This window comes from Rappaport israeli, from assembly GCF_001888055.1.
In the GTDB taxonomy this organism is placed as follows: Bacteria; Pseudomonadota; Gammaproteobacteria; order Cardiobacteriales; family Cardiobacteriaceae; genus Rappaport; species Rappaport israeli.
Genome location: NZ_LXHZ01000015.1, coordinates 1 through 50,555, shown reverse-complemented (window position 1 = coordinate 50,555; position 50,555 = coordinate 1). Strand labels below are relative to the sequence as shown.

Here is a 50,555-nt window from a genome sequence, read left to right as displayed (position 1 = left end):
GAAATTAAATTTTTGGTTTACTGTTTAAAATGCTCCATAAATTACGTTTTTTTGTGATATCTCCACTTAAAAACTGTCGGATTTCTGGGTCATTTAGTTTATTAGCAAAGTTTAGTTCTAGGACTTGCCGATGATTTTGTGCCAATTGCATTTGTCCAAGTTCGCTATAGGCTCTAGTGATTAGAGCAAGTGCATAGGGGGTGCTTGGGGTATTGACGTAGCGCTCTAATATGTTTTGTGCACGATTGATTGCAGCAACGTAAGCGCCTCGCCGCATATAGTAACTAGCAATTTCTAATTCATGTTGCGCCATTAGGTTTTTAAGATACAGCATGCGATAGCGCGCATCTTCGCTGTATTCGCTTTTAGGAAAATGTGTGACCAGTTGCTCGAAATAATCAAAAGCAGCTTTTAAGGATTGAATGTCCGTTTGTGCTAGATTTGCAGGATTTAGGCGGTCATAAATACTGATATCTTTTTCATATGCAATAACGCCACGCATATAATAGGCATAATCAACATATGGATGCTGTGGGAATGCCTTAATAAAGTTGTTTATTTCTGCCAATGCTTTTTCATTTTCGCCTTCGCGGTAGTAGGCATAGGCTAGGTTGAGTTGGCTTTGTTGTGCGAGTTGTCCTGTGGGGTAGCGTCCGAGTAGTTTGGTGTAGTAATCAATGGCATCTTGATAACCATAGTTATTTAATTCATCTTGTCCTGCTTGATAAAGTTGTTGGGCACTCCAGTCAACGGTATGGTCTTGCTTTACATATGAACAAGCGACCAATACACTGCTCACACAAATCAGACTGATGGTTTTATACAGATGCTGCATAGCAAACTCCGATTTTAAAAATTGTATTATAGAACATAAAACATGCTAACAAACAAACCCCATTGTACAGATAATAATGATTTTACGGTGAATTTAACGGTGCCACTTGAATATCATGGTTGGCGCTTAGATCAATTTTTGGCGCATCAATTTACTGATTATTCACGCGGGCAATGGCAGCAAGCTATTCAATCTGGCGAGATTTTGCTCAACCAAAAACCTGCCAAGAATAAATCTAATCTTAGTGTGGGGGATTATATTTCTGGGACTTTAAGCGTATGTGAGCATACAAAAAATGACGCACAAAATATCGCATTAAATGTATTGCATGCTGATAAATCAATTATTGTCATTGACAAGCCCGCGGGATTAGTGGTTCATCCTGCAGCGGGTAATCGTGATGGTACACTTTTAAATGCGTTACTTTTTCATTTTCCTGAACTTGCAAACCTACCGCGCGCGGGCATTGTGCATCGTTTAGACAAAGAAACTTCTGGTGTAATGGTCGTTGCCAGAACGCCTAAAGCGCATACGCATTTGGTACAACAATTGCAAACGCGCACCATGGGCAGAACTTATCTAGCACTGGTTTATCGCTATGTTACGGCAGGAGATAGTATTGACCTTCCGATTGGACGACATCCTAAGGAGCGCGTTCGTATGAGCGTGCGTAAAGATGGCAAACCTGCCATTACCCATTATCGGATAGAAGAGCGCTTTTCAGACATTACTTTATTACGCGTACAGCTAGAAACAGGACGCACGCACCAAATCCGCGTCCATCTTTCATATTTAAATCATCCCTTAGTTGGCGACAGCGTTTATGGTCATAATCCTGTTTTGCCCAAAGGATTAAGCGATGAGATTCGCGAGGCTTTGCTCACCTTCCCCCGTCAAGCGCTTCATGCCACCGAACTTAGGCTCATTCATCCTCACAGCACACAACCTTGTCAATACCATAGCCCACTACCCGAAGATATGACCGCCCTACTTCAACATCTACGCCAACACCGCGCCAATACACCATAAAAATAAATGTTAGTTTTTATAATCAACCATAGTAGTAGCTGATTTCACAAACTTTTTTCACTATAAAACCAAAATATATTTAAATTCTAACAATCAGAATAATACTCATCCGCCCTCTTATCAAACTGCTCATGCGCCTTAATTTTTTCTCGCGCCTGCATTGGAATTTTTTGCGGCTTATGCGTTTGGCTATCCACCCAAACCATCGTTGCTGTTGCTTGGGCGCATAGCTCACCCTCACACTCAATCATCGCCTGCATTTTCAGGCTACTACTCCCTAAATCCAACACACGTGTATGCACCACAATTGTTGCTGGATACACCAATGCGCGTTTAAATTGACACTCTATCGCTGCCAATACAATGGTTGGAATAACCCCATCCTCACATAAATTTAACGCCTCAAAATAGCGAAAGCGCGCCATCTCAAAATAACGAAAAAACACCGTATTATTAACATGCCCATAGGCATCCATATCTCCCCAACGAACCTCTATAGTTGTTTGATGCGCATACATTTTTTAAATCCTTTTTTTTCTACTAACCTGATTCAATCTAAATTAACCCATAACCTCTAGCGATAATCTCCTCTCGTTATAGCATCAAGGGCTATATTTGATACGATTGCCCCGATTTTTACATTCAACACTAGGAAAACCTATGAATTTGCATGAATATCAAGCAAAAGCGCTGTTTAGCGAGTATGGCGTCAGCGTACCGCGCAGTATTTTAGCGCAAACCGTCGAAGAAGCCGAACAAGCGGCAGAGAAATTAGGGGGCAATGTTTGGGTTGTCAAAGCACAAGTCCATGCTGGTGGACGTGGCAAAGCAGGTGGCGTTAAAGTTGCCAAATCACTAGATGAGGTAAAAACCCACGCCCAAGCCATGATTGGCAGTACACTACAAACTAAACAAACTGGCGATACCAAACTACCCATCAATGCCGTTCTTATTGAAGAAGGTCTTGATATTGCTAATGAATTATATGTTTGCGCCTTGGTTGACCGTGCAACCAAAAGCGTTTCTTTTATCGCCTCAGCAGAAGGCGGTATGGATATTGAAGAAGTGGCAGAATCTACTCCTGAAAAGATTTTCAATATTAGCGTTGACCCCGCTGCAGGCTACTCCTCTTATATCGGACGTCGCTTAGGTTTTGCTATGGGACTTGAAAAAGCGCAAATCAATCAGCTTGCACAATTGCTCGAAGGCTTATATCAATTATTCATTGAAAAAGACCTTGCCATGATTGAAATCAATCCTTTAATTGTCACGGGTGAGGGCAATTTACTCGCTTTAGACGCCAAAATTGGCGTAGATGATAACGCGCTTTATCGCCACAAAGACCTTGCACAAATGCGCGACCCAAGCCAAGAAGATGAACGCGAAAATAAAGCCGCTGAACTTGAACTAAACTATGTTGCGCTAGAGGGCAATATTGGCTGTATGGTTAATGGTGCAGGACTTGCCATGGCAACAATGGATATCGTTAAACTTCATGGCGGACAACCTGCAAACTTCCTTGATGTGGGCGGGGGCGCAACATCTGAGCGCGTCAAACAGGCATTTAAACTTATTTTAAGTTCTGAAGAGGTTAAATCCATTTTGGTCAATATTTTTGGGGGCATCGTGCGCTGTGATTTAATCGCCGAAGGCATTATTAGCGCTGCTAAGGAAATGGAGTTAGGTGTTCCTGTCGTTGTGCGCTTACAAGGCACAAATGTTGAACTTGGACGCAAAATGCTAAACGATAGCGGTTTAAACATTACCGCTGCAGACGATTTAACCGACGCCGCCAAAAAAGCGGTTGCCGCCGCACAGTAAGAGGTTTTTATGAGTATCTATATCAATAAAAATACCAAAGTTATCACCCAAGCTTTACTGGCTCACAGGGGACATTCCACTCTGAGCAAGCCATCGCCTACGGCACTAACCTTGTCGGTGGTATCACGCCAAACAAAGGCGGACAAACCCATCTAGAGCGCCCAGTATTTAACAACTGCTATGAAGCCGTTAGTGAAACTGGCGCAGATGCTTCCATGATTTTCGTCCCCCCACCCTTTGCAGCTGATGCCATTTTAGAAGCAGCTGATGCAGGGATAAAAGTGATTGCTTGTATTACAGAAGGCATTCCCGTTTTGGATATGATGCGCGTTAAAGCCGCGCTAAAAGGGAGCGATGTGCGCCTTATTGGACCCAATTGCCCAGGTGTGATTACTGTTGGGGAATGCAAAATGGGCATTATGCCTGGACATATCCATCAAAAAGGGAGCGTTGGCATTGTGTCGCGCTCAGGCACACTCACCTATGAAGCAGTACACCAAACCACGCAAACGGGTCTTGGACAATCAACCAGTGTTGGCATTGGTGGCGACCCTATAAACGGCACCAGTTTTGTTGATGTTCTTGCTGCATTTGAGCAAGATGAACAAACCAAAGGCATCATTATGGTCGGTGAAATCGGTGGCAGTGCTGAAGAAGAGGCTGCTGATTACATCAAAGCGCATGTGACCAAACCCGTCGTAGCTTATATTGCTGGCGTAACCGCGCCTCCAGGAAAACGTATGGGACATGCAGGCGCGATTATTTCTGGTGGCAAAGGAACAGCGGAAGATAAATTCCGCGCTTTAGAAGCTGCTGGTGTAACCACCGTGCGCTCTCCTGCTGATATGGGCGCTACCTTAAAACAACTCATGCAAGCTTAAGATAAATAATCCTACGCATAAAAGTCCTAATATTTAGGACTTTTATTTTATCTAACTCATGGTCAATACAATGCAACACAATAAAACCCTAAACGTCGCCCTAGTCGCCCATGATGCGCTCAAACCCGCCATGACCGACTGGGCAAAACGCCACCAACAATGGCTAAAAAACTGTCAAATTTATACCACTGGCACCACCGGAGAACACATTCAAGCCCAAACCGATCTACAAGTAACCCGACTTTTATCTGGTCCTTTAGGCGGCGACCAACAAATTGGCGCCATGATTGCCGAAAGGCGCCTCGACCTACTGATATTCTTTTTTGACCCCCTTTACGCCGCCCCGCATGATGTAGACGTTAAAGCGCTCATTCGCATTGCTGCTGTTGCACAAATTGCTCTTGCCACCAACGAGCGCACCGCCGAACTCCTTATTCAAGCTCTAAGCCAAACCACCCAACCCAATGATTAAATCCATTATCATCAGAGCGATATTAATTATTCTTGCGCTGATTTCAGCCAACGTTTTATGGAATCAAAATCGCCTTTATGCTCTTAGCCTACAGCGCATCGACCCAGTGCCTGAAGCCCAGCGACTTGTCGAGGAAAAGCGTTATGCCGAAGCCGCGGATTATCTAGAATTTTTTCTAGAACTTGACTACATGCAAAACAATCTTACCGCGCAAACCCTCTACCAAGACATTAGCGCCGAACGCCAACGCTGGCTTTATCAACTAGGTAAAGTTAAAGAAGGTCTATTTTCAGGGCAAAGCGATGAAAATATTGGGCGCGTGGTTGGTGTTGCCACTGATTTTTTACTCATAGGCGATATCCGAGACCTTGCGCAAGAAGGAATCCATCTAGCCAAAGGTGAAGAAGTTGATGAAGTGCTCGTTGCCTTAGCCTCTCTTGGCGCACTCGCCAGTGGCGCACAATTAGCCAGTGGTGCTGCCAGCGTAAGCAGTGCAGGCGCTGCTGCGCCCTCTTTTGTCAGCGCAACTATGGCAAAAAGTAGCCTCATCACCTTAAAAGCACTCCGCAAATTAGGAAAAATGCCCAAATGGCTCACGCACACTCTAATAGATGCTGCAAAAAAAGGCAAAAAAACCAAAAGTATAGATACCCTTAGCTCGCTACTTGGCGACGTTTCCTCACTGGCTAAAGTTCGTGGCGGTGCAGAACTTCTCGCGCACACCACAGACGCACAATCCCTTGCCACAATGGCAAGATTTTCCAAGCAATTTGAAAGACACGCCGCCAGTATCTATCGCATTGGCGGTGATCTTGCTGTAAAAAGCTCAAAACATATCTCCCCTAAAAATCATGCCTTATACAAAGAAGCCGTCAGCTTTGGCGAAAAAGGCATGCGTATTTTTGATAAAGTTGGAGCGGATAATTTTGCCAAAATCGCTTTATTCACTCATGCGGGTAAAGTTTTTTATAAAGGCGCCTTCCCCGAACTAATCATTGACACCCTCCTCAATAAATTCCCACGCATCCTTCTTTGGTTATTCATCATTTTAGGCTTTTTCGCCTGTCTTCCTAATCGTCGACTATACCAACGACTAAAACCCCACATCCAAGCAAAATTAAAATCCCACAAAATACCTTTTCCCCACTAAATCATATGGCTTAACCCTAGCAGGTTAAGCTACAACAATGCCCACACAAAAATTTCCCATAGCGCATTAGACAAATGCGTAAGTATCATTATCATAAGCGCCTTTTTTCCCCAATCAATCCTGATAAAAGAAGGACCAAACCATGCTAAAAGCCCTACACCACCATAAAATTTTATTTTTCAGCATTAGTTTAATGATGATTGGAACAGGTTTACAAAACACCCTCATCGCCCTACGTGGTCAAGCCGAAGGTTTTTCACAAACCGAACTTGGCTTTATCATGGCAAGCTTCTTTATTGGATTTTTAATCAGCGCCTTAACCGCTGGACGCTACATTGCTAGCGTTGGACATATCCGCGTTTTTGCAGCCCTCTCAGCGCTATGTTCAGTCACCATCTTATTGCATAGCGTATTTTTAAGTTCATGGCACTGGATGCTCATTCGTTTTATCACAGGATTTTGCATTTCAGGGCTTTATATCATCAGCGAAAGCTGGCTAAACGCCCAAAGCAGCAACCAAGACCGCGGACAAGCTATCGCCGTCTATCTCATGGTCATCTATGCTTCGGGCACCATTGGACAATTATTTTTCAACTTCATTGCCCCCACCAGCTTTTTACTATTTTCCATCGCCTCTATAACCATCTCCGTTGCCTCCATTCCCCTCCTACTCACCCGCATTAGCGCACCCACCACCAGCGACCAACATCACTTTATGAGCCTAAAAAAACTCTATCAACGCTCTCCGCTTGGATTTGTAGGCGTATTTGCTGCCAACTTTTGCGTAGGAACACTCACCTCACTTGCCCCCATTTATGCCGTCAATAACGGCATCATCGCCACTCGTGCTGCATGGGTTGTCATGGCATTAAATATTGGCGCTTTATTCTTCACCCTCCCCATTGGACGCCTATCCGACCGTTTCGACCGCCGCCTCATCCTCGCCAGCTCCGCATTAATCGGCGGCGCAACCACACTTGCCGCCCCATTTGTTGGCAACAACCTAACCCTACTTTTACCCTTATTCGTGTTAGCAGGCGGATTTGTCATGCCCCTAAATGGCATGTCTACCGCCTACATCAACGACTGGCTTAGTAGCGACGAAGTCGTCCCAGCCGCCAGCACCATTGTACTAGTTGGCGGACTTGGAGCCATCAGCGGCCCATGCTCACTGGACTGCTCATGCAAACCCTCTCCAACCATGCCTTCTTCCTCACCATTGCCATCGTAATGGGTGCTTTTTTCCTCTTCGCGCTCTATCGCATCACCCAACGCGCCAGCGACACGCGCCACGAACAAAGCGTAACCTACACCCCAATGACCCAACCGCTCACCGAATCACTCCTCCAAGCCTACGACGAACGACAATTACCACTGGAATTTAAAGAATAACAGCACACCCCCATAAATCCCTCCTCTGCCATAAAATTATTTCCCCAAACCCTTAATCCTCTTGATTTTATCGCCATTAATCGATAGCATATGCGCCCTTAAACATAACAAAAGGAATAATCATGAAAGTATTATCTTCATTAAAATCGGCAAAAAACCGTAGCCGTGACTGCCAAGTTGTTCGCCGTCATGGCAAAATTTTTGTCATCTGCAAAACTGACCCACGCCTAAAAGCGCGTCAACGTTAATCCCAACATAAGCGCTATTTAAGCCAAATAAAAATCCCGCTACTAGCGGGATTTTTTGGGATGAACACCTCAACCCCAGCCTCTGCTAACCGCGCACTCAATCCCTGCTCTTGCCACAGCACAAAAAATCTCTGTAAATCCAACGCACGTTTTCTACCTACACCAGCAAAACGTTGCCAATCCACCACACGATAATTTGCCAATACTGCCGCATCTTCTATCAAACCTTGCTCTTGCCAACCTGCCCATTCGCGACGATTAGCAGGCAACCCAAGCGCCACCCACCAATCCAACTGCGAACGCTTACGCGCTATAGCAAACTGCGCCATCCACTGACGCGCGCGCTTCTCCCCAAATCCAGCAAAAGAGCGCAAATCCGCCTCCTCCCAATCCAGCCAATCCAACACATGCACCAACACCCCTTGCTCAGCAAGAGATTGCCACCTATCCCCGCCAATCCCACGCAAATTTAACCCCTTCTTCCCTGACAACCACGCCAAGCGCGCCTGAAATTGCGACGCACACCGCCTCTCATAATGCCAACACGTCCACGCATCAAAATCATCATCAGGTATAGACAACACCCGCACAGGTGAACGCCACACCACCGCCTGCAAAACAGGAATCACGCTCCCATTTAATCCAATACGCACCGCATCCCCCACCCCCACATCCATCTTCCTCCAGCGCGCCACACTCCCCAAACTCACCCGCTGAATTGTCCGCCCAGCCAACGTTACAGGCGCAACTACCACTATTGGTGTTACCTCACCGCGTCGTCCCACCATCCACTCAATTGCAGCAACCGTCGTTACCGCCGTTTGCGGTGTAAATTTCCACGCCACCGCATCTACTCTATCGCCATAATACTCAAACCCCGATTGCAACTGATGCGCATACTTTAGCACCACCCCATCTACCGCAAACGGCAAACGCTCTCTTGCCCATCGCCTACGCCAAGCCTGCACCTCATCAAACGAGCGCACCAACTTTGACCACTCGCCCAAGACAAACCCAGCTGATTGCAACGCCTGCATCCGCGCCTCAAACACCTCAGGACCATCCGCCCAATCCCAAGCAAAAAACCCCACCTGCGCCAACTCTTGCACACTCGGATTAGCACTTTGCAACACCCCCATCACCGCCGCACGTTGCGCCCTATCCCCCGCCTCATAAGAAAACGACTGCCGCCAATACAACTCCCCCTGAACAACCGCCTCATTTTTTGCAAAATTCTGCACCACATTGGGCATCGCACGCACCACCGCTGTCCAATCCAACCCCCACTGCCCGTCCCCACGACTAATCGCCTGCACCAAGCGCCCCTCACGATAAACCAACGTTACCGCCACCCCATCCACCTTCGGCTGCACCACCACCGCCCCCTGTTGACGCGCCAACCACTCCCGCACCTCATCTTCAGATAACTTTGGCAACCGCCTATGCGGATAAGGATGTTGCAAACGCACCCCCTCACGCGGCAAAGGCAACGCCTCCACCACCGCCTCCTCCCCCCCCGCACACGCCTGCCAAGCCAACCACTGCGCGCGCAAAGCATCATACGTCTGATCACTAACCGCCGACTCCCCCACCAACCGATACGACTCATTCCACAACCGCAACTGCTCCCCCAACGCCAAACGCTGCGCCTCATCCACACACCCCTGCGCCAGCGCCACATTCAACCACCAACCCAACACCAACCCCACCCAATACCGAAAACCACCCATCACCGCCTCCAATCCTCAATACAAAAAAACGCCACCCAGCTCACACCGCGGCAGCGCTTTAAACAAGCCAAACAACCATCATGCAGGATAATACATCCCCACCGACGCCTGCTCCGCCTGCGCCTCAACCTCCACCACCGCCTGACGCACCCCATTAATCCCCAACTTCGCAAACAACCGCCTATCCACATCCGCCTCAGGATTAGGTGTTGTCAACAACTTACAGCCATAGAAAATCGAATTTGCCCCAGCCATAAAACACAACGCCTGCATCTGCTCATTCATCTGCTCACGCCCTGCTGATAACCTCACCGCCGAACGTGGCATCATAATCCGCGCCACCGCAATCACCCGAATAAAATCAAACGGCTCCAAATCATCCACCTGCGCCAATGGCGTCCCCTTCACCCGCACCAACTGATTAATCGGCACAGACTCAGGCGGACGCGGCAAATTCGCCAGCTCCACCAACATTGCCAACTGGTCATCACTCTCCTCCCCCCATTCCCAAAATCCCCCCCCGAGCACACCTTCATCCCCGCCTCACGCACATGCTCAAGCGTCTGCAAACGATCATCATAACTACGCGTAGAAATAATCTCACTATAATAACGCCGCGAAGTATCCAAATTATGATTGTAATAATCCAACCCCGCCTCCGCCAAAGTACGCGCCTTATCCGCATCCAACATCCCAAGCGTCATACACGTCTCCAACCCCAACGCCTTCACCCTAGCAATCACCTCCTGCAAATAAGGCATATCACTCTCTTTAGGATTACGCCACGCCGCCCCCATACAAAATCGCGTCGCCCCCTGAGCCCGCGCATTTTCAGCCGCCTGCACAATCTCCTCCACCTGCAACAACGCCTCCCGCGCCACCCCCGTCTTATAACGCGCACTTTGCGGACAATACTTACAATCCTCAGGACACGCCCCCGTCTTAATTGATAAAAGCGTACTAATTTGCACCGCATTCGCCTCATGATGCGCCCGATGCACCTTCTGCGCCTCAAATAACAAATCCATAAAAGGCAACTCATAAAGCACCCGCGCCTTTTGTAACGACCATTGCATATTAAAAAACCCTTAAGCGTTGAATAAACAATTATTTTAGAACAGTCCGCACTAAACAAACAGAGCAAAACAAAAATTGTGCCGACACTACAAACCCATTGTCAACCACAAACCACAAACCCACCCAATAAAAGCCCTTCATCTACACATCCAACGCGTATTCACCAACACCGCATCATAAAAAACCTTTTCAAATTCACCTCAACATCCCACCTAAAAAAATAAAAAATCTGCGCCTTGAATGCTGGAGAATAAATCCAACCATTCAGGCACAGTTTAAAACCACAAATAATCCTAATTAATACCTAACTACGTCTACGCTTAAGAGTATCCAATAACACCGCAAATATAATAATGCATCCCTTAACAATCTGCTGCCAATAAGGGTCAACACCCAACAAATTCAATCCCTTATTAGTCGTCCCAATAATCAATGCCCCCACCACACACATTGGTACAGAACCAATCCCCCCTGCCAAGGACGTCCCTCCAATTACCGCTGCCGCAATCGCATCTAATTCCCACATATTGCCGTAAGCAGGATTACCTGCATATGTCCTAGCTGCCAACATTGCCCCAGCAAGACCCGCCAACGCCCCTGCAAAGGTATAAACCAACATCAGCGTCCGTCGCACATTAATCCCTGAAATACGCGCTGCATGTACATTTCCTCCAATTGCATACACATGCCGCCCAAAACGCGAACGACTCAATAAAATATGCGCCACTATCGCCACCATACTATAAATCAACACCAACCCAGGAATTCCCAATACCGACATATCTGCAATCCAAGTAAAGGCATCACTGCTCGCATCAATCGGACGACCACCAGAGGCTATTTGCGCAGCCCCTCTAGCAATCGTCATCATGCCAAGTGTTGCAATAAAAGGTGGAATCTTACCAATCGCTGTGAACCCACCATTAATCACCCCACAAACCGCACCGACTGCAATCGCTGCGGCAAAACCTGCAATCGCTGCAAACGCATTATCTGCCGCAGAAACCACACTTGCCGCCACAACAGCCGCCAGTGCCACCACCGCCCCAGAAGACAAATCAATGCCACAAGTAATAATGGCAAAAGTAACCCCTATGGAAATAATGCCAAACATCGACACCTGCTCCATAATGCTCAATATTGTTCTTAATGACATAAACCCATCAATCGCTGCCGATAGACTAAAAAATAATATTAATAAAATCATCAACATGCCATAAGTATTAAATAAATACTTCGCATTAAATAATTGTTTTTGTCCCTCAACTTTATTTGTTGCTTGCATCATAACGCCTCCTCTTTTGTGATTATTCATTACACCGACATCTCATCGGTTAACTTCGATGCCAATTTAATAATTTTCGCCTGCGTTGCCTCATCACGACTAAGCATGCCCGTTACCTTGCCTTCTGCCATCACCATAATCCGATCACTCATTGCTAATAATTCAATCATATCTGAGGATATCATAATGATTGACTTACCAATTTTGGCAAGCTCTACCATCAAACGATAAATCTCTGCCTTTGCCCCCACATCAATACCCTTAGTAGGTTCATCTAAAATCAGAACATCAGGATTTAAAATTAACGCACGTCCAATCAACACCTTTTGCTGATTACCACCAGAAAGATTTCCTGTAATCACATTCACATTCGGCGCTTTAATACGCATCTCACGCTTTTGTTTTTCCGCCACCTCACGCGCCAATCCATTTGAAATCAAGAAGTTTCGAATAAAAGGCGATAAATTAGGCATAATAATATTGTCGGTAATATTCATATTAAGGAATAAACCTGTTAGCTTGCGGTCTTCTGTAACCCAGCCAATATGATTGTGTTGCGCATCATTAGGATTTTGAATAAACACCTGCCTACCATGCATAAAAATCTCACCACTATCTGCAGGCTTATAACCATACAAACTCTCCGCAACATAACTTCGCCCTGCCCCAACCAATCCAGCAACCCCTAAAATCTCCCCTTTACGCACAGAAAAACTCACATCCTCAAAACAATTTTCACGACTCAGATGGCGTACTTCTATAACCAGCTCATCACTAATTGCAACTTTCTCCTTAGCATACATATCACTCATATTACGCCCGACCATCTCTTCAATCAGTTGTTCCTTGGTAATAGCCGTTTTATCATGCGTAGCGACATGACAACCATCACGTAACACCGAAATACGGTCAGCCACACGAAAAATCTCATCTAATTTATGTGAGATAAAAATCACCGCAATATTGCGCGCCTTTAAACGTTCAACAATCTGATACAATTGCTCTACTTCTAACTCTGTTAAGGAAGTAGAAGGTTCATCCATTAAAATCACCTTTGCATCAATCGATACTGCTGTAGCCACCGCTACCAATTGTGCTTTAGCAACAGACACCTCACTCATTTTTTGGCGCACATCCATCACAATCCCCAAATCACGTAACATCGCCTCAGCTTGAGCATTCATCGCTTGATTATCTAGCAGACCATTTTTAACAATTTCGCGTCCTAAGAAAAAATTCTCTGCCACCGTCAAATTACCCACAGGACTAATCTCCTGTGGCACCATAATCAATCCACGCCCAATAGCCTCCATAGGACGCGATGGCTTAAACGGTGCACCATCAAAAATCATCTCACCGCCTTTATCTGGCACATACAAGCCATAAAGAATCTTCATCAACGTGGATTTTCCTGCGCCATTTTCGCCCATTAGCGCATGCACCTCCCCCCGACGAATCGCCAAATTTATACCATCTAACGCCTTGACCCCAGGGAAAGTTTTACTAATATTATTTAATTGTAAAATATTGTTGTGCGCATCCATAAGACCCTCCTTAAGCAAAAAAGGTCATCCAAACGATGACCTTTTTAAAGATTTTTTATTTAACGTATTGCGCTTTGTTTTCTGGGGTTACCAACTGAAAATCAATCCATTTCACAGGTTCGACCACTTCACCCTTAGCCAACTTATACGCCACTTGCGCCCCTCCATAACCTTGACCATACCCATCTTGGAAAACAGTCGCGTCCAACCCCTCACCTAAATATTGCAAAGCATCAGGCGTTGCATCCAAACCAACAATAATAAAATCTTCATCTTTAAAACCCACCTTACGCGTTGCCAGCATTGCCCCAATTGCCATCTCATCATTATTCGCCACAATCACATTAAGATTGTTTTTACCTTGTAACCAATCCTCAGTAATCTCCAAGCCCTTAGCACGGTCCCACTTACCTTCTTGCTCTACAATCACCGTAATATTGTCATGTTTATCAAAAACCTGCTTATTTCCAGCAGTACGATTAATCTGCCCTTCCAAACCAAGAGGCCCCATTAAAATCCCCACACGACCTTCTTTTTCGCCTAATAAATTCACCACAACCTCGCCTTGTAGCAATCCACCTTTAATCTCATCTGAACCGACATAAGCTCCAATTAACGCCATATCTTCATCATTTGGACGACGATTGACTACTACCAATGGAATTCCTGCTTTTTGTAGTTTTTTGCAATTGGACGCACCGTTTGTCGGTCAGTTGGATGAATAATCACCGCATCCACCCCTTGGTCAATAAAATTATCCACCTGATTGAGCATCCGTGCTGGGTCATCGTTGGCATCGGTTAATACCACCGTCACATCATCATGCTCTTTATCAAATTGCTCAATACCGTCAATTAAATACGTCAACCATTTATCAGCAAATTTTGACATCGTCGCACCAATAACCAAATCCTTAGCAACAGTGACTGGCGAGAACGATATCATCGCCATTGCACTTACTAAAGCTAATTTTTTCATAGTGTTATACTCCTGTTTAATTATTTTATTTAGGTATTAACCTAGGGTTAATATAGCAGCCAACCCCATATATCGCAAATTTTATTTTGAAAAAATAATTTGGAATTTTTATTTTAAATATTCTATACTATAGGCTCAAACATTTCTCTAGCTGGAGCAGCGTAGATGCAAAAAAATTGTTTTCCCCCAAGAACGCCCAATAGACATTGCTTGCTTAGGTCGTCTAGCGGTTGACTTATATGGTGAAGCTATTGGTGTCGGTTTAGAGCATACCCACAGTTTTAAAAAATACCTCGGTGGTAGCTCAAGCAATATCGCTTTCGGAACTGCAAGATTGGGTTTAAACAGCGCCATGATTTCAAGGGTTGGCAATGAACAAATGGGACGATTTTTACTTGAAACGTTAGAGCGTGAAGGCTGCGATACTTCACAAGTACTCCTAGACCCTGAACGCTTAACCGCACTGGTTTTTCTTGCTTTAAAAGATCAAGACACATTCCCATTATTGTTTTATCGGCATGATTGTGCAGATATGGCGCTCTGTGAAGATGATATTGACGAGAATTTTTTCAAACGATGCAAAGCGCTACTAGTTACTGGTACGCACCTATCCACCGATACCACACTCAAAGCTTCAAGAAAAGCACTACAAGCTGCACGTCAACATCAAACTATCACTATTTTAGATATTGATTATCGACCTGTTTTGTGGGGTCTTACCGAACTTGGCGATGGCGAAACACGCTACATCAAAAGCGACAGTGTCAGCGCTCATCTGCAGGCGCAACTGCCTTTATTCGATTTAATCATAGGCACAGAAGAAGAATTTAGTATTGCAGGTGGCTCAGAAGACATTTTGCAAGCCTTACGCACCGTTCGCCAACACACCCAAGCTGTACTCGTATTAAAAAGAGGCGTTTTAGGATGTCAAATTATTTCTGGAGAAATTCCAGACTCACTCGATACTCTTACCCTATATAAAACTGAACAAGTAGAAGTCATGAACGTATTAGGGGCAGGGGATGCTTTTGCCAGTGGTTTAATTTATGCACTTATTCGCGGATATGATTTTGCTCAAGCTGCGCGCATTGCTAATATTTGTGGCGCAATCGTTGTCTCACGTCATGGTTGTGCACCTGCTATGCCAACCCTAGATGAACTAAATTATTGGCTCAATCAACCCGAAGGATTACGCCCTGACCTAGACCCTCATTTACAGCATTTGCACCGAGTCAGCGGCAAGCGCATCTCGTGGCCTGAAGTTTATGTCTTAGCTTTTGATCATCGTAGCCAATTTGAGGACATAGCCAATCGCTATGCAATACCACGTACAAAAATTACCCAACTCAAGCAAATCGTTTTCCAAGCACTAACCCATATTAGTAAACAACGTCCTGAATTATCTGGGAAACTAGGAATATTGGCCGATGATACCTATGCTAAACAAGTATTATGTGATGCCAGTGAATCCAACCCACCTTTATGGATTGGACGCCCTGTTGAACAACCTAGTTCGCGCCCCCTTTCTTTTGAACACACATACAGCATTGCCAGTAAAATCAAAGACTATCCCCTAGAACACACCATAAAATGTTTAGTGTTCTACCACCCAGAAGACGACCTTAATATACGTATGGCACAAGAACGCCAACTGCTCGCGCTATGGGAAAGTGTGCAACACAGCGGACATGAATTGTTATTAGAAGTTATTGCTCCTAATCCCTTACCTGCGCACGTTAGCGACAAAGATAACGACAGCATTATCTTACGTAGTATTGCGCGATTTTATCATCTTGGTATCAAACCCCATTGGTGGAAACTTGTGGGTATGCAATCTCCCTCTTGGCATATGCTAGACCAACTCATTCAACAACACGACCCCTATTGTCGAGGCGTTGTTTTATTAGGTCTAAATCAAGCAAAAGAAGTGTTATGCGCGCAATTTAAACAAGCCACTCACCCTATTGTTAAAGGATTTATGATTGGTCGTAGTGTCTGGCAACAACCCATCTGCGCATTGTTAGAAGAAAAAATTAATGTCGAGCAATGTCGTCAACAAATCAGCGAAAATTTTACTGTCTTAATCGATGCATGGCAGACACGCACAGGAGTTCCTCATGAGCACTAAAACCATACGCCTAACTATGGCACAAGCACTTACTCGCTATATCGCTAGCATAGAAATCGAAGATGATGATGGCAGTCTTCATCCTTTTGTTACAGGTATGTGGGCAATTTTTGGGCATGGAAATGTTTGTGGGATAGGCGAAGCAATGGCAAACTTACGCCTTGCTGACAAGCATCGCGACTACCGCCCACAAGGATTACCACTACTGCGCGCCCACAACGAACAAGGCATGGCACATGCCGCTATTGCTTATGCCAAAGCACAGATGCGCCGACGCATTATGGCGGTTAGTTCCTCTATTGGACCAGGGGCAACCAATATGGTAACCGCCGCTGCATTAGCACACGTCAATCGTCTACCATTACTCCTTCTTCCTGGAGATATTTTTGCCAGTCGCGCTCCTGACCCCGTATTGCAACAAAGTGAAGATTTTTCAGCTGGTGATATCAGCGTTAACGACTGCTTTCGCCCCGTCTCACGCTATTTTGACCGCATCATGCTTCCAGCGCAATTACTAACCGCCCTGCCACGCGCCTTCGCCGTCCTAACCGACCCCGCACTTTGTGGCCCTGTGACCCTCGCCCTACCGCAAGACATCCAAGCGCAAGCATGGGATTATCCACGCGACTTTTTTAACCCAACACCCCTGAAAATACGTCGTCTAAGTGCAGACACACGCGAAATCCAGCAAGCATACGCCACTCTATCACGCGCCAAACGCCCCCTTATCATTAGCGGCGGTGGCACTTTATATAGCGATGCCAGCCAAGAACTTGCCACCTTTGCGCAACAATACCGCATCCCCGTAGCTGAAACACAAGCTGGCAAAAGCGCACTCTCATGGCAACATCCTTACAACGTTGGCTCTATTGGCGTATTAGGTTCTCCTGCTGCCAACACCCTTGCTCGTGAAGCCGATTTAATTATTGCCATAGGTACACGCTTACAAGATTTTACCAGTGGCTCTAATGCTCTATTTCCTGAAGCAGAAATCTTAGCGCTCAATGTCTCCACTCTAGACCTCACTCGTGCGCGCGCCCAAAGCCTACAAAGCGATGCCAAACTTTGTCTTATAGACTGGCTCAAACAAGACAATCTATTTACTGCCCTTAGCCCAGATTGGCAACAACGCAGCCAAACCCTAGCACAACAATGGCAAGACAAAGTAACACAACTCACTACACAACAACCACCCAAAGACACCCTCCCCTACGATGCTGAAGTTATTGGCGCAATAAGACAATCTCACCCCAACTCTCCTTATCAAGACATTGTCGTGTGCGCTGCAGGTACTTTACCTGCAGAACTGCATAAACTTTGGCGTTGTGAAGGCGTAGGCAACTACCATATGGATTATGGTTACTCCTGCATGGGTTATGAAATCGCTGGCGCATTAGGCGTTAAACTTGCCCGCCCAGACAAAGAAGTTATCGTCATGGTAGGCGATGGCTCTTATATGATGATGAATAGTGAAATTGCCACCGCACAAATGCTTGGTCTCAAGCTTATTATTGTCGTATTAGATAATCGCGGATTTGGTTGCATCAACCGCTTACAACGTGCTAGTGGTAGTCCCAATTACAATAATCTTTTAAGCCACTGTGTAGGCGAAAATGGCATCGATGTCCATATAGATTTTTCCTCCCATGCTCAAGCCATGGGCGCTTATGCTCAACACGTTGACAATATTGACAGCCTAAAAATCGCACTTAAACAAGCTAGAGCACGCCAAGGCGTTTCAGTATTAGTCATTGACACTACAGCTGAACGCATCACCGATGATGGAGGCGCATGGTGGGAAGTCGGCATTGCAGAAGTATCCCCGCACAATAAAGTGCAGCAAGCTTACGCCGAACAACAACAAAACAAAGCCCAACAACGTCGCTAATAATCTAAGGAAAATCTATGTCAACATTTAACGTACAAATTGGTATCAACCTATCGGTTGGAGCAACGACGACCTTCCGTCTCTAGGAGGTGAAACCCCGCTAGAAATCGCACTTAGTGAAGGCAGTGAAATTGGCTACCAAGGCTTTGAACTAGGCAACAAATTTCCCAAAACAGGTGCGGAACTTAAAAAAACACTCAAGCAATACAACGTTGCCTGCGTTTCAGGTTGGTATTCAGGCAACCTCGCCCGCCTTAACGATTACAGCGTAGATGACGAATTACAAGCTGCCACCCAACACCTAGAAAAATTACACCACAACGACTGCAAAATCCTCGTTTATGGCGAAACCGCCCACAGCATTCAAGGACAAATCCACACCCCTCTCTCTCAGCGACCTAAATTTACCCAGCCACAGCAATGGCAAACCTACACACAAAAACTCAATGAATTTGGCAAGAAAATCAAAGATAAATATGACCTTACCTTAGCCTACCATCATCATATGGGCGCCTACGTCGAACATCCAGACGATATCGACACCCTCATGAGCCTAACCGACCCAGAAAACGTTGGATTATTATTTGATACTGGACATTGCTGGTTTGCACAAGCCACCAACCATGCTGAACAAAACATCGACATCACCCAAACTCTGAAAAAACATTTACAGCGCGTGGTTCACGTGCACTGCAAAGATGTCCGACCAAAGGTTATACGCGACATTAGAAATCGCGACCAATCCTTTTTAAACGCCGTACTTGCAGGCGCTTTTACCGTACCCGGCGATGGTGTTATTGATTTTAACGCCGTCCTAACCCTCTTATTGCAAAACCATTATCAAGGCTGGCTCATCGTTGAAGCCGAACAAGACCCTGCCCTTGCTCCGCCTTACCCCTACGCCAAAAAAGGCTACCAAACTCTAACCCAAATCATTGACACCCTAAAACACCCCCATAGCTAGGAACTCCCATGCCAAACTTATTAATCAAACCCAACAAAAATCACACAATCCTACACAACATCACCCCAGAAAATGCCAATTGGCAATATGTTGGCTTTAGCGTTGTACAATTAGCCGCCCAACAAACACACCAATTTCACAGTGAACACAACAAAGAATATTGCCTCACCCTACTCTACGGTCGCGCAGATATTCAAGTCAACGAACAGCACTATACACACCTAGGACAACGTCAAAGCGTCTTTGACAACCAATCCCCCTATGCCGTCTATATCCCCCCTAACAGCCAAATCCACATAAGCGCGCACACCGACCTAGAAATCGCCCTATCAAGCGCCCCAGCCCAAGGACATTATCCCCCTAGACTCATTCTCCCCGAACACATGCGACGCAGCACCCGCGGACAAGGCAGCAATACCCGCTACATTTGCGACATTTTGCCCGAAGATGCCCCAGCTGAAAGCCTATTAGTTGTTGAAGTCATTACCCCAGCGGGCAACAGCTCCAGCTATCCTCCCCATAAGCATGACCAACAAAACGCCAACGAAACCCTACTTGAAGAAACCTACTACCACTGCATTAACCCCCCACAAGGATTTGCTTTCCAGCGTGTTTATACCCAAGACCGCACCTTAGATGAAACCATGAGCGTTGAAAATCGTGATGTAGTGTTGGTTCCAAAAGGATATCATCCCTGCGCTGCAGTACATGGTTACGACCTATATTATCTCAACACCATGGCAGGACCAGAACGTCGTTGGCAATTTAGCAACGATCCTGAACACGAATGGCTTATCGCCCCACCCAAATAGGAAACCCACATGCAACACCCCCCCTACGCCAACCCCGATGAACTTTTTCAAGCCATAGACCAACGCTACGACCAACTCAGCAAACGCCTCCAAAGCATCGCACGCCAGCTGCATCATCACCGCGACCATATCGCCCTAATGAGTGCCAATGAATTTAGTCAAACCATTGATGTTGCCCCCTCTTCCTTAGTTCGATTTGCTCAAAGCATGGGCTTTAGCGGATACAGCCAACTTAAAAATCTATTCCAACAAAATCTCGCCCAACAAATTGCCATCACCGACGACTACGCTGAACGCATAAAACGCATTGCCCACGAACAACAGCAAGCCGCGGAAAACATCTCAGGCAGTAGCATCGTTCAAGAGGTCATCCACAACAGCACCCAAAGCCTAAACAATTTATTTAGCGTCCAACTTATGCAAGCACTGAATAACGCAGTTGATTTAATGATAAATGCAAAATCTATTTGGATTATGGCGGCAGGTCGTTCCTTTGCTGCTTCTGCCTACCTCACCTACCTCATTCAACACAGCGACAAACCAATTCATTGGCTCAATGGACTATGCTTTAGCCTAGAGGAAAAACTCAATAGCGTTAGCGAAGAAGATCTCTTCATCGTCATCTCCTACGCCCCCTACGCCGACAGCAGCCGCCACACCATTCATCTTGCCCAACAAAAAGGCGCCAAAATCATCTCCATCACCGATAGCCACCTAAGCGATATCGGCAAAAACGCCACACAAATCATAGAAATACAAGAGCAAAGTAATTTTGGTTTTCGGGCATTAGTGAATACCGTCTGCGTTATCCAGTCATTATTTTTACTCTATGCCACCAAAACAGAACTCACCCATACAGAACCCAAACCATAAGGAGACAACAATATGAACTTAGCACTTTTTGGCGCAGGACGCATTGGTAGCATTCACGCCACCAACCTACAAGCCATCGAAGGCATCCAACTTCGCTACATCAGTGACCCCAACCCCCATTCTGCACAAACCCTTGCTAAACGCACAGGCGCGCAAGTTGCCAATGTTGAAGAAATTTTAGCCGACAAAAACATCGACGCCGTTGTCATTGCCTCCTCTACTGACACCCACAGCCAACTCCTCCTACAAGCTACCCAAGCAGGCAAACACGTTTTCTGTGAAAAACCCATTGATTTATCCCTAGAGCGTGCAAAACTTTGTCAACAAGCCGTAAAAGAATCTGGCATCACCTGCATGATTGGCTTTCAACGTCGCTTTGACCCTACCTTTTATGCTGCTAAACAACGCCTAGAATCAGGCGAAATTGGCAACCCTGAAATTCTTATCATCACCAGTCGCGACCCAGCCGCACCATCATTAGACTATCTAAAAGTCAGCGGAGGCATCTTCCGCGACATGCTCATTCATGATTTTGATATTTGCCGCTGGATTTTAGATGATGAGATTATCAGTGTACAAGCCAGCGCCTCCTGTCTAACCAATCCAGAAATTCGCCACCAAGCCAACGATTTTGACACCACCGCGGTAACACTTACAACCCGCCAAGGTCGCCTCTGCCAAATCAACACCAGCCGTCGCGCCGCCTATGGCTACGACCAACGTTTTGAAGTCTTAGGCGAACGTGGCATGATACAGTGCGCCAACCACCGCCCCACTGAAGTCGTAGTTTGGAACAATCAACACATCAGCCAAGACCTACCCGAATATTTCTTCCTCCAACGCTACCGCGAAGCCTACCGCTTAGAAATTATTCACTTTTTAGACTGCCTCATCAACACCACCAAACCACGCACTAGTATTGACGATGGCGTTGCCGCACAACGTATCGCTGATGCTGCCACCCTATCTGCACAGCAAAATAAATGTATTTCACTGGAAAATGACGTATGACAAGATTAAACATCGGCATTGTCGGCTTAGGAAGACTAGGCAAGCGTCACGCACAGAATTTGTGCCAGCACATTGCCAATGTTCGCCTTATTGCCGCCGCCAGCCCTGAAACTCACGAGCAACAATACGCCCAGCAAACCCTAAATATTCCCCATGTCTATACAACCTTAGAAGAATTACTCACCACCCCTGAACTCGATGCCGTTGTTCTAGCCACCCCCACAGACCAACATGCTCAACAAAGTATCCAAGTACTGCAAGCAGGCAAGCATCTATTGGTTGAAAAACCGCTAGCACTAAATCTAGCTGACTGCCAAATAGTTGAAAAGACCTATCAACAAACCCAGCAACGCTATCCTAAACAAATTGCCATGGTTGGTTTTGTACGGCGCTTTGACCCACATTATCTCGCCGCCAAAGCCAGTATTGATGCAGGGAAAATTGGTCAACCCTTCTACATTCGCTCACAGACCTGTGACAAATTCGACCCTAGTGGATTTTTTGTTAAATTTTCGCAAAGCTCAGGTGGGATTATCCTAGATTGCAACATTCACGATATCGATCTGGCACGTTGGCTACTCGCTGATAAACATGGCAACGCCCCCACAGTCCGTCACGTCTATGCCTCAGGCACCTGCGCCAAACATCCTGAACTTTCCAAGTATCAAGATGTAGACAACGCCATTAGCACCATCGTATTTACAAACGGACAACTCGCCAATCTCTATGCCTCTCGCACCTTCGCCCATGGTCATGAAACCAGCAGTGAGATCATTGCCACGGATGGCAAGTTACTCGTTGGACTCGGCGCTATGCGCCATGCTGTCATCCAAAGCGACGCCCACGGCGTAACCCACCATTGTTTTGAAGATTTTTTTACCCGTTTTGAACAAGCATTTATCAATGAGCTACAAGCCTTTAGCAACGCCTGCCTTGGCAAAATCCCCCCACCGCTCACTCTAAACGATGCCACTGAAGCCACCCGAATTGCCATTGCACTCACCCAATCCCTTCGCAGCGGGCAAATACAAAATCTAACGCCAACCCCTTAATTCTAAATTCATATCTAAGGAGAAACCATGCAAATTATCAATCACTACATCAACGGACAACGCACCAATGCAAACTCCAGTCAAAAACAAAATATCTACAACCCTGCCTATGGCAGCAGCAACAAAGAGGTACTACTTGCTACACACTCAGACGTTAACCAAGCCGTTCAAGCTGCCAAAGATGCTTTCCCACAATGGTCAACAACCCCAGCAGTAAAACGTGCTCGCATCCTCATGCGCTTTTTACAACTACTCAACCAACATCACGACCAACTCGCACAAATCATCACCGAAGAGCATGGCAAAGTTTTTAGCGACGCCAAAGGTGAAGTCATGCGCGGCATTGAAATCGTTGAATTTGCCTGCGCCATTCCCCAACTCCTCAAAGGACAATACAGCGAACGCGTTGCCTCTAATATTGATAATTGGACCATTCGTCAACCACTCGGCGTTGTCGCAGGAATCACCCCCTTTAATTTCCCAGCCATGGTACCCATGTGGATGTTCCCCATAGCGCTTGCTTGTGGCAACACTTTTATTTTAAAACCAAGTCCTAACGACCCAAGTGTTAGTCTATTACTTGCCGAACTACTCAGTGAAGCTGGATTAGAAGACGGCGTTTTCAACGTCGTTCAAGGCGATAAAACAACTGTTGATGCCCTAATTGAACACCCTGATATCAAAGCCATAAGCTTCGTTGGCTCAACCCCAATCGCCAACGCCATCTATGAAAAATCCGCTCACCATGGTAAACGGGTTCAAGCACTTGGTGGTGCAAAAAATCATATGATTATCATGCCCGACACCGACCTTGATAAAGCCTGCGATGCACTCATGGGCGCTGCTTATGGCAGTGCTGGCGAACGATGCATGGCGATATCTGTTGCCTATTAGTCGGGGAGATTGGTGATAAAGTTATTGAACAATTGCGCCAACGTATTAGCCAATTAAACATCCTAGACGGCAAACAGTCCCACGCCGATATGGGGCCAATCATTAACCCCTCCGCATTAGAACGCATCCAGAACTACATCCAAAGAGGCGTTGAACAAGGCGCAACCCTAATTGTTGATGGACGAGAATTTAACCCCAAAGATGCTGGTCAAGATTGCGAAAACGGCTATTGGATAGGCGCAACCCTATTTGACCATGTACAAAAGAACATGAGTATCTACCAAGAAGAAATATTCGGACCCGTTTTATCATGCGTACGCGTCGCCAATTTTGACGAAGCACTTGAACTGATTAATGAGCATCCATTTGGTAACGGCGCCGTCTGCTACACTAATAGCGGACACATCGCCCACCGCTTCGCCCAAGAAGTTCAAGCAGGCATGGTCGGCATCAACGTCCCCATTCCCGTCCCAATGGCGTGGCATGGTTTTGGCGGTTGGAAAAGCAGTTTATTTGGCGATATGCACGCCTACGGCGAAGAAGGCGTACGTTTTTACACCAAGCAAAAATCCATTATGCAACGCTGGAATGCGCCCAGTGAACAAAACTCAGCCTTCTCTATGCCCACTTCAAACGACTAACTCACTCTAACCCTATTTTTGCCACTGCCCCAAGTAAGCAGTGGCAAAAATTATCTATTGCCTATGCACAAAAGCACATTAACAAAGCAACGCACCCAGCTAAATATTTTAGTCAATTCCCTCGGCACTAGCGGTAGAAATCCCCTTATCAACCTTAAATCTAAACTCCCAGCATCGTGCCATCAAAAAATCTTAGCGACCCCCAATAAAAAACGCCCTATTCAGGGCGCATTAAAATGCTAATAATTCGGCGCTGATTGGCTTTAGTAATCGTTATATGCCAACCGTCAAATGTTAGCGTTTCGCCCACAACAGGCATGCGCTCCATCTGCATCAAAATATAGCCCCCAATCGTATCGACGTCTTCATTGCTCAAATTTAGCCCCAACGCCTCATTGACCTCTTCAATATCGGTTAGCGCCTTAACTTGATAACTACCATCGCCATTATCCAAAATATTAATATCGGCGACCTTATCATGCTCATCATCAATCTCGCCAACAATTTCCTCAATCACATCCTCGATGGTTACCAATCCAGATAAATTACCGTATTCATCAATCACCAACGCCATATGATTACGATTAATGCGAAACTCACGCAACATCGCATCTAGTGGCTTACTCTCAGGGACAATCGTTGCAGGACGAATGCGATTTAAACAATCCTGCGCCTGCGCTTTTTCACTTAATAACGGAAGCAAATCCTTACTCAATAAAATCCCATGCAAGCGCTCATGCGCCTCATCAACCACAGGATAGCGCGAATGCCCAGACTCTAAAATCACCGCCACAATTTTCTCAATTGACCAATCCTTTTCAATCACCACCATTTGCCCACGTGGCACCATAATATCGCGCACCTGCGTTTCAGAAATATGCAACAGCGATTCCATCATCGCAGCCGTATCATCGTTTAATAATTGATTTTCACGCAAACGCATCAAAACTTCAGAAAACTCCTGCAAATGTCCCTCTGTTGAAGGATTATCTGACCAAAGAGAGGAAAGGCGTTGCACCCAAGAAGGCGATTTCGGTTCACAATCGTCGTTCATACACTCTACTAATTGAAAATAAAGGCGATAGTTTAATGCTTTTACCCACATTCACCAACGCTTTTTCACCCCTTATTGCCTAAACACCTCCCACACCCCCTGCGTATTGACCACAAAACGCCCCCCAACAAGCGCCTCACACTGCCGTTTGCGATAAAACACCACGCCCGAAACCGCCTCTTGTGGACAATACACGCTTTCAAAAGGCAAGGATAACAACGGTCGCAACGTATAAACTGCCATCTCAGGCGCATATGTTTTTAGCGTGATTAACCCTGTTGTCGCGCGCTTGCTATCCTCTAACAACAACACCGCCGCCACCGACAACCCACGCTGGCGCACCAATGGCAACACCAATGTCTCCACCTCATCTATCCCCTTGTGATGCCGATACCCTGCATTTACCACAAACGCCTGCCGCCCCTGCGTAATCACAGCAAGCAATGGACGCTCTCTTAGCACCACATAATCCATACGCGGCCATAACTGCCCAACCGCCAACATCAGTGCCAATCCCAAAGCGCCCCACACCCATCGCCATTGCCCTAATAATGCCAACAACACCCCCGCACACCACACCCCAGCCAACGCCACATTAGGCTGCCAGCGCGGCACAATATAGCTCCATTCCCACTGCGCAAAAAACGACATCGTCTGCAAAAACAACCCCATCATCGCATCCGCCCAAGGCGCCGCCCACGCCCACACCAAGCCCAAATACCCCATAAACAACACCACACCCAACCACGGCACCAATAACAAATTCACCCCCAAACCCCACCACACTCACCCCACCAAAAATCGCCCACCCAAGCGGCAACAATGCCAGCGTCAACCCCAACTGCACCCGCCACCAAATCGCCAACGGACGCCGTCTGTGATAGCGCCGATACAACACAATCACCACCGCGGTTGCATAAAACGACAACCACGCACTCGCACTAAAAAGAATCGCCCCATCATAGAGCAACAACCCCACCGCCGTTAGCATCAACGCCAACAAACCACCACGCAACGGCGCATAAAACCAATGCCCAGCCCATAACGCAAACATCCACCACGCCCGCACCACAGGCGCTTGCGCCCCACTCACCCCCACATAAACCAACCCCACCACCAAAGCCGCCACAAGCGCCAAAGAACGAGGGGCAACGCGAGTTGCAATCCCCCACAATACGCCGCAACCCCCTGCACCAACCAAAAAACCGCCAAAGCCACCAACGCCAAATGCAATCCCGAAATCGCCAATAAATGCGCCGTCGCACTACGACGCAACACCGCCCAATCCTGCGTTGATAAATCCTGCCGCCCTCCAATCAACAACGCCTGCCACCAGCGACGCGTCTGCTGAGCATAACGCGCCTCAATCCTTTGCGCTAACCCCGCGCGCAACGCCAAGCCCCCACCTTTCATAGAGACCAATCTAGGCGCATCCACCACCGTTGCCGAAATTGCCGCCTTCCCCTTGCGCAACTCCTGAGCGCGCGCCGCCAAATGCAATCCCACGGCATACACCCCACCCAACTCCCAAGATAACCGCTCATAATCGCGCAATAACAACCGCGCACCATCAACCAACGGACAGCTTTTAGCTTCTACCACCACCCCAGCAACCCGCTGCCCCACAGGCACAGACGCCCGCGCAAAATCCACCACCTGCACCACCGCCTCACAGCGCGCCTGCTGATTTAACAACGCCAACTGATGCCACTGCTGCGCCTGTTGCACCCCACCCCAAGCATATACCGCCACAAACCCACACAGCCAAACCCCACCAACCCACCGCATACACACACAAATCCCTGCCACCAACACCGCCAGCAGCAAAATTCCCCATGCCCACCCAACACTTGGCACACCCACCACATACGCCAACCCCATCGCCAACACCACCACACCCAACACCTTCCCCATCTGCATTAGCTCCTAACACCTAACAGATAAATCCAATACTTCGCGTCAAATACGTTAAAATAGGCGATTTTGTACAATTCATTCCCAACCCCATGGCAAAATTCTTTTCAAACGCATTCTCCCAAGTCGCGACAAACTCAAAACCTACCGCATCCTCAAACCCATCATGAGTCGCCTAGGTAATGTTGCCATCTGGCGCGTCAATCGCTTTTCTATTAGTTCTGCCGCCGCCATTGGAGCTTTTTTTGGCACTCTTCCCCTTCCCATTCAAATGCCCATGGCAGCGCTTGCCGCCTGCCTAATGCGCGTTAACCTTCCCTGTGCCGTCCTCTTCACCTTATGGAGCAACCCTTTTACCGCCGTTCCAATTTATTATTTCAACTACCGCATTGGCGTATGGCTATTACATATGCCCGCCCACTCGCTCAACCCAGAATCTTTTAGTGAAGATAAGCTGGTTGCCTTTAGTGGCAGAATTCTCATGCCCTTATTTTCAGGCTCTATCATCGTCGGCATTATTGCTGGCGCCCTCACCTACATGGTCGTTTATTATTGGTGGCGATTCACTATTGTTTTATACAAACGCACCCGCAAAAAACGCGCCCTACAAAAACGCCTAGAACACAAATAATCTCAAATACGAAGCATTAAAGCGCTAAGAATGAGGAAAAAACAAAGAAATCGCCATGAAGTAGCGCCACTGTCAAATCCAACCATTTGACCGCGCGCATCAGCAGACAGCTCTCCCTTAGCATCTAACCTTATTAAAATTTGGATTATGCCTGATAAGGTTGCAAGCGCCCATTAAGCAAATAAAAACAACGATCCATCTGAAGCGCCAACGACATATCATGTGTTACCACAATCATCGCATTATTTTGCGCCGTAACAATCCGCCGCATCAACGCAAAAGCCTGCGCTGCATTATTTTCATCTAAATTCCCTGTAGGTTCATCTGCTAATAGACAAGTTGGTTCATTAACCAGCGCACGCGCAATCGCCACCCGCTGACGCTCCCCACCTGATAATTGTGCTGGCAAATGCCCAGTCCGCGCCTCCAATCCCACCTCATTAAGCAACAGTTGCGCGCGTGCTTGCGCTTTTTTAGCGCTCAATCCAGCAATCCGCAACGGCATGGCAACATTTTCTAACGCGCTAAACTCTGGCAATAAATGGTGAAATTGATAGACAAACCCCATATAACGATTGCGCAACTGACTGCGCCGAGTATCTGAAGCGGCACTCAACACCTCGCCAGCAATAGAAACCTCTCCGCCATTTGGCGTATCCAATCCTGCCAAAAGATGTAATAACGTACTTTTCCCCGAGCCTGAGGCGCCCACAATCGCCACACTCTCACCAGCACGCAAACATAAATCCACCCCTTGCAAAATATGCAAGGGTTCTGAATTTTTCTGCTGATAAGAAAATTGAAGATTACGCACCGATAACACGCAATCCTGCCCCTGTTTTAATGTCTCGTTTAATACCGCATCATTCATGAGAAAGCGCTCTCGCTGGTTCAGTTTTAGCAGCAATTTGTGCAGGAATCACAGAAAATAACAACGTCAACAATAACGTAATCACCGTTACCCCCAACACCACCGCAGGGTCAACTTTAGCGGTTAACTGCGAAATAAAATACATGTCTTGCGGTAATTGATACCCCGTTTGCCGTTCCAAGAATCCCATAATGGCGGAATATTCCACGAAATCACCACCCCCAAACCAATGCCTAACAGTGTTCCCAACCCGCCAAAAATCATGCCTTGGGTTAAAAACACTTGCCGAATTTGCCCGCGCGTTAATCCCATTGTGCGCAAAATGGCAATATCACGTTTTTTCTCCGTAACCACCATATACATCGACGACAACAAACCAAACGCCGCCACAATAATAATCAAGCTCAAGATAATAAACATGGCATTTTTTTCTGTTTGCACCGCACTAAAATAAGAAGCTTGGTCAATACTCCAATCACTGGCATAAACCTCTGGCGCTAACCGCCCGCTATGATTGAGTCGCTCGCGCACCACTGGCGCTTTAAGCGCATCATCTAGCATAATCTGATAGCCCGTTACTCCCTCAGGCAATTGCAATAATTTTGCTGCATCTGCCGCTGAAACGAGCGCCACTTGACTATCAAACTGACTATGCCCGCTGACAAACGTCCCAATTAAAGTAAAACGCTTTAAGCGCGGCAATAGCCCCACCGCTGAAGCGCTCACCTGAGGCACAATAACGGTGATTTTATCGCCAACTTGGGCATTTAAGCGCGCCACCAAACCCTTGCCCAAAATGATATTGAATTGCTCAGGTTGCAATTTAGCCTTAACCGCCTCATCAATATTGGCAAAAGCGCTGGATACCTTGCCCTGTTCGTTTGCATCCACCCCTTGAATCAGCACACCTTGAAAGCGATTGCCATCGCCAATTAGACCCTGACCCTGCACAAAAGGCGCATAAGCCAGCACTTCTTTTATCCCCGCCAAAGAAGCGCCCGCATCAAAATCAGGCGCAATGGTCTCACTAAAACTCGGGCGCAAAGAAACATGCGCTGTCATCGATAACATCTTATCGCGCACCTCAGTTACCACCCCATTCATCACCGACAACACCGCAATCAATGCCGCAATGCCGATGGTAATACCAATAATCGCTAAAATAGAGTTTAGCCCGATAAACTGACTTCCACGGCGCGCGTAGCTATAGCGCAAACCAATACGACTGGGTAATAAGCGCATTTCATTTACGCCAATAACGCATCAAGTTTGCCAGCTTTTTCTAGCGCATTTAAATCATCAAATCCGCCAACATGCGTTTCACCGATAAAAATTTGCGGCACAGTCGTGCGTCCATTGGCGCGCTCAATCATCTCATCGCGACGCTCAGGAAATTGAAGCAAATTCACCGTGCTATAGCGCACGCCTTTATCATCTAATAATTGCAACGCCCGCTGGCAATAAGGGCAAGTGGTTTTAATATAAAGTTCTACTGGTTTCATAACTTCCTCAACTTAAAAAATAAAAATAGAAATAAGCTCGTATTGAGTGCCTAGCCTTTCACTGTGGGCAAATTCTCCTCATGCCAACCTTGCAACCCACCGCTTAATACATACACCTCTTGATAGCCTTGGTCGCGCAAGTATTGAGCCTGCGTTTTAGCGCTCAATCCCATCTGACAATAGACAATCACTGGCTTATCTTTAGACGCTTTAATGCGCTTAAAGTCGGCATCAAACTGTTCAGCAGGATGATTTTTCGCCCCTGCGATATGTGCTTTTTTATAATCTGCGGGCGCGCGCGTATCGATTAAATAAGCGCCTTGATTAATCAACAAAGAGGCATTTAAAGCGCTAATTGTTTTGCCTCCCTGACCTTTTTGACGCCATTCATAAACAATAATGGCGACAATAAGCGCACCTAATAGAATAAATAAAAAGAGATTGGCTTGTATAAATTGTGCAATGCTCATCGTTTGCCCTAGGTTTTGAAATTTAACAATATTTTAATTACAACTACCGCGCATCAGCGCCAAATATGGTTGACGATTATACAAGCGTTTATGCAGGGCTTGTAGCGGTTGCGGTAATTTTTCCTTCATCATTATGCTGTTAACTTTTCTTGACGAACTCTGATTTAAGCATCATAGGCGAGCCGTCAATTTTGCAATCAATATTATGGTCGCCTTCAGGCACTAGGCGAATATTTTTAACCTTTGTTCCTTGCTTTAGCACTTGAGAACTGCCTTTAAGTTTTAGCGCTTTAATCAAAGTTACGCTATCCCCATCGGCTAATGGCGTACCGTTTACATCCAATACTTGGGGGGTATCCTCTAAGTCGCTGTATTCGTTCCATTCAAAACTGCATTCTGGACAGACGTTATTCAGCCCATCATGATAGGCATAATCACTACTACATTGTGGACACACCAAATCGCTCATCTTTCTCACCCATAATTAAAACGGCGCATTCTAACAGCTCAACACCTCAAAAGATAATGCGCGCACTTATCAAGGCACTTTACGAAACTTTAAAATCCGCCTGCACACTATCCATTAAATTTAGTTGCAAATTATCCCCACTGTGTAAGCGCCCAACGCCTGCTGGCGTGCCAGTAAAGAGCAAATCTCCTGCAGATAAAGTACAAAACTGGCTAATGTAGGCAATTTGCTCGTCAATCGTCCACAGCATATCCGCGCTATGCCCACGTTGGACAATTTCTCCGTTAAGGGTGAGGGAGAAATGCAGACCTTGGCTTATTTCTAACTCTGAGGCAGGAATAAATTGCGATACACTCGCCGCGCCGTCAAAGCCTTTAGCAAGCGTCCATGGCAAGCCGTCTTGTTTTGCTTGTTGTTGCCAATCGCGCGCGGTTAAATCTAGTCCCACCCCATAAGCTTGAATGCACGCATGCGCCTGCGCTTGAGAGAGGTTTTTGCCTCCTTTGCCTAATAAAACCACAATTTCAGTTTCATAATGAACTTCTTGAGAGGCGCTAGGTAAGGTAATCATTACCTCCGTATTAAGTGCATTGCGCGGTTTACAAAAGACTACGGGTTTAATCTCACGCGCTTGGGCAGTGGGGTTCATTTCGCTGATATGTTCTGCATAATTGCGTCCTATGCAAAAAATACTCCCCACCGCTACCGTCGCCCCATTGGTTAGCCCTACTATCATCTGCTCGCTCTCCTGATAAAAGCGCTTATCATACGCGCCAAAATGCGATAAAAAAACGTTGCCAAATCAATTTGACAACGTTTTCAGACTCAACATCAACTGGGCTTAATTAAGACAATCTCTTAAAGAAGACGCCAAATTGCGCATTAACTTAGCATGTGCTGACTGCTCTGCTACCAAATCCGCGCCAATCGGGTCAAGCGTGCCTAATTTAACCTCTGTCCCTTGCACTAATTTTTCAGCTAATTTGGCAGGGAATTGTGGCTCACTGAATAAACATTCGATTTGGTGTTGTTGTATTAACTGATGCAATTGCCCAATACGCGCTGCACCAGGTTCATGCTCAGGGGAGACACGCACCGCGCCAATACTTTGTAAACCATATTCATGTTCAAAATATTGATAGGCATCATGAAACACCATAAAAGGTTTATTTTTTACAGGTTCAACAATACGCGCAATTTCATGGTTTAGCTCATCTAACTGCGCCAACGCCTGTTTAAGATTTTGCGCATATTTTTCTTTGTTTTCAGGGTCGATTTGTCCTAATTGTTCTGCTACCGAATTAAGCAAAACTTTAGAATTATCCACACTTAACCAAACATGCGCATCATACTCACCATGATGGTGCCCATGGTGGTCGTGGTCATGATGTTCATCGTGCTCGTGTTTATGCTCGTGTTTATGCTCGTGTTTGTGCTCGTGTTTGTGCTCGTGTTTGTGCTCGTGTTTGTGCTCGTGTTTATGGTCGTGTTTATGGTCGTGTTTATGGTCGTGTTTATGGTCGTGTTTATGGTCGTGTTTATGGTCGTGTTTATGGTCGTGTTTATGGTCGTGTTTATGGTCATGGTCATGGTCATGATGTTCATGCTCATCTTCTTCCCACAAACCGCCTCGACGCGTTTTAAGTTTTTCCACCCCATCTATATCCATCCACGCCAACTGCGATAATTTATCCCCGCTTTTTGCCAAAACATCAGGAACAAATGTTTCTAAATCTTTGCCGACCCATACCAGCAAATCTGCCTCATTAATTGCTTTTACATCGTTAGGTTTGAGTTGATAGCCATGGGGTGAACCTTGTTGAATTAATAACGTTGGCTCACTCACGCCTTGAGTGATTTGCGCAACTAATGCATGCAATGGCTTAATGGTTGTCACCACATTTGCCTGCGCAAAAGCGCCTAAACTCAACAAACTAGAAGAAACGAGCAGAGCTCTAACTGTATTTTTCATCACAACTCCTTAGCTTATGTTATAAAGTAACGGCGCATTTTGGCGTAAATCTAGAGTGCTGTCTAGCGAAAAAACCACGAACAAAGCGATAAAAAGCTTATAATTAGCCGATATTTGAGCTTCAAGGACGACAAGCATGTCAAACCATTTAGCTGATGAGGCGAAAAAAAAAGTTGACCAAGAAATTGCTCAATCCCAACACAATGACCATCAAGACCCACCACCAAAATCTCATAGCGATATTCTTATCGAACAAATTTGCGACGCTGAACATACCTTCCAACATACTCCATTAAGCCTTGGCGCGAGCGCTTTTACCGCTGGCTTAGAAATTGGCTTTAGCTATTTATTGCTCTTAGTTGCCCATCACATGCTAAGCCCTTATCTCCCTGCCGAATGGGTTTTTAAATCATTTGCTTTATTTTATCCTGTGGGGTTTATCATGGTAGTTATTGGGCAATCTTTGCTTTTTACCGAACAAACCTCCTTGCTAAGCCTTCCTGTTTTAAACAACCGCCAGCCTTTTATCAAACTCCTAAAATTATGGATAACGGTTATTCTTGGTAATTTATTAGGCGGTTGGCTATTTGTGGTTGGCACTTTATGGCTTGGACCCGAGCTTGGCTTATTTACTCCAGAAGATAGCTATGCCATCGCGCATCATGTCATTAATCATCCCTTTCATATTATTTTTGCCAGCGCTATTTTGGCAGGTTGGTTGATGGGCTTATTATCTTGGTTAGTAACCTCTGCAGATAGCACCACCAGCCGTATTATTATTGTTTTTTTACTCACAGGGAGCATTGCTTTAATGGGATTGCATCATAGTATTGTTGGCAATGTTGAAGCGTTTGCAGGACTGATTAGCAGCGAGCATATCCATTTAAGCGATTATTTAAATTTCCAAATTTCTGCCCTGCTAGGCAATGCTATTGGCGGCGCAACTTTTGTTGCTGTGCTTAAATATCATACTTTTATTTTGAATAAATAATCCGCATCAGGAGGCGCTTTTTGTTGTGGCGGTTATGAACAAATATCCTGAGCCTGTATTGCTTTGGGTTTAATCCGATGGTTGATGATGGAATTTTTAATGCTTTTATAAGCGAGGATAACGCGATGGATGGATTATTTTGGTTAAAACTATTACCCGCTTTGCTGGCAACAGGTGCGGTTGCTGGAGTTTTGGCGGGGCTTTTAGGCGTTGGCGGTGGGATTGTGATTGTGCCAGTTTTGGTGTTCTTAAGTCCATTGATTGGGGTGGAGGTCTCTGTTGCGATGCAATTTGCGGTAGCAACATCCTTAACCACCATCATTGCAACCTCCATCGCTTCAGCACGCGCGCATTATCAAAAAGGCTCAATTGATTTACAGCTATTTCGTCAGTGGGTTGGATTTGTTTTTACTGGTGCATTATTAGGCGGTTGGCTGGGTTCGCGTGTTAGTGGGAATGTATTAAGCGGTGTTTTTGGTAGCGTAGCCTTATTGGTTGCGATTAATATGCTTCGCCCTAAAGGATTGGTTTTAGCCGACAATCCGCCACGCAGCTGGCTAAGCCGTGCTAGCATTGGTGGTGGGATTGGTTTGTTTTCAGCACTAATGGGCATTGGCGGTGGAACGCTTACCGTGCCCATTTTAACCTTATGCTCATTCCCCATGCGCTTAGCCGTAGGCACAGCATCGCTATTTGGATTAACCATTGCCTTACCTGCGGTATTTGGGTTTGCTATGGCTGGACAAGATATTCAAGGATTATTGCCGCTATCTTTGGGATTTATCAATTTACCAGCGGCGTTTTGCATTGCCTTGGGGACGACGTTTTGCGCGCCATTTGGTGCAAAATTAGCGCATACCATTGAGCCTAAACAGCTAAAAATTGCTTTTGGTCTCTTTTTATTGCTCAGCGCCAGCAAAATGCTATACCGCACGTTTTTTTAACCGCGTTATCTATAGTCGGAGAAGTGAAAAAGTAGTACAAGGCGGCGAGCCGCAGACAGTACAAGAGCGTACGGCAAGGCGAGCCAACGCTGTAATACTTTTTCAATTCTTTGACTATAATCAATTCACCGTTAAACGTTGCCCCAGAAAGGCAGAGCAAATATCGTGCCTAAAATAACCGCTTATCATGACAAATCAGCCAAGTGATTCTACGTCACTAAAATCTTTCACTTAGCGCGTTTTTATAGAATCCAACCATGCGCGAATATCCGCACCCACTTCATCAGGTGTGCCCGCATGGTCAATCACAATGCCTTGCTCATCACTTTTTAAGGCTCTAAAATCGCCAGTTGTGAATCGACCATATCCGCTTTCATATAATGCCCCTGACGTTGTTCCATGCGTTGGCGATTCACCGAAACAGGGGGCGCAAGATGAATAAAATACACCTCACCTTCTGCCTCGCGCAAAATATCACGATAGGATTTTTTTAAAGCAGAACAGGTAACTACACTATGCTGCGCTCCTTTTTGGGCTTGTTCGCTCATCCAGTCGCGCAGATTTTCTAACCAAGGCTTTCGGTCTTCATCGGTAAGAGGAATGCCGCTGCCCATTTTGTCGCGATTGGCTTGACTGTGAAAATCATCCCCTTCTGCATAAGCGCAATTAAGATGTTGTTCTACAATTTGCGCGGCGGTGGTTTTACCACAGCCACAAATGCCCATAATGATGTAATGTTTGCTCATTGTTTCCTTCTAATCTTAAGAATTAACCCAAAATAACAACAGCAATGGCTGATAAGATAAAACCAACTACGGCAATTAACGTTTGATTGACCGTCCATGTTTTTAAGGTGGTGGCAGCGTCCATATTCAGCAGGCGCCCAACCAACCAAAACCCTGAATCATTCACATGGCTAGCAGCCACCGAACCCGCAGCCGTTACCAACACTACCCCCGCCAATTGCCAATCGTTATAACCAGCGCTGGCAACAGCAGGCGCCATTAATGCCGCCGCGGTGGTTAAGGCAACCGTTGCTGAACCTTGCGCAATCCGCAACACCAACGCCACTAAAAAACACCCCAACAACACAGGCACACCCAAATCCCCCATCGTATCGGCTAATGCCTTACCAATGCCTGAGGCGCGCAAAACACCGCCAAACATTCCGCCAGCGCCAGTAATTAAAATCACCGAACAAATCGGCGCAAGCGTGCTGTCTAAAGTTTTCTCTAAAGCACTTCCTGTTAACCCACGTTTTTTACCTAAGAAATACATGGCAATTAATACAGAAATCAATAGCGCAATGGGTGTTGCGCCAATCATGCGAATGAGCCTTACCCAAGTCGCATCTTCATGAACCAATCCTTGCACACTTGCCATATGCAAACCAGTATTTAAAAAAATCAATCCCATAGGAATTAACATCAAGGATACAACTAATTTGGCACTTGCTGGCGCCTGTGGTTGGTCATCATCTTGTTTGCCACCTACAATAAAATCTGGAACAGCGACGGGAAAAATTTTATTAGCAGTGAGTCCCCACCAATATCCGCTGACAAACCAAGTTAAAAAAGCAACAGGAATCCCTAACATCAAGATATAACCTAGATTTGCCCCATAAAACTCTGAGGCAGCAATAGGACCTGGATGCGGCGGAAGAAAAACATGCATAACAGAAAAAGCGCCAATGGAAGGCAAGGCATACGCCAGCACATTAGACTTCATGCGTCGTGCCACAGCAAAAACAATGGGCAACATGACAATCAACCCTGCATCAAAAAACATTGGAAACCCAAACAGCAAAGAAGAAATGCCTAACGCCAACGGCGCACGTTTTTCACCAAAAAAACCAATCATTGCATCTGCCAATGACTTTGCCCCGCCTGAGGTCTCGACCAACCGCCCTAGCATAGCGCCTAATCCCACCAATAACGCCACACCGCCAAGCGTGCTGCCAAAATTTTTAAGCATAACATCGCCTAAAATCGCCTCTATTGGCAACCCTGTTGCTAAGGCGGTAAATAAACTAACCAACATTAAAGTCAGCAATGCATGCACCTTAAACCTGATGATAAGCACTAAAATTAACGCTATAGCGCTTGCAGCAATACCCAGCAATGCGCCTGTGCCAAGAGTTTGCGTCCAGTCATTCATTGGTTATCTCCATTAAAGTTTATTTATGAATAATTATTATAAAGCATTGTACTAGATTTTACGTTAGGGCATCTAATTGTTTTACCGCCCTAAAACAACTCTGAGTCAGATAATCTCTTTGACAACATAAGCAGACAGCCTAGTCAAAATATAGTTTATTTTCTTTAGCTTAATTTTATTGACGCTTCCAAAAGACTATTAATTTTTAAAAATATTATGAAATTTTAATAAATTATTTGTTTGACTCTGTTAAAGCCTGTTATAGTTTAAACATAGTAAGGCAGCTCAAAGGCGCAAGATATCGATAATCTAGGTGCCTTTGTTCATTTTTTGATGTATTGCTATTACGGGATAATGTCCTAAATTTAATTTAAGAGGAAAAAATATGGCAAATTTTAGTATAGAGAAAGTCTTAGAAAACGTAAAAAAACGCGACCCCCATCAGCCTGAATTTTTTCAAGCGGTGGAAGAGGTTTTGGTTTCGTTAAAAGACTTTATTGCAAACACTCCTCGCTATCAATCACAAGGTTTAATTGAGCGCATGGTTGAGCCTGAAAGAGTGATTATGTTTCGTGTGCCTTGGGTAGATGACAATAATCAAGTGCAGGTTAATCGTGGTTTTCGAGTGCAGATGAGTTCGGCCATTGGACCTTATAAAGGTGGCTTGCGTTTTCATCCGAGTGTGAATTTGAGTATTCTTAAATTTTTAGCCTTTGAACAAGTATTTAAAAATTCATTAACCACATTGCCGATGGGCGGTGGGAAAGGCGGTTCAGATTTTAATCCCAAAGGCAAAAGCGATGCGGAAGTGATGCGGTTTTGTCAGTCTTTTATGGCTGAGCTATTTCGCCATATTGGCGCGAATTTAGATGTTCCAGCAGGGGATATCGGGGTTGGCGGGCGCGAAATTGGCTTCCTTTATGGGCAGTACAAACGCTTAAGCAATGATGTGAGTCATGGCGTGTTAACGGGTAAGGATTTGAGTTATGGCGGAAGCTTGATTCGTCCTGAAGCAACGGGCTACGGCGTGGTTTATTTTGCGCAATATATGATGGAAGAGGCTTCAGATAGCTTAAAAGGCAAAACGGCTTTGGTCTCTGGCTCGGGCAACGTGGCGCAATATGCGGTTGAGAAATTATTACAATTAGGCGCAAAAGTGCTCACGGTTTCTGATTCTGATGGCACGGTGCATTTTAAAAATGGCATTACAAAAGAGCAGTTAGCGCGATTGATGACGCTAAAAAATGAGCGTCGTGAGCGGTTATCTGTGTATGCAAAAGAGGAAAATCTCGACTATCACGCCGATAAAAAACCATGGCAACTAGCCCCAGCAGATTTGGCTTTGCCTTGCGCTACGCAAAATGAACTGGAAGCACAAGATGCCGAAGTGCTCATTAAAAATGGCTGTCGTGCGGTATTAGAAGGCGCCAATATGCCTTGTACGAATGACGCAATTGCTAAATTTATTGAGGCAGGTGTAGCTTATGCACCTGGTAAAGCAACCAATGCAGGCGGTGTGGCAACTTCTGGTTTAGAGATGAGCCAAAATTCTCAACGGATGGGCTGGGAGCGCGATAAAGTTGATGAGCATTTGCAAAATATCATGCGTGATATTCATCAGACTTGCCTTGAATATGGCAAAAAAGATGGCAAGGTGAATTATCAACAAGGCGCAAATATTGCTGGCTTTGTGAAAGTCGCGGATGCGATGTTAGCGCAAGGTATTGTATAACCCATCATAACTATTTATAGTCATTAGCGCTAAGCCCCTCAAATAAAAGTGTATTTGAGGGGCTTTTTATTGGGTAGGCACGAAGATGGGTTATTGACAATAATTCTTAATACTATTAAGATGCGCACTGTTTCTTAACAAGAGGATAATCCGATGAAAAAATGTTTATTAGCAGTGTTAACCGCTTCTACGTTGTCAACGGCTTTTGCAGATGTCAATGTTTACTCTTACCGTCAGGAGTTTTTAATTGACCCGATGTTAAAAGCTTTTACTAATGAAACAGGCATTAAGGTCAATACCGTTTATGTTAAAGATGGTCTAGCAGAGCGCATTAAACGCGAAGGCGCGCAAAGCCCTGCGGATTTAATTTTAACGGTTGATATTAGCCGTTTAGAGGAGTTGGTCAATGAAGGGTTAACCCAGCCAATTAAGTCTGCAGTCGTTGAAAGCAACATTCCTGCTAGTATGCGTGGCAATGAGTGGGTGGCTTTAACCAAGCGTGCGCGGGCGGTTTATTCTTCAAAAGACCGTGTCGGCAAATTAGGCAATGATTTTGATTATCGCGATTTAGCAAAAGAAGAGTATAAAGGCAAAATTTGTACGCGCTCAGGTAAGCATCCCTACAACGTTTCTTTAGTCGCTTCTATTATTGCCCATGATGGTGAGAAGGTCGCCAAAGAGTGGTTAGAAGGCGTTAAAAACAATTTAGCGCGCAAGCCTCAAGGCAATGACCGTCAACAAGTACAGGCGATTAAAGAAGGCATCTGTGATTACTCTTTAGGCAATTCTTATTATTTCGGCAAGATGCTCACCAATGAAAAAGAGCCAGAGCAAAAAGAATGGGCAGCAGCGGTGGAAATTAATTTCCCTGGTCAAAATGCTCATGGGACGCATATGAATGTTTCAGGGGTAGCGCTTGCTAAATATGCGCCTAATAAGGAAGAGGCGTTGCAATTAATCGAGTTCTTAACTGGCGAGACAGCGCAGAAAATGTATGCTGAGGATAATTTTGAATACCCTGTAAAAGAGGGCGTGCCATCTTCAGAGTTGATCTCTTCTTGGGGAACATTCAAACAAGATTCAATTGATATCAACGAAGTTGCAGCACACTATAGCCAAGCGCTTAAGTTAATTGATGAAGTTAAATACGATTTATAATTTAATTGTATGATTAACTTAGCTAAAAGCTGGCGTCCACTTGCGTGGGCGTCGGCTTTTTTATTGTTCTCCCCTATTGTGGCGCTGTTGATTGAAGCGCTTAAGCAAGGTTCGCCAATTTTTGCGCATTTGTATCACACGGTTTTATTTGATTATGTGAAAAATTCGCTGATTTTATTAGCGGGCGTGTGTGGGCTGGCGCTAATTTGGGGCGTGCCTTCGGCTTGGCTGGTGGCGCGATATGAATTTTTCGGGCGCAAATGGTTGCGCTGGGCGTTGTTGTTGCCCATGGCATTGCCAGCGTATTTAGTCGCTTATGTCTATACCGATGTTCTTGATTATGCAGGGCCTGTACAGTCGGCTATTCGTGCATGGTTTGGTTATGCGTCGGCGCGCGATTATTGGTTTGTGGATATGCGCACGATGGGCGGTGCGATATTTGTATTGTCTTTGGTGTTTGCGCCTTATGTGTATTGGCTCACTTCGCTTAATTTCCAATCACAATCGCAATCGCTTTTTGAGGCGGCGCGCTTATTGGGGCAAAAAGAATGGCAAATTTTTTATAACGTGGCACTGCCTTTGGCAAGACCTGCCATCGCCGTGGGCTGTACGTTGGTTGGGATGGAAACATTGGCTGATTATGGCACTGTGGCGTATTTTTCAATTTGGCATATTACAACGGCAATTTATGATACTTGGTTAGGGCATGGCGATTTGTCCGCCGCAGCTAAGTTATCCTCGCTATTATTATTATTTGTGGTGGTGTTAATTTCTTTAGAAAAATACAACCGTCGCAAAATGCGTTTATATAGTGAGCGCACCACGCCTTTGGTCAGAGTCCATTTGCGCGGTTGGCGAGCAATATTGGCGACTTTGTGGTGTGGTTTTATTGTGATGGTAGGATTTTTATTGCCCGCGGGTTGGTTGGTCTATAGTGGGATTCGCTATTTTGACAGAACAGATTGGGGTAAATTTGCCCAAATGACGTGGCATTCGGTGAGCGTGGCGCTGGGAGTGGCGCTGATGGCGTTAGTGGTGGCATTAGTGGTTGAGTTTTACGCGCGTAAACAAGTCAACCGCTATACTTTCCCACGGCGTTTAGCCTCTTTGGGCTATGCTGTACCAGGGACGGTATTAGCCATTGGGGTGTTAATTGTGACCACAACGATTGACCATGGCTTGAATGCGCTTACAACGTCTTGGGGGTTTGGCAATATAGGACTTCTATTAAGCGGAACGTTATTTGCGATGGGCTTTGCTTTTTTATGCCGCTTTGCCGCCATTGCGATTGGCTCTGTTGAAGCAGGAATGGGAAAAATTCCTATCAGTCTTGACCAAACCGCCTTTATGCATGGTTATCACCATGGACAAACCGCGCGCGTGGTCTGGTTGCCATTATTGCGGGGCAGTTTATTAACTGCATTTGTATTGGTATTTTTAGAATCGATGAAAGAACTATCCGCGGCATTATTATTGCGCCCGTTTAATGTCAACACCTTGGCAACGCATATCTTTGAATATATGAGCGCAGAAATGTTTGAAGTGGCGGCATTGCCAGCATTATTACTGGTGGTTGTAGGTTTACCGCCTGTGATTTTATTAACTTTATCAATGGACAATAAGCAATGAATAATTGGTTAACGCTTAATAATGTTGCCATTGCCTACGAGCAAAATATCGTGGTCAAAGACTGTAGCTTTAGCCTAGCAAAAGGCGAAGTCTTATCCTTACTAGGCGCCTCTGGTTGTGGCAAAAGTACATTATTAAAAGCCATTTCAGGATTACTCCCCATCCGAGAAGGCGAAATCTTATTAAACGGTCAAATCATTGCCAGCACCACCCACACTACCCCACCACAACAGCGACAAATGAGCATGATTTTCCAAGACTATGCTTTATTTCCGCATTTAAATGTTTGTGAAAATATCGCTTTTGGTTTACAAAACCTCAGCAAAATAGAGCGCCTAGCGCGTGTACAACAAGCGCTTGAATTAGTCCGACTGCAAGGATTTCTAAAGCGCTATCCGCATGAATTATCAGGGGGGCAACAGCAACGCGTGGCATTTGCGCGCGCTTTGGTGCGCAATCCGCAGTTATTGTTATTAGATGAACCCTTTTCTAATTTAGATAATGAAGTGCGCCAGCAAGTCATTGACGAAACCAGAGAAATTTTCAAACAGCAGCAAACCAGCGCCATTTTCGTAACCCACAACAAATCCGAGGCTTTCGCATTGGCAGATACAGTCGCTGTTATGCAAGGTGGCAAAATAGAACAAATCGGCAGCCCCCAAACCCTATACGACAAACCGAAAAATAAAGCGTTGGGCTCTTTTTTAGGCGAAGGCGCAACCCTTATCGCCCACCCTCATAACGACGGCGTGCAAACCGCATTAGGCACACTCAACAGCGCCCAATTACAACAGGTCATGTATTATCAAGAAGACGATGGCGCGCAAATTTTCCTGCGCCCACACCAGCTCCACCTAAGCACCCAACCCCCCCACAACGCCCATATTCTCTCTGCATTATTTTTGGGCGATTTTTCATTGTATGAAGTGCAAATTGGCAACGAACGCGTCAAAGTGATGAGCCAAAAGCGCCTAAGCGCCAAAACACCCGTAGCCTTAACCTTACGCCTATAAGGCTAACGCACGCCTGAATAAGCCTGTAGCGTTCGTATAATCGACTGCACCGCCTCATCTTCATCTACATAGCGGTTAAACAATAAATCAACAATCACAGGGTCTTGATAGTCTAATAAGCGCGCAAAAGCTTGTTGTATAGAGGAAGGCGCCTGCAGGTAGTCTTGCTGTAAATACTTAAGCAACAACAAATCCAGTTCTTTCATACCGCGACGACAACGCCATTTTAAAAAGGAATGAGTCATAAATAAGGAAAAATTTAAATAGATATTATAAACCAGCGCCTAGCCATTTTAAATTTTTATAAACGCTATAAAATAAAATGGTTTTAGTCCATTACCAAGATTAGCCATGTCAAAAGCTTACAACGAAAACTCACGTGTTAAAATCCCCGTCATCTTGCATTTAATGCGGCTTGGGTTTGAATATTTATCGCTTAAAGAGCAGTTTTGGGATAAAAACACCAATATTTTTCCGCAAATTTTTATTGACAGCCTATGCCGTATCAATCAAGGCTTATCCGCTGACGATGCCAAACGACAACTGGTTGAGATTACCCTTGAGCTGGACAATGAAGATTTGGGGCAAGCTTTTTATCACCGCCTAATCAACCAATCAGGCATCAGACTCATTGATTTTAATGATTTTGATAACAACCGCTTTCATGTGGTCAGCGAATTGCCCTGCATTCATGGCGATTTGGTTTTTGGTGTATCTGATAAAGGCGAAATCCAAGATTTGCAAAGTTTAGGCGATAAATTAGATAATTATCGTAAATTGGTTTTTGATTTTATTGCACCGCCTTGTAAGGTTCAATTAGAAGAAATTATCATTGATGATAAACTTGTTTTTATTTTTCATGTAGAGCAAGATTTAGAGCGAATATTTTATCGCAAAGATAATGAAAAATTCTTTATATGGCGTTAATAAGGATGTGGGCGTGTTAAGCAACGCTAAGGCTAAATTAAGCAACGGCAGTTAAAGTTTTTAACACATTGATTTTTAATGATTTTATAATTTTATCGCCCATAAAACTGCAAATAAGCAACGCTAAGCCCAAATTAAGCAACGATACCTTATTTTAACGGAAAAACCCATGACCACCCAAAATTTCACCGACCAAACCAAATCACTCATTGACAGCCTAAAAACCATTTGTGCCAACTATGGGCTAGGCAATGACGGCAATGAATTTAAAATCATCAGCCAAGTGTTTTTGTATAAGTTTTTAAATGACAAATACACCTTTGAATTCAAGCAATTGCGTGCCGAGCGTCCTGATGAAGACATTGACTTTATCAATATGGAAATTGAAGGCAAAACGGCGATTTTAAAGCCAGAACATTTATTGAAAAATCTGCACGCCGAGCAAAATAATGCCGATTTTGCCAAACGCTTTGATGATACATTAATGGACATTGCTGCCCAAAATGCCGATATTTTTTCGGTGAAAACCGAAGGCGGGGCAAAAATTGTGCTGTTTGAGCGTATCAGCAACTACATCGCTGATGAAAACCGCCGTGATGAGTTTTGCCGTGCGTTGGTTTCTAAATTAACCGATTTTAGTTTTGAAGAGATTTTTGCCCAAAAGTTTGATTTTTTTGCCACCATTTTTGAGTATCTCATCAAGGACTACAACAGCAATTCAGGCGGTAAATACGCTGAATATTACACGCCACACGCCGTGGCTCGCATCATGGCGGATATTTTGGTGCCCCAAAATGAGCGTGGCACAATCAAAAGCGTTGATGTGTATGACCCGTCGGCAGGCTCTGGCACATTGCTCATGAACGTTGCCCATGCCATCGGTGAAGACAAATGCATGATTTATACCCAAGACATTTCACAAAAATCGTCTAATTTATTGCGGTTGAATCTGATTTTAAATAATTTGGTGCATTCTTTAAACAATGTCATTCAGGGCAATACGATTTTATCGCCTTATCATAAAGACAGCTCAGGCAAGCTAAAACAGTTTGATTTTATTGTCTCTAATCCGCCGTTTAAATTAGATTTTAGCGATTCTCGCAATCAGTTGGACAGTCAGGAAAATAACGAACGCTTTTTGCCGGTATCCCGAAAATCAAGCCAACAAAGAAAGAGAAGATGGAAATTTATCAGCTGTTTATCCAGCATATTTTGTTTAGCCTAAAAGATAAAGGCAAGGCGGCGATTGTGGTGCCGACAGGGTTTATCACTGCCCAATCTGGCATTGACAAAAAAATCCGTGAGTATTTGGTCACCAATAAAATGCTTGCTGGCGTGGTGTCTATGCCGTCCAATATTTTTGCCACCACAGGCACCAATGTTTCTATCTTGTTTATTGATAAAGCCAATACAGGCGATGTGGTGCTGATTGATGCATCCAATTTGGGCGAAAAAATCAAAGACGGCAAAAATCAAAAAACCGTCTTGACCGCTGACGAAGAACGCAAAATCTGCGATACTTTTACCCAAAAACAGGCGGTGGATGATTTTAGCGTGGTGGTGAGTTATGATGCGATTCAAGCTAAAAATTATAGCTTGTCGGCAGGGCAATATTTTGATGTTAAGATTGATTATGTGGACATTTCAGCAGATGAATTTACCCAAAAAATGGCGGACTTTGAGCAAAATTTAAGCGATTTATTCACCCAATCGCATGGGCTTGAAAAAGACATTCAAGCGAATTTGAAGCGGTTGCGGTTTATAAAAAAAGATAGTTAATTGTTTGGGTCGCGCATACTTTTTTAGATTATTGCGCTTGCAGACTCAGCAGTTTTTTTAACCCAAGCACAACCCACACTGCCAGCACAAAAGGCAAGGTGAAATAACTGCCAACCGCATCAAAAAATGCAAAAAAGCCAAATCCCCATTGAATGAATAATGCCACGATAACGCCTACGCTTATCCAAATAACCTCTCGCGCTTTATCTTCAAATAGCGCTAGCGCCACCAACGCACTATTTTCATCTTATTTAAGCACTTAATGGTAAATAATACACGTTTAAATCGCTTAATTGCCCATATAAGTTTTCTGATTCAGGCAGTGTATGGCTATATAAAAATCCACATTTACCTGCTACAGCATTACTTGCCACGTTATTTGGATTACAACGAATAATCAGCGTATCAATAAGCGGTAAAGTGCGCGATGTTCCTGCATGGCTTGCCTTGCATAAGCCGATAATTTTCTGAGCCATTTGTGTTGCAATGCCACGACCACTATGACTTTGCGCCACCCAATAACCTAATGCCGCGCTAATACCGTTAATATTTTTACCATCGCTATGCTTTTGCCCAATATCGCGCACATTAATTACCCCAATACAGACATCTTCATAGAAAATAAACAAATGCAAACTATCTCCACGTGCATCGCTTTCCAAACAAGTACGCAGAAATTGCTGTGAATCCTCTACCGCTTGCACACCATCCAACCATGGCAACCAAGAGCGCAAATACTCACGATTAGCCTCTGTGAGTTTAAATAACATTTGCGCCGTTTCCGCTGCATCATTAAAAGCCACCAAGTGAATCAATTCACTATTAATCATCGACATCCCTTATTCCTCCAAGACAAAATCCACTCTTATAGCGCCAAACCGCCCCGCAATGCGTTAACCTTAGCGCCTGCCAGTATTGCCAATCGTTAAACCTTAAAAATCGCTATGATAGCCGAGATTAAACCAAGGTGAAATATTAGAATGATTTTCTATATATTACACACGCGCGCCACCTCTTCAGGCGTTGGCGCATACGGACGGTCTTTATAAAACGCCTCAATTGCCGCCAACACCGCATCAGCATCATCAACCACCGTCATCAACTGCAAATCCTCTTCTTTAATCATCCCTTCAGCAACCAAACGTTGCACAAACCAATCCAACAACCCCTGCCAAAACATAGACCCCACCAACACCACAGGAATACGTCGCGACTTACCTGTTTGAATCAACGTTAAAATCTCTGCCAATTCATCTAACGTCCCAAAACCACCTGGCATCACCACATACGCCGTAGCATATTTCACAAACATCGTCTTGCGTGAGAAAAAATGGCGAAAATGCATACTAACATCTTGATACCCATTATCCGTCTGCTCATGTGGCAAATCGATATTTAACCCAACAGACAACCCATCTTTCCCCTCATAAGCGCCACGATTAGCCGCCTCCATCAGCCAGGCCCCACCCCCACTAACAATAGCAAAACCTTCATCACTCAAGCGCTTACAAATCTCACGCGTCAAATCATAATAATCATGCCCTTCTTTAATACGCGCTGAGCCAAACACACTCACCGAAGGCTCAATCGCCGCCAAGCGCTCAAACCCCTCCACAAACTCCGACATAATCTGAAAAACCTTCCAAGACTCCTGATTAAGCTTGCCCATATCATGCGCATGAATATTTTTAGGTGGAATACGTTTTGTGTTCATAAAACTCCCGCTTAAAAGAAAAAACTAACCCAACGCCCAAAGAAGCGCCATTGACATTAACCCCATAATTCCCAACAATAGCGACCCTTACGCGTTGCATAAAAGAGTGGGCATTCTGCCGTAAAGCGCCTTTTTAAACAACAGAACCACTTATATTTTAAACTCTTATCCAAAAGACAAGGAAATCACCGTGATTGATGCCAACCAACTCGTCGTCCTAGTCGACGGCTCCTCCTACCTCTTTCGCGCCTTTCACGGACTCCCCCCACTCACCAATGCCGAAGGACATCCCACAGGCGCCCTTCATGGCGTTATCAAAATGCTCACCAAACTCTATGATGATTACCAACCCGCCTATTTTGGCGTCGTCTTTGATGCCAAAGGCAAAACCTTTCGCCACGACCTCTACAGCGCCTACAAAGCCAATCGTCCCAAAATGCCTGAAGAACTTGCCTGCCAAATCAAACCCCTGCATCAACTCATCGAAGCCCTAGGCTTTGCGCTAATTATCGAACAAGGCGTAGAAGCGGACGATGTTATCGGAACCCTTGCCGCACGCGCGCTTAAAGAGCATTATCAAGTCGTTATCTCCAGCGGCGACAAAGACATGGCACAACTGCTCACCCATGCCGACATCACCCTGCTAGATACCATGAAAAATGCCATAACCAGCCACACCAACATCGCCCAACGCTTCAAAGTTGACCAACTACGCGCCGACCAAGTTATTGATTTTCTCGCCCTAGTTGGGGACACCTCAGACAACATCCCAGGCATTGACAAAGTCGGGCCCAAAACCGCCGCCAAATGGCTACAACAATACGACAACATCGACACCCTCATCGACAACGCCAGCAAAATCAGTGGCAAAATAGGCGACAACCTGCGCAACAACCTAGACACCCTCAAACTCTCACGCACCCTCGCCACCATAAAATGCGACCTCCCCCTAACCCACACCATCGCCGACCTCGCCCTCCAACCCCCAAAACCCCCACAAACTCGAACAACTCTGCAACACCTACGGACTAAACAACATCAAATATCGCCACCTCAACCGCACCCCCAACGCCCCCCACCCCAAAACCCAGCATCCCCCAAGCACCCCAAGTGCAATATCACACCCTCACCGACCCAGCCCAACTCCCCCCCCTCATCGCCGAACTTAAAAAAGCCCAACGCATCAGCATCGACACCGAAACCACCTCACTCAACTACCAACAAGCCCAACTCGTTGGCATCAGCCTAGCGCTTGAAACAGGGCATGCCTACTACCTCCCCCTAGCCCACCAAGACAGCCCCAATCTCCCCCTAGAACCCACCCTAACCGCCTTAAAACCCATCCTTGAAAACCCCGCCATCATAAAAATAGGACAACATCTCAAATACGACCGCCACATCCTAAACCAACACCACCTCAGCCTAAACGGCACCTGCGACGACACCATGCTCATGTCCTACTGCTACAACGCCACCGCCACCCGCCATAATTTAGACGCCCTCGCAGACCACTACCTCAACTACCAAACCACCACCTTTGAAGACATCGCAGGCAAAGGCAGCAAACAACTCACCTTTGACCAAATCCCCCTAGAAACCGCCGCCCACTACGCCTGCGAAGATGCCGACCTCACCCTACGCCTTTATCAATACCTCCACAGCCAACTACAAACCCACCCAAGCCTCAACACCCTCTATCAAACCCTAGAACGCCCCCTTGCCAACGTTCTCTATCATATCGAAGCCCAAGGCGTTAAAATCGACCCAGAAAAACTCCACCAACAAAGCCAAGAAATCCAAACCCAACTCACCCAACTCGAACAGCAAGCCCACCAACACGCAGGGCAACCCTTCAACCTCAACTCCCCCAAACAACTCCAACACATCCTCTTTGACCAATTAAACCTCCCCATCCTCCACAAAACCCCCAAAGGACAACCCAGCACCAACGAAGACAGCCTACAAGACCTCACCGCCCATCACCCCCTCCCAGCGCTCATCCTAGAGCATAGAAGCCTCGCCAAACTCAAATCCACCTACACCGACAAACTCCCCCACCTCATCGACCCCACCACCCAACGCATCCACACCTCCTATCACCAAGCCATCACCAGCACAGGACGCCTCTCCTCAAGCGACCCCAACCTACAAAACATCCCCATCAGAAGCGAACAAGGACGACGCATCCGCCAAGCCTTCATCGCCCCCCAAGGCATGAAAATACTAGCCGCCGACTATTCACAAATCGAACTTCGCATCATGGCACACCTCTCCAACGACCCAGCACTACTCAAAGCCTTCAACACAGGGCAAGACATCCACAGCGCCACCGCCGCCGAACTCTTCAACCTCCCCCAAGAACAACTCACCCGCGAGCATCGTCGCAAAGCCAAAGCCATCAACTTCGGACTCATCTACGGCATGAGCGCCTTTGGACTTGCCCGCCAACTCAACATCAGCCGCGACGAAGCCGCCCACTACATCGACACCTATTTCAACCGCTACCCCAAAGTCAAAGACTACATGAACACCACCCGCCAGCGCGCCAAAGAACAAGGCTACGTAGAAACCCTCACAGGACGCCGCCTCTACATCAGCGACATCAACAGCAAAAACGCCCAACGTCGCCAAGCCGCCGAACGTCTTGCCATCAACGCCCCCATGCAAGGCAGCGCAGCAGATATCATCAAAAAAGCCATGCTCGACATCGACCACCACTACCACACCGACCCACGCCTAAACCTCATCATGCAAGTTCACGACGAACTAGTCTTTGAAATCCAAACCGACAGCATCGCCCCCCTCCAAAGCGACATCATCCAGCGCATGCAAAACGCCCACCCCCTAAATATCCCCCTCATCGTCGAAGCAGGCATAGGGGATAATTGGGACGAAGCACACTAATTAGATTGGTCTTGCCATT

Annotated in this window: 43 protein-coding genes and 9 pseudogenes; 28 read left to right on the top strand and 24 right to left on the bottom strand. The window is 45.8% G+C overall.

The window, feature by feature from the left end; all coding sequences use genetic code 11:
* Window positions 1-4: 4 nt before the first annotated feature.
* Entirely contained in the window at window positions 5-835 is an 831-nt protein-coding gene (locus tag A5N84_RS03590; protein WP_072281302.1) for an outer membrane protein assembly factor BamD, read from the bottom strand.
* Between the two features lie 42 nt (window positions 836-877).
* Between A5N84_RS03590 and rluD the strand changes: the two genes are divergently transcribed.
* Window positions 878-1,864 (top strand): 23S rRNA pseudouridine(1911/1915/1917) synthase RluD, encoded by a 987-nt coding sequence (gene rluD / locus A5N84_RS03585; RefSeq protein WP_078055550.1) that lies wholly within the window; start codon window positions 878-880, stop codon window positions 1,862-1,864.
* An 86-nt stretch (window positions 1,865-1,950) separates the two neighbouring features.
* On the opposite strand, the gene A5N84_RS03580 is transcribed toward rluD, so the two are convergent.
* Entirely contained in the window at window positions 1,951-2,382 is a 432-nt protein-coding gene (locus A5N84_RS03580; protein WP_072281301.1) for an acyl-CoA thioesterase, read from the bottom strand.
* Window positions 2,383-2,524: 142 nt separating this feature from the next.
* Between A5N84_RS03580 and sucC the strand changes: the two genes are divergently transcribed.
* The 7 genes and pseudogenes from sucC (at window position 2,525) to ykgO (ending at window position 7,828) form a co-directional block, all read left to right on the top strand.
* Complete coding sequence (gene sucC, locus A5N84_RS03575; protein WP_072281300.1) at window positions 2,525-3,685, top strand: ADP-forming succinate--CoA ligase subunit beta; 1,161 nt, start codon at window positions 2,525-2,527, stop codon at window positions 3,683-3,685.
* Between the two features lie 9 nt (window positions 3,686-3,694).
* Window positions 3,695-4,566, top strand: a pseudogene (sucD, locus tag A5N84_RS03570) (succinate--CoA ligase subunit alpha).
* Window positions 4,567-4,636: 70 nt separating this feature from the next.
* Entirely contained in the window at window positions 4,637-5,038 is a 402-nt protein-coding gene (locus A5N84_RS03565; protein ID WP_198923760.1) for a methylglyoxal synthase, read from the top strand.
* The gene (locus tag A5N84_RS03560) at window positions 5,031-6,188 is read left to right on the top strand and encodes a hypothetical protein (protein ID WP_072281298.1); all 1,158 of its coding nucleotides are present in this window, start codon (window positions 5,031-5,033) and stop codon (window positions 6,186-6,188) included. The genes A5N84_RS03565 and A5N84_RS03560 overlap by 8 nt, the downstream gene beginning before the upstream one ends.
* A gap of 142 nt (window positions 6,189-6,330) precedes the next feature.
* Window positions 6,331-7,419 (top strand): MFS transporter, encoded by a 1,089-nt coding sequence (locus A5N84_RS03555; RefSeq protein ID WP_072281297.1) that lies wholly within the window; start codon window positions 6,331-6,333, stop codon window positions 7,417-7,419.
* On the top strand, window positions 7,371-7,580 hold the full coding sequence (locus A5N84_RS09850) for a hypothetical protein (RefSeq protein WP_158008636.1): 210 nt from the start codon (window positions 7,371-7,373) through the stop codon (window positions 7,578-7,580). Before A5N84_RS03555 ends, A5N84_RS09850 begins: the two co-directional genes overlap by 49 nt.
* A 122-nt stretch (window positions 7,581-7,702) precedes the next feature.
* Window positions 7,703-7,828: a type B 50S ribosomal protein L36 gene (ykgO, locus tag A5N84_RS03550; protein WP_072281296.1), complete on the top strand. Its 126-nt coding sequence runs from the start codon at window positions 7,703-7,705 to the stop codon at window positions 7,826-7,828.
* A 14-nt stretch (window positions 7,829-7,842) separates the two neighbouring features.
* Here ykgO and A5N84_RS03545 read toward each other — a convergent pair whose 3' ends face one another.
* The 5 genes and pseudogenes from A5N84_RS03545 to A5N84_RS03525 all read right to left on the bottom strand — a co-directional run bounded on the left by A5N84_RS03545 (window position 7,843) and on the right by A5N84_RS03525 (window position 14,442).
* Window positions 7,843-9,558 carry a hypothetical protein gene (locus tag A5N84_RS03545; RefSeq protein WP_072281295.1) on the bottom strand — a complete coding sequence of 572 codons (1,716 nt, stop codon included), beginning with the start codon at window positions 9,556-9,558 and terminating at the stop codon, window positions 7,843-7,845.
* Window positions 9,559-9,636: 78 nt separating this feature from the next.
* Window positions 9,637-10,634 (bottom strand): annotated as a pseudogene (gene bioB / locus A5N84_RS03540) (biotin synthase BioB).
* Window positions 10,635-10,939: 305 nt separating this feature from the next.
* The gene (locus A5N84_RS03535) at window positions 10,940-11,923 is read right to left on the bottom strand and encodes an ABC transporter permease (RefSeq protein WP_198923759.1); all 984 of its coding nucleotides are present in this window, start codon (window positions 11,921-11,923) and stop codon (window positions 10,940-10,942) included.
* A gap of 26 nt (window positions 11,924-11,949) precedes the next feature.
* Window positions 11,950-13,464 carry a sugar ABC transporter ATP-binding protein gene (locus tag A5N84_RS03530; RefSeq protein WP_072281294.1) on the bottom strand — a complete coding sequence of 505 codons (1,515 nt, stop codon included), beginning with the start codon at window positions 13,462-13,464 and terminating at the stop codon, window positions 11,950-11,952.
* Between the two features lie 55 nt (window positions 13,465-13,519).
* A pseudogene (locus A5N84_RS03525) lies at window positions 13,520-14,442 on the bottom strand (substrate-binding domain-containing protein).
* Window positions 14,443-14,617: 175 nt separating this feature from the next.
* Between A5N84_RS03525 and A5N84_RS03520 the strand changes: the two are divergent.
* From A5N84_RS03520 to A5N84_RS13315, 8 genes and pseudogenes are all read left to right on the top strand, one after another.
* Complete coding sequence (locus tag A5N84_RS03520) at window positions 14,618-16,570, top strand: bifunctional 5-dehydro-2-deoxygluconokinase/5-dehydro-2-deoxyphosphogluconate aldolase (protein ID WP_072281293.1); 1,953 nt, start codon at window positions 14,618-14,620, stop codon at window positions 16,568-16,570.
* Window positions 16,560-18,458: a 3D-(3,5/4)-trihydroxycyclohexane-1,2-dione acylhydrolase (decyclizing) gene (gene iolD, locus A5N84_RS03515; protein WP_198923756.1), complete on the top strand. Its 1,899-nt coding sequence runs from the start codon at window positions 16,560-16,562 to the stop codon at window positions 18,456-18,458. Before A5N84_RS03520 ends, iolD begins: the two co-directional genes overlap by 11 nt.
* Before the next feature lie 17 nt (window positions 18,459-18,475).
* Window positions 18,476-19,422: pseudogene (gene iolE / locus A5N84_RS03510) on the top strand (myo-inosose-2 dehydratase).
* An 8-nt stretch (window positions 19,423-19,430) separates the two neighbouring features.
* Window positions 19,431-20,234 carry a 5-deoxy-glucuronate isomerase gene (iolB, locus tag A5N84_RS03505; protein ID WP_072281290.1) on the top strand — a complete coding sequence of 268 codons (804 nt, stop codon included), beginning with the start codon at window positions 19,431-19,433 and terminating at the stop codon, window positions 20,232-20,234.
* 9 nt (window positions 20,235-20,243) lie between these two features.
* Complete coding sequence (locus A5N84_RS03500) at window positions 20,244-21,107, top strand: MurR/RpiR family transcriptional regulator (RefSeq protein ID WP_072281289.1); 864 nt, start codon at window positions 20,244-20,246, stop codon at window positions 21,105-21,107.
* Between the two features lie 12 nt (window positions 21,108-21,119).
* Window positions 21,120-22,118 (top strand): inositol 2-dehydrogenase, encoded by a 999-nt coding sequence (gene iolG, locus A5N84_RS03495; protein ID WP_072281288.1) that lies wholly within the window; start codon window positions 21,120-21,122, stop codon window positions 22,116-22,118.
* A complete protein-coding gene (locus A5N84_RS03490; protein WP_072281287.1) occupies window positions 22,115-23,170 on the top strand; it encodes a Gfo/Idh/MocA family oxidoreductase in 1,056 nt (351 codons plus the stop codon). Before iolG ends, A5N84_RS03490 begins: the two co-directional genes overlap by 4 nt.
* A gap of 27 nt (window positions 23,171-23,197) precedes the next feature.
* Window positions 23,198-24,705, top strand: a pseudogene (locus A5N84_RS13315) (CoA-acylating methylmalonate-semialdehyde dehydrogenase).
* A 217-nt stretch (window positions 24,706-24,922) separates the two neighbouring features.
* On the opposite strand, the gene A5N84_RS03480 reads toward A5N84_RS13315, so the two are convergent.
* The 3 genes and pseudogenes from A5N84_RS03480 to A5N84_RS03470 all read right to left on the bottom strand — a co-directional run bounded on the left by A5N84_RS03480 (window position 24,923) and on the right by A5N84_RS03470 (window position 27,172).
* Entirely contained in the window at window positions 24,923-25,759 is an 837-nt protein-coding gene (locus A5N84_RS03480; protein ID WP_072281304.1) for an HlyC/CorC family transporter, read from the bottom strand.
* Window positions 25,760-25,831: 72 nt separating this feature from the next.
* A complete protein-coding gene (locus A5N84_RS03475; RefSeq protein ID WP_143324812.1) occupies window positions 25,832-26,434 on the bottom strand; it encodes a hypothetical protein in 603 nt (200 codons plus the stop codon).
* Window positions 26,355-27,172, bottom strand: a pseudogene (locus A5N84_RS03470) (ComEC/Rec2 family competence protein). Before A5N84_RS03470 ends, A5N84_RS03475 begins: the two are co-directional and overlap by 80 nt.
* A gap of 667 nt (window positions 27,173-27,839) precedes the next feature.
* Between A5N84_RS03470 and A5N84_RS03460 the strand changes: the two are divergent.
* Window positions 27,840-28,304 (top strand): DUF2062 domain-containing protein, encoded by a 465-nt coding sequence (locus A5N84_RS03460; protein WP_078055547.1) that lies wholly within the window; start codon window positions 27,840-27,842, stop codon window positions 28,302-28,304.
* A gap of 145 nt (window positions 28,305-28,449) precedes the next feature.
* Here A5N84_RS03460 and A5N84_RS03455 read toward each other — a convergent pair whose 3' ends face one another.
* From A5N84_RS03455 to A5N84_RS03425, 8 genes are all read right to left on the bottom strand, one after another.
* On the bottom strand, window positions 28,450-29,175 hold the full coding sequence (locus A5N84_RS03455; protein ID WP_072281282.1) for an ABC transporter ATP-binding protein: 726 nt from the start codon (window positions 29,173-29,175) through the stop codon (window positions 28,450-28,452).
* Window positions 29,168-29,320 carry a hypothetical protein gene (locus A5N84_RS11535; RefSeq protein WP_233119902.1) on the bottom strand — a complete coding sequence of 51 codons (153 nt, stop codon included), beginning with the start codon at window positions 29,318-29,320 and terminating at the stop codon, window positions 29,168-29,170. The genes A5N84_RS03455 and A5N84_RS11535 overlap by 8 nt, the downstream gene beginning before the upstream one ends.
* Window positions 29,299-30,417, bottom strand: a complete 1,119-nt coding sequence (locus tag A5N84_RS03450) for an FtsX-like permease family protein (protein WP_233119901.1) — start codon at window positions 30,415-30,417, stop codon at window positions 29,299-29,301. Before A5N84_RS03450 ends, A5N84_RS11535 begins: the two co-directional genes overlap by 22 nt.
* Before the next feature lie 5 nt (window positions 30,418-30,422).
* Window positions 30,423-30,677: a glutaredoxin 3 gene (gene grxC, locus A5N84_RS03445; RefSeq protein WP_072281281.1), complete on the bottom strand. Its 255-nt coding sequence runs from the start codon at window positions 30,675-30,677 to the stop codon at window positions 30,423-30,425.
* Window positions 30,678-30,727: 50 nt separating this feature from the next.
* Complete coding sequence (locus A5N84_RS03440) at window positions 30,728-31,147, bottom strand: rhodanese-like domain-containing protein (RefSeq protein WP_072281280.1); 420 nt, start codon at window positions 31,145-31,147, stop codon at window positions 30,728-30,730.
* 139 nt (window positions 31,148-31,286) lie between these two features.
* Entirely contained in the window at window positions 31,287-31,616 is a 330-nt protein-coding gene (locus A5N84_RS03435; RefSeq protein ID WP_072281279.1) for a zinc ribbon domain-containing protein YjdM, read from the bottom strand.
* Window positions 31,617-31,695: 79 nt separating this feature from the next.
* A complete protein-coding gene (locus A5N84_RS03430; protein ID WP_072281278.1) occupies window positions 31,696-32,352 on the bottom strand; it encodes a fumarylacetoacetate hydrolase family protein in 657 nt (218 codons plus the stop codon).
* 105 nt (window positions 32,353-32,457) lie between these two features.
* On the bottom strand, window positions 32,458-33,588 hold the full coding sequence (locus tag A5N84_RS03425; RefSeq protein ID WP_072281277.1) for a zinc ABC transporter substrate-binding protein: 1,131 nt from the start codon (window positions 33,586-33,588) through the stop codon (window positions 32,458-32,460).
* Between the two features lie 136 nt (window positions 33,589-33,724).
* Between A5N84_RS03425 and A5N84_RS03420 the strand changes: the two genes are divergently transcribed.
* From A5N84_RS03420 to A5N84_RS13615, 3 genes and pseudogenes are all read left to right on the top strand, one after another.
* Window positions 33,725-34,579 carry a formate/nitrite transporter family protein gene (locus A5N84_RS03420; RefSeq protein WP_072281276.1) on the top strand — a complete coding sequence of 285 codons (855 nt, stop codon included), beginning with the start codon at window positions 33,725-33,727 and terminating at the stop codon, window positions 34,577-34,579.
* Window positions 34,580-34,704: 125 nt separating this feature from the next.
* Entirely contained in the window at window positions 34,705-35,523 is an 819-nt protein-coding gene (locus A5N84_RS03415; protein ID WP_072281303.1) for a sulfite exporter TauE/SafE family protein, read from the top strand.
* A 7-nt stretch (window positions 35,524-35,530) separates the two neighbouring features.
* Window positions 35,531-35,641, top strand: a pseudogene (locus A5N84_RS13615) (IS30 family transposase); the annotation flags it as partial.
* A 113-nt stretch (window positions 35,642-35,754) separates the two neighbouring features.
* Here A5N84_RS13615 and A5N84_RS03410 read toward each other — a convergent pair.
* Window positions 35,755-36,269, bottom strand: a pseudogene (locus tag A5N84_RS03410) (gluconokinase).
* A 22-nt stretch (window positions 36,270-36,291) separates the two neighbouring features.
* Window positions 36,292-37,680, bottom strand: coding sequence for a GntP family permease (locus A5N84_RS03405; protein ID WP_072281275.1), 1,389 nt, complete (start codon window positions 37,678-37,680; stop codon window positions 36,292-36,294).
* A gap of 385 nt (window positions 37,681-38,065) precedes the next feature.
* Here A5N84_RS03405 and gdhA point away from each other — a divergent pair, with 385 nt between their 5' ends.
* The 4 genes from gdhA (at window position 38,066) to A5N84_RS03385 (ending at window position 43,212) form a co-directional block, all read left to right on the top strand.
* The gene (gdhA, locus tag A5N84_RS03400) at window positions 38,066-39,412 is read left to right on the top strand and encodes an NADP-specific glutamate dehydrogenase (RefSeq protein WP_072281274.1); all 1,347 of its coding nucleotides are present in this window, start codon (window positions 38,066-38,068) and stop codon (window positions 39,410-39,412) included.
* A gap of 153 nt (window positions 39,413-39,565) precedes the next feature.
* The gene (locus A5N84_RS03395; RefSeq protein WP_072281273.1) at window positions 39,566-40,570 is read left to right on the top strand and encodes a Fe(3+) ABC transporter substrate-binding protein; all 1,005 of its coding nucleotides are present in this window, start codon (window positions 39,566-39,568) and stop codon (window positions 40,568-40,570) included.
* A gap of 9 nt (window positions 40,571-40,579) precedes the next feature.
* Window positions 40,580-42,199, top strand: coding sequence for an ABC transporter permease (locus tag A5N84_RS03390; protein WP_072281272.1), 1,620 nt, complete (start codon window positions 40,580-40,582; stop codon window positions 42,197-42,199).
* Complete coding sequence (locus A5N84_RS03385; protein WP_072281271.1) at window positions 42,196-43,212, top strand: ABC transporter ATP-binding protein; 1,017 nt, start codon at window positions 42,196-42,198, stop codon at window positions 43,210-43,212. Before A5N84_RS03390 ends, A5N84_RS03385 begins: the two co-directional genes overlap by 4 nt.
* A gap of 2 nt (window positions 43,213-43,214) precedes the next feature.
* Here the strand turns inward: A5N84_RS03385 and A5N84_RS03380 are convergent, their stop codons facing one another.
* Complete coding sequence (locus tag A5N84_RS03380) at window positions 43,215-43,457, bottom strand: FAD assembly factor SdhE (RefSeq protein ID WP_072281270.1); 243 nt, start codon at window positions 43,455-43,457, stop codon at window positions 43,215-43,217.
* A 106-nt stretch (window positions 43,458-43,563) separates the two neighbouring features.
* Here A5N84_RS03380 and A5N84_RS03375 point away from each other — a divergent pair, with 106 nt between their 5' ends.
* On the top strand, window positions 43,564-44,139 hold the full coding sequence (locus tag A5N84_RS03375) for an AlbA family DNA-binding domain-containing protein (protein WP_072281269.1): 576 nt from the start codon (window positions 43,564-43,566) through the stop codon (window positions 44,137-44,139).
* A gap of 169 nt (window positions 44,140-44,308) precedes the next feature.
* Window positions 44,309-45,918, top strand: a pseudogene (locus A5N84_RS03370) (HsdM family class I SAM-dependent methyltransferase).
* Window positions 45,919-45,946: 28 nt separating this feature from the next.
* On the opposite strand, the gene A5N84_RS03365 reads toward A5N84_RS03370, so the two are convergent.
* The 3 genes from A5N84_RS03365 to A5N84_RS03355 all read right to left on the bottom strand — a co-directional run bounded on the left by A5N84_RS03365 (window position 45,947) and on the right by A5N84_RS03355 (window position 47,632).
* The gene (locus A5N84_RS03365; RefSeq protein WP_233119900.1) at window positions 45,947-46,084 is read right to left on the bottom strand and encodes a hypothetical protein; all 138 of its coding nucleotides are present in this window, start codon (window positions 46,082-46,084) and stop codon (window positions 45,947-45,949) included.
* An 85-nt stretch (window positions 46,085-46,169) separates the two neighbouring features.
* The gene (locus A5N84_RS03360) at window positions 46,170-46,754 is read right to left on the bottom strand and encodes a GNAT family N-acetyltransferase (protein WP_078055546.1); all 585 of its coding nucleotides are present in this window, start codon (window positions 46,752-46,754) and stop codon (window positions 46,170-46,172) included.
* A 152-nt stretch (window positions 46,755-46,906) separates the two neighbouring features.
* On the bottom strand, window positions 46,907-47,632 hold the full coding sequence (locus A5N84_RS03355; RefSeq protein ID WP_072281266.1) for an LOG family protein: 726 nt from the start codon (window positions 47,630-47,632) through the stop codon (window positions 46,907-46,909).
* Window positions 47,633-47,822: 190 nt separating this feature from the next.
* Here A5N84_RS03355 and A5N84_RS11530 point away from each other — a divergent pair, with 190 nt between their 5' ends.
* Together A5N84_RS11530 and polA are read left to right on the top strand one after the other, a co-directional pair.
* Window positions 47,823-48,881, top strand: a complete 1,059-nt coding sequence (locus tag A5N84_RS11530) for a 5'-3' exonuclease (RefSeq protein WP_233119899.1) — start codon at window positions 47,823-47,825, stop codon at window positions 48,879-48,881.
* Window positions 48,788-50,536, top strand: a complete 1,749-nt coding sequence (gene polA / locus A5N84_RS03350) for a DNA polymerase I (RefSeq protein WP_233119903.1) — start codon at window positions 48,788-48,790, stop codon at window positions 50,534-50,536. Before A5N84_RS11530 ends, polA begins: the two co-directional genes overlap by 94 nt.
* Window positions 50,537-50,555: the final 19 nt, after the last annotated feature.

What these genes read in the sequence shown, in the direction of transcription:
- A5N84_RS03395 (WP_072281273.1), top strand. Translation starts at nt 39,566, where the DNA reads ATGAAAAAATGTTTATTAGCAGTGTTAACCGCTTCTACGTTGTCAACG.
- A5N84_RS03580 (WP_072281301.1), bottom strand. Translation starts at nt 2,382, where the DNA reads ATGTATGCGCATCAAACAACTATAGAGGTTCGTTGGGGAGATATGGAT.
- A5N84_RS03455 (WP_072281282.1), bottom strand. Translation starts at nt 29,175, where the DNA reads ATGAATGATGCGGTATTAAACGAGACATTAAAACAGGGGCAGGATTGC.
- A5N84_RS03450 (WP_233119901.1), bottom strand. Translation starts at nt 30,417, where the DNA reads ATGCGCTTATTACCCAGTCGTATTGGTTTGCGCTATAGCTACGCGCGC.
- A5N84_RS03565 (WP_198923760.1), top strand. Translation starts at nt 4,637, where the DNA reads ATGCAACACAATAAAACCCTAAACGTCGCCCTAGTCGCCCATGATGCG.
- A5N84_RS03420 (WP_072281276.1), top strand. Translation starts at nt 33,725, where the DNA reads ATGTCAAACCATTTAGCTGATGAGGCGAAAAAAAAAGTTGACCAAGAA.
- A5N84_RS03460 (WP_078055547.1), top strand. Translation starts at nt 27,840, where the DNA reads ATGAGTCGCCTAGGTAATGTTGCCATCTGGCGCGTCAATCGCTTTTCT.
- A5N84_RS03555 (WP_072281297.1), top strand. Translation starts at nt 6,331, where the DNA reads ATGCTAAAAGCCCTACACCACCATAAAATTTTATTTTTCAGCATTAGT.
- grxC (WP_072281281.1), bottom strand. Translation starts at nt 30,677, where the DNA reads ATGAAACCAGTAGAACTTTATATTAAAACCACTTGCCCTTATTGCCAG.
- gdhA (WP_072281274.1), top strand. Translation starts at nt 38,066, where the DNA reads ATGGCAAATTTTAGTATAGAGAAAGTCTTAGAAAACGTAAAAAAACGC.
- A5N84_RS03475 (WP_143324812.1), bottom strand. Translation starts at nt 26,434, where the DNA reads ATGATGGGGTTGTTTTTGCAGACGATGTCGTTTTTTGCGCAGTGGGAA.
- iolG (WP_072281288.1), top strand. Translation starts at nt 21,120, where the DNA reads ATGAACTTAGCACTTTTTGGCGCAGGACGCATTGGTAGCATTCACGCC.
- A5N84_RS03415 (WP_072281303.1), top strand. Translation starts at nt 34,705, where the DNA reads ATGGATGGATTATTTTGGTTAAAACTATTACCCGCTTTGCTGGCAACA.
- A5N84_RS03425 (WP_072281277.1), bottom strand. Translation starts at nt 33,588, where the DNA reads ATGAAAAATACAGTTAGAGCTCTGCTCGTTTCTTCTAGTTTGTTGAGT.
- A5N84_RS03380 (WP_072281270.1), bottom strand. Translation starts at nt 43,457, where the DNA reads ATGACTCATTCCTTTTTAAAATGGCGTTGTCGTCGCGGTATGAAAGAA.
- iolB (WP_072281290.1), top strand. Translation starts at nt 19,431, where the DNA reads ATGCCAAACTTATTAATCAAACCCAACAAAAATCACACAATCCTACAC.
- ykgO (WP_072281296.1), top strand. Translation starts at nt 7,703, where the DNA reads ATGAAAGTATTATCTTCATTAAAATCGGCAAAAAACCGTAGCCGTGAC.
- A5N84_RS03375 (WP_072281269.1), top strand. Translation starts at nt 43,564, where the DNA reads ATGTCAAAAGCTTACAACGAAAACTCACGTGTTAAAATCCCCGTCATC.
- A5N84_RS03535 (WP_198923759.1), bottom strand. Translation starts at nt 11,923, where the DNA reads ATGATGCAAGCAACAAATAAAGTTGAGGGACAAAAACAATTATTTAAT.
- A5N84_RS03390 (WP_072281272.1), top strand. Translation starts at nt 40,580, where the DNA reads ATGATTAACTTAGCTAAAAGCTGGCGTCCACTTGCGTGGGCGTCGGCT.
- A5N84_RS03430 (WP_072281278.1), bottom strand. Translation starts at nt 32,352, where the DNA reads ATGATAGTAGGGCTAACCAATGGGGCGACGGTAGCGGTGGGGAGTATT.
- A5N84_RS03405 (WP_072281275.1), bottom strand. Translation starts at nt 37,680, where the DNA reads ATGAATGACTGGACGCAAACTCTTGGCACAGGCGCATTGCTGGGTATT.
- A5N84_RS03440 (WP_072281280.1), bottom strand. Translation starts at nt 31,147, where the DNA reads ATGAGCATTGCACAATTTATACAAGCCAATCTCTTTTTATTTATTCTA.
- A5N84_RS03355 (WP_072281266.1), bottom strand. Translation starts at nt 47,632, where the DNA reads ATGAACACAAAACGTATTCCACCTAAAAATATTCATGCGCATGATATG.
- A5N84_RS03590 (WP_072281302.1), bottom strand. Translation starts at nt 835, where the DNA reads ATGCAGCATCTGTATAAAACCATCAGTCTGATTTGTGTGAGCAGTGTA.
- A5N84_RS03360 (WP_078055546.1), bottom strand. Translation starts at nt 46,754, where the DNA reads ATGTCGATGATTAATAGTGAATTGATTCACTTGGTGGCTTTTAATGAT.
- A5N84_RS03385 (WP_072281271.1), top strand. Translation starts at nt 42,196, where the DNA reads ATGAATAATTGGTTAACGCTTAATAATGTTGCCATTGCCTACGAGCAA.
- sucC (WP_072281300.1), top strand. Translation starts at nt 2,525, where the DNA reads ATGAATTTGCATGAATATCAAGCAAAAGCGCTGTTTAGCGAGTATGGC.
- A5N84_RS09850 (WP_158008636.1), top strand. Translation starts at nt 7,371, where the DNA reads ATGCAAACCCTCTCCAACCATGCCTTCTTCCTCACCATTGCCATCGTA.
- iolD (WP_198923756.1), top strand. Translation starts at nt 16,560, where the DNA reads ATGAGCACTAAAACCATACGCCTAACTATGGCACAAGCACTTACTCGC.
- A5N84_RS03490 (WP_072281287.1), top strand. Translation starts at nt 22,115, where the DNA reads ATGACAAGATTAAACATCGGCATTGTCGGCTTAGGAAGACTAGGCAAG.
- A5N84_RS03500 (WP_072281289.1), top strand. Translation starts at nt 20,244, where the DNA reads ATGCAACACCCCCCCTACGCCAACCCCGATGAACTTTTTCAAGCCATA.
- A5N84_RS03530 (WP_072281294.1), bottom strand. Translation starts at nt 13,464, where the DNA reads ATGGATGCGCACAACAATATTTTACAATTAAATAATATTAGTAAAACT.
- A5N84_RS11535 (WP_233119902.1), bottom strand. Translation starts at nt 29,320, where the DNA reads ATGTATTTTATTTCGCAGTTAACCGCTAAAGTTGACCCTGCGGTGGTG.
- A5N84_RS03435 (WP_072281279.1), bottom strand. Translation starts at nt 31,616, where the DNA reads ATGAGCGATTTGGTGTGTCCACAATGTAGTAGTGATTATGCCTATCAT.
- A5N84_RS03545 (WP_072281295.1), bottom strand. Translation starts at nt 9,558, where the DNA reads ATGGGTGGTTTTCGGTATTGGGTGGGGTTGGTGTTGGGTTGGTGGTTG.
- A5N84_RS03480 (WP_072281304.1), bottom strand. Translation starts at nt 25,759, where the DNA reads ATGAACGACGATTGTGAACCGAAATCGCCTTCTTGGGTGCAACGCCTT.
- A5N84_RS03560 (WP_072281298.1), top strand. Translation starts at nt 5,031, where the DNA reads ATGATTAAATCCATTATCATCAGAGCGATATTAATTATTCTTGCGCTG.
- rluD (WP_078055550.1), top strand. Translation starts at nt 878, where the DNA reads ATGCTAACAAACAAACCCCATTGTACAGATAATAATGATTTTACGGTG.